This is a genomic window from Sphingomonas sp. CFBP8993 (assembly GCF_034044895.1).
Classification (GTDB): Bacteria; Pseudomonadota; Alphaproteobacteria; order Sphingomonadales; family Sphingomonadaceae; genus Sphingomonas.
This window is the reverse complement of the sequence record NZ_JAXCWU010000002.1, coordinates 397,385-452,885: the sequence shown is the minus strand read 5'-3', so window position 1 is coordinate 452,885 and position 55,501 is coordinate 397,385. Positions and strand designations below refer to the sequence as shown.

Annotated in this window: 54 protein-coding genes and 1 pseudogene (2 of these 55 cut by a window edge); 24 read left to right on the top strand and 31 right to left on the bottom strand. The window is 66.5% G+C overall.

Going from position 1 to position 55,501, the window contains the following annotated elements; translation table 11 throughout:
• From SOM26_RS05255 to SOM26_RS05245, 3 genes are all read left to right on the top strand, one after another.
• Positions 1 to 1,079, top strand: the 3' portion of a protein-coding gene (locus SOM26_RS05255; protein ID WP_320451678.1) for a putative DNA modification/repair radical SAM protein. The gene continues 166 nt to the left of window position 1, outside the view; the window shows 1,079 of its 1,245 coding nt (coding positions 167-1,245); its start codon lies beyond the left edge, outside the window; it ends in the stop codon at positions 1,077 to 1,079.
• An 80-nt stretch (positions 1,080 to 1,159) separates the two neighbouring features.
• Positions 1,160 to 1,645, top strand: a complete 486-nt coding sequence (locus tag SOM26_RS05250; protein WP_320451677.1) for a hemerythrin domain-containing protein — start codon at positions 1,160 to 1,162, stop codon at positions 1,643 to 1,645.
• 69 nt (positions 1,646 to 1,714) lie between these two features.
• Positions 1,715 to 3,112: a UdgX family uracil-DNA binding protein gene (locus tag SOM26_RS05245; RefSeq protein WP_320451676.1), complete on the top strand. Its 1,398-nt coding sequence runs from the start codon at positions 1,715 to 1,717 to the stop codon at positions 3,110 to 3,112.
• 132 nt (positions 3,113 to 3,244) lie between these two features.
• On the opposite strand, the gene SOM26_RS05240 is transcribed toward SOM26_RS05245, so the two are convergent.
• The 3 genes from SOM26_RS05240 to SOM26_RS05230 all read right to left on the bottom strand — a co-directional run bounded on the left by SOM26_RS05240 (position 3,245) and on the right by SOM26_RS05230 (position 4,600).
• Positions 3,245 to 3,415, bottom strand: coding sequence for a metallothionein (locus SOM26_RS05240; RefSeq protein WP_320451675.1), 171 nt, complete (start codon positions 3,413 to 3,415; stop codon positions 3,245 to 3,247).
• Between the two features lie 5 nt (positions 3,416 to 3,420).
• Positions 3,421 to 3,723 (bottom strand): ArsR/SmtB family transcription factor, encoded by a 303-nt coding sequence (locus SOM26_RS05235; protein WP_320451674.1) that lies wholly within the window; start codon positions 3,721 to 3,723, stop codon positions 3,421 to 3,423.
• Between the two features lie 79 nt (positions 3,724 to 3,802).
• Positions 3,803 to 4,600 (bottom strand): aldo/keto reductase, encoded by a 798-nt coding sequence (locus tag SOM26_RS05230; RefSeq protein WP_320451673.1) that lies wholly within the window; start codon positions 4,598 to 4,600, stop codon positions 3,803 to 3,805.
• A 75-nt stretch (positions 4,601 to 4,675) separates the two neighbouring features.
• Between SOM26_RS05230 and SOM26_RS05225 the strand changes: the two genes are divergently transcribed.
• Positions 4,676 to 5,311, top strand: a complete 636-nt coding sequence (locus SOM26_RS05225) for a DedA family protein (protein ID WP_058715203.1) — start codon at positions 4,676 to 4,678, stop codon at positions 5,309 to 5,311.
• On the opposite strand, the gene SOM26_RS05220 is transcribed toward SOM26_RS05225, so the two are convergent.
• The gene (locus SOM26_RS05220; RefSeq protein WP_320451672.1) at positions 5,266 to 6,681 is read right to left on the bottom strand and encodes a hypothetical protein; all 1,416 of its coding nucleotides are present in this window, start codon (positions 6,679 to 6,681) and stop codon (positions 5,266 to 5,268) included. The genes SOM26_RS05225 and SOM26_RS05220 overlap by 46 nt on opposite strands.
• An 87-nt stretch (positions 6,682 to 6,768) precedes the next feature.
• Positions 6,769 to 7,251: an Lrp/AsnC family transcriptional regulator gene (locus tag SOM26_RS05215; RefSeq protein ID WP_320451671.1), complete on the bottom strand. Its 483-nt coding sequence runs from the start codon at positions 7,249 to 7,251 to the stop codon at positions 6,769 to 6,771.
• Positions 7,252 to 7,368: 117 nt separating this feature from the next.
• Between SOM26_RS05215 and SOM26_RS05210 the strand changes: the two genes are divergently transcribed.
• Positions 7,369 to 8,433 (top strand): Glu/Leu/Phe/Val family dehydrogenase, encoded by a 1,065-nt coding sequence (locus SOM26_RS05210; protein WP_320451670.1) that lies wholly within the window; start codon positions 7,369 to 7,371, stop codon positions 8,431 to 8,433.
• Positions 8,434 to 8,960: 527 nt separating this feature from the next.
• Here the strand turns inward: SOM26_RS05210 and SOM26_RS05205 are convergent.
• The 5 genes from SOM26_RS05205 to SOM26_RS05185 all read right to left on the bottom strand — a co-directional run bounded on the left by SOM26_RS05205 (position 8,961) and on the right by SOM26_RS05185 (position 13,097).
• Positions 8,961 to 9,401 carry a hypothetical protein gene (locus tag SOM26_RS05205; RefSeq protein ID WP_320451669.1) on the bottom strand — a complete coding sequence of 147 codons (441 nt, stop codon included), beginning with the start codon at positions 9,399 to 9,401 and terminating at the stop codon, positions 8,961 to 8,963.
• A 59-nt stretch (positions 9,402 to 9,460) separates the two neighbouring features.
• Positions 9,461 to 10,003, bottom strand: coding sequence for a demethoxyubiquinone hydroxylase family protein (locus SOM26_RS05200; protein ID WP_320451668.1), 543 nt, complete (start codon positions 10,001 to 10,003; stop codon positions 9,461 to 9,463).
• The gene (locus SOM26_RS05195; RefSeq protein ID WP_320451667.1) at positions 10,000 to 10,494 is read right to left on the bottom strand and encodes a disulfide bond formation protein B; all 495 of its coding nucleotides are present in this window, start codon (positions 10,492 to 10,494) and stop codon (positions 10,000 to 10,002) included. The genes SOM26_RS05200 and SOM26_RS05195 overlap by 4 nt, the downstream gene beginning before the upstream one ends.
• Before the next feature lie 2 nt (positions 10,495 to 10,496).
• Positions 10,497 to 11,861, bottom strand: a complete 1,365-nt coding sequence (locus SOM26_RS05190) for a S41 family peptidase (protein ID WP_414712014.1) — start codon at positions 11,859 to 11,861, stop codon at positions 10,497 to 10,499.
• A gap of 597 nt (positions 11,862 to 12,458) precedes the next feature.
• Positions 12,459 to 13,097, bottom strand: a complete 639-nt coding sequence (locus tag SOM26_RS05185) for a hypothetical protein (RefSeq protein ID WP_320451666.1) — start codon at positions 13,095 to 13,097, stop codon at positions 12,459 to 12,461.
• A gap of 44 nt (positions 13,098 to 13,141) precedes the next feature.
• Between SOM26_RS05185 and SOM26_RS05180 the strand changes: the two genes are divergently transcribed.
• A complete protein-coding gene (locus tag SOM26_RS05180; RefSeq protein WP_320451665.1) occupies positions 13,142 to 13,819 on the top strand; it encodes a helix-turn-helix transcriptional regulator in 678 nt (225 codons plus the stop codon).
• A gap of 229 nt (positions 13,820 to 14,048) precedes the next feature.
• On the opposite strand, the gene SOM26_RS05175 is transcribed toward SOM26_RS05180, so the two are convergent.
• The 5 genes from SOM26_RS05175 to SOM26_RS05155 are packed head-to-tail and all read right to left on the bottom strand — an operon-like array spanning position 14,049 to position 17,929.
• Positions 14,049 to 15,209 carry a murein hydrolase activator EnvC family protein gene (locus SOM26_RS05175; protein WP_320451664.1) on the bottom strand — a complete coding sequence of 387 codons (1,161 nt, stop codon included), beginning with the start codon at positions 15,207 to 15,209 and terminating at the stop codon, positions 14,049 to 14,051.
• Positions 15,210 to 15,213: 4 nt separating this feature from the next.
• Positions 15,214 to 15,636 (bottom strand): 23S rRNA (pseudouridine(1915)-N(3))-methyltransferase RlmH, encoded by a 423-nt coding sequence (locus SOM26_RS05170; RefSeq protein ID WP_042483928.1) that lies wholly within the window; start codon positions 15,634 to 15,636, stop codon positions 15,214 to 15,216.
• A gap of 17 nt (positions 15,637 to 15,653) precedes the next feature.
• Positions 15,654 to 16,058, bottom strand: coding sequence for a ribosome silencing factor (gene rsfS / locus SOM26_RS05165; RefSeq protein ID WP_320451663.1), 405 nt, complete (start codon positions 16,056 to 16,058; stop codon positions 15,654 to 15,656).
• A gap of 12 nt (positions 16,059 to 16,070) precedes the next feature.
• Positions 16,071 to 16,670 carry a nicotinate-nucleotide adenylyltransferase gene (locus tag SOM26_RS05160; RefSeq protein ID WP_320451662.1) on the bottom strand — a complete coding sequence of 200 codons (600 nt, stop codon included), beginning with the start codon at positions 16,668 to 16,670 and terminating at the stop codon, positions 16,071 to 16,073.
• Positions 16,667 to 17,929, bottom strand: a complete 1,263-nt coding sequence (locus SOM26_RS05155) for a glutamate-5-semialdehyde dehydrogenase (protein ID WP_320451661.1) — start codon at positions 17,927 to 17,929, stop codon at positions 16,667 to 16,669. Before SOM26_RS05155 ends, SOM26_RS05160 begins: the two co-directional genes overlap by 4 nt.
• A 132-nt stretch (positions 17,930 to 18,061) precedes the next feature.
• Here SOM26_RS05155 and SOM26_RS05150 point away from each other — a divergent pair, with 132 nt between their 5' ends.
• The gene (locus SOM26_RS05150; protein ID WP_320451660.1) at positions 18,062 to 20,806 is read left to right on the top strand and encodes a [protein-PII] uridylyltransferase; all 2,745 of its coding nucleotides are present in this window, start codon (positions 18,062 to 18,064) and stop codon (positions 20,804 to 20,806) included.
• Positions 20,807 to 21,332: 526 nt separating this feature from the next.
• Here the strand turns inward: SOM26_RS05150 and infC are convergent.
• The 5 genes from infC to SOM26_RS05125 all read right to left on the bottom strand — a co-directional run bounded on the left by infC (position 21,333) and on the right by SOM26_RS05125 (position 26,556).
• Positions 21,333 to 21,866, bottom strand: coding sequence for a translation initiation factor IF-3 (infC, locus tag SOM26_RS05145; RefSeq protein WP_037569087.1), 534 nt, complete (start codon positions 21,864 to 21,866; stop codon positions 21,333 to 21,335).
• Between the two features lie 114 nt (positions 21,867 to 21,980).
• The gene (thrS, locus tag SOM26_RS05140) at positions 21,981 to 23,984 is read right to left on the bottom strand and encodes a threonine--tRNA ligase (RefSeq protein WP_320451659.1); all 2,004 of its coding nucleotides are present in this window, start codon (positions 23,982 to 23,984) and stop codon (positions 21,981 to 21,983) included.
• Between the two features lie 109 nt (positions 23,985 to 24,093).
• Positions 24,094 to 24,843: an EAL domain-containing protein gene (locus tag SOM26_RS05135; protein ID WP_320451658.1), complete on the bottom strand. Its 750-nt coding sequence runs from the start codon at positions 24,841 to 24,843 to the stop codon at positions 24,094 to 24,096.
• A gap of 120 nt (positions 24,844 to 24,963) precedes the next feature.
• Entirely contained in the window at positions 24,964 to 25,728 is a 765-nt protein-coding gene (locus SOM26_RS05130) for an SIMPL domain-containing protein (RefSeq protein ID WP_320451657.1), read from the bottom strand.
• A gap of 12 nt (positions 25,729 to 25,740) precedes the next feature.
• The gene (locus SOM26_RS05125) at positions 25,741 to 26,556 is read right to left on the bottom strand and encodes an LD-carboxypeptidase (protein ID WP_320451656.1); all 816 of its coding nucleotides are present in this window, start codon (positions 26,554 to 26,556) and stop codon (positions 25,741 to 25,743) included.
• Between the two features lie 74 nt (positions 26,557 to 26,630).
• On the opposite strand from SOM26_RS05125, the gene SOM26_RS05120 reads away from it, so the two are divergent.
• The 10 genes from SOM26_RS05120 (at position 26,631) to SOM26_RS05075 (ending at position 32,808) form a co-directional block, all read left to right on the top strand.
• Positions 26,631 to 28,022: a UDP-N-acetylmuramate--L-alanine ligase gene (locus SOM26_RS05120; protein WP_320451655.1), complete on the top strand. Its 1,392-nt coding sequence runs from the start codon at positions 26,631 to 26,633 to the stop codon at positions 28,020 to 28,022.
• A gap of 64 nt (positions 28,023 to 28,086) precedes the next feature.
• Entirely contained in the window at positions 28,087 to 28,494 is a 408-nt protein-coding gene (locus tag SOM26_RS05115) for a hypothetical protein (protein WP_320451654.1), read from the top strand.
• Positions 28,476 to 28,691 carry a type II toxin-antitoxin system RelB family anti-toxin gene (relB, locus tag SOM26_RS05110; RefSeq protein WP_414712013.1) on the top strand — a complete coding sequence of 72 codons (216 nt, stop codon included), beginning with the start codon at positions 28,476 to 28,478 and terminating at the stop codon, positions 28,689 to 28,691. The genes SOM26_RS05115 and relB overlap by 19 nt, the downstream gene beginning before the upstream one ends.
• Positions 28,692 to 28,750: 59 nt before the next feature.
• A complete protein-coding gene (locus SOM26_RS05105) occupies positions 28,751 to 29,005 on the top strand; it encodes a DUF6356 family protein (RefSeq protein WP_320451652.1) in 255 nt (84 codons plus the stop codon).
• Positions 29,006 to 29,246: 241 nt separating this feature from the next.
• Positions 29,247 to 29,975, top strand: coding sequence for an alpha/beta hydrolase (locus SOM26_RS05100; protein ID WP_320451651.1), 729 nt, complete (start codon positions 29,247 to 29,249; stop codon positions 29,973 to 29,975).
• Entirely contained in the window at positions 29,972 to 30,757 is a 786-nt protein-coding gene (locus SOM26_RS05095; protein WP_320451650.1) for a tetratricopeptide repeat protein, read from the top strand. Before SOM26_RS05100 ends, SOM26_RS05095 begins: the two co-directional genes overlap by 4 nt.
• Positions 30,758 to 30,833: 76 nt before the next feature.
• On the top strand, positions 30,834 to 31,250 hold the full coding sequence (locus tag SOM26_RS05090; RefSeq protein ID WP_320451649.1) for a VOC family protein: 417 nt from the start codon (positions 30,834 to 30,836) through the stop codon (positions 31,248 to 31,250).
• Between the two features lie 10 nt (positions 31,251 to 31,260).
• The gene (gene gloB, locus SOM26_RS05085) at positions 31,261 to 31,977 is read left to right on the top strand and encodes a hydroxyacylglutathione hydrolase (RefSeq protein ID WP_320451648.1); all 717 of its coding nucleotides are present in this window, start codon (positions 31,261 to 31,263) and stop codon (positions 31,975 to 31,977) included.
• Between the two features lie 52 nt (positions 31,978 to 32,029).
• Positions 32,030 to 32,440: a hypothetical protein gene (locus SOM26_RS05080; protein ID WP_320451647.1), complete on the top strand. Its 411-nt coding sequence runs from the start codon at positions 32,030 to 32,032 to the stop codon at positions 32,438 to 32,440.
• Complete coding sequence (locus SOM26_RS05075; protein WP_320451646.1) at positions 32,437 to 32,808, top strand: hypothetical protein; 372 nt, start codon at positions 32,437 to 32,439, stop codon at positions 32,806 to 32,808. Before SOM26_RS05080 ends, SOM26_RS05075 begins: the two co-directional genes overlap by 4 nt.
• A gap of 166 nt (positions 32,809 to 32,974) precedes the next feature.
• On the opposite strand, the gene hslU is transcribed toward SOM26_RS05075, so the two are convergent.
• From hslU to phaR, 3 genes are all read right to left on the bottom strand, one after another.
• On the bottom strand, positions 32,975 to 34,273 hold the full coding sequence (gene hslU / locus SOM26_RS05070) for an ATP-dependent protease ATPase subunit HslU (RefSeq protein ID WP_320451645.1): 1,299 nt from the start codon (positions 34,271 to 34,273) through the stop codon (positions 32,975 to 32,977).
• 12 nt (positions 34,274 to 34,285) lie between these two features.
• Positions 34,286 to 34,828: an ATP-dependent protease subunit HslV gene (hslV, locus tag SOM26_RS05065; RefSeq protein ID WP_058744342.1), complete on the bottom strand. Its 543-nt coding sequence runs from the start codon at positions 34,826 to 34,828 to the stop codon at positions 34,286 to 34,288.
• 398 nt (positions 34,829 to 35,226) lie between these two features.
• The gene (gene phaR / locus SOM26_RS05060) at positions 35,227 to 35,790 is read right to left on the bottom strand and encodes a polyhydroxyalkanoate synthesis repressor PhaR (protein ID WP_320451859.1); all 564 of its coding nucleotides are present in this window, start codon (positions 35,788 to 35,790) and stop codon (positions 35,227 to 35,229) included.
• A 40-nt stretch (positions 35,791 to 35,830) separates the two neighbouring features.
• On the opposite strand from phaR, the gene SOM26_RS05055 reads away from it, so the two are divergent.
• The 3 genes from SOM26_RS05055 to SOM26_RS05045 all read left to right on the top strand — a co-directional run bounded on the left by SOM26_RS05055 (position 35,831) and on the right by SOM26_RS05045 (position 41,452).
• The gene (locus tag SOM26_RS05055) at positions 35,831 to 36,889 is read left to right on the top strand and encodes an alpha/beta fold hydrolase (protein ID WP_320451644.1); all 1,059 of its coding nucleotides are present in this window, start codon (positions 35,831 to 35,833) and stop codon (positions 36,887 to 36,889) included.
• A gap of 24 nt (positions 36,890 to 36,913) precedes the next feature.
• Positions 36,914 to 38,086 carry an acetyl-CoA C-acetyltransferase gene (locus SOM26_RS05050; protein WP_320451643.1) on the top strand — a complete coding sequence of 391 codons (1,173 nt, stop codon included), beginning with the start codon at positions 36,914 to 36,916 and terminating at the stop codon, positions 38,084 to 38,086.
• Between the two features lie 192 nt (positions 38,087 to 38,278).
• A complete protein-coding gene (locus SOM26_RS05045; RefSeq protein WP_320451642.1) occupies positions 38,279 to 41,452 on the top strand; it encodes a TonB-dependent receptor domain-containing protein in 3,174 nt (1,057 codons plus the stop codon).
• Between the two features lie 51 nt (positions 41,453 to 41,503).
• Here SOM26_RS05045 and alr read toward each other — a convergent pair whose 3' ends face one another.
• The 7 genes and pseudogenes from alr to SOM26_RS05010 all read right to left on the bottom strand — a co-directional run bounded on the left by alr (position 41,504) and on the right by SOM26_RS05010 (position 49,170).
• Positions 41,504 to 42,532 carry an alanine racemase gene (alr, locus tag SOM26_RS05040; protein WP_320451858.1) on the bottom strand — a complete coding sequence of 343 codons (1,029 nt, stop codon included), beginning with the start codon at positions 42,530 to 42,532 and terminating at the stop codon, positions 41,504 to 41,506.
• Positions 42,533 to 42,719: 187 nt separating this feature from the next.
• A pseudogene (mmsB, locus tag SOM26_RS05035) lies at positions 42,720 to 43,601 on the bottom strand (3-hydroxyisobutyrate dehydrogenase); the annotation flags it as partial.
• A gap of 62 nt (positions 43,602 to 43,663) precedes the next feature.
• Positions 43,664 to 44,440, bottom strand: a complete 777-nt coding sequence (locus SOM26_RS05030; protein ID WP_320451640.1) for an enoyl-CoA hydratase — start codon at positions 44,438 to 44,440, stop codon at positions 43,664 to 43,666.
• Positions 44,441 to 44,453: 13 nt separating this feature from the next.
• Positions 44,454 to 45,503: an enoyl-CoA hydratase/isomerase family protein gene (locus SOM26_RS05025; protein WP_320451639.1), complete on the bottom strand. Its 1,050-nt coding sequence runs from the start codon at positions 45,501 to 45,503 to the stop codon at positions 44,454 to 44,456.
• Between the two features lie 134 nt (positions 45,504 to 45,637).
• Positions 45,638 to 46,780 carry an acyl-CoA dehydrogenase family protein gene (locus tag SOM26_RS05020; RefSeq protein ID WP_320451638.1) on the bottom strand — a complete coding sequence of 381 codons (1,143 nt, stop codon included), beginning with the start codon at positions 46,778 to 46,780 and terminating at the stop codon, positions 45,638 to 45,640.
• Between the two features lie 131 nt (positions 46,781 to 46,911).
• Complete coding sequence (locus tag SOM26_RS05015; protein WP_320451637.1) at positions 46,912 to 48,417, bottom strand: CoA-acylating methylmalonate-semialdehyde dehydrogenase; 1,506 nt, start codon at positions 48,415 to 48,417, stop codon at positions 46,912 to 46,914.
• 114 nt (positions 48,418 to 48,531) lie between these two features.
• A complete protein-coding gene (locus SOM26_RS05010) occupies positions 48,532 to 49,170 on the bottom strand; it encodes a YoaK family protein (RefSeq protein WP_320451636.1) in 639 nt (212 codons plus the stop codon).
• Positions 49,171 to 49,312: 142 nt separating this feature from the next.
• Here SOM26_RS05010 and SOM26_RS05005 point away from each other — a divergent pair, with 142 nt between their 5' ends.
• A complete protein-coding gene (locus tag SOM26_RS05005) occupies positions 49,313 to 49,489 on the top strand; it encodes a hypothetical protein (RefSeq protein WP_320451635.1) in 177 nt (58 codons plus the stop codon).
• A 25-nt stretch (positions 49,490 to 49,514) separates the two neighbouring features.
• Here the strand turns inward: SOM26_RS05005 and SOM26_RS05000 are convergent, their stop codons facing one another.
• Complete coding sequence (locus SOM26_RS05000) at positions 49,515 to 49,670, bottom strand: hypothetical protein (protein WP_320451634.1); 156 nt, start codon at positions 49,668 to 49,670, stop codon at positions 49,515 to 49,517.
• A 232-nt stretch (positions 49,671 to 49,902) separates the two neighbouring features.
• Here SOM26_RS05000 and SOM26_RS04995 point away from each other — a divergent pair, with 232 nt between their 5' ends.
• The 3 genes in view from SOM26_RS04995 to SOM26_RS04985 are tightly spaced (each overlapping or abutting the next) and all read left to right on the top strand, a layout consistent with a single transcriptional unit that may run on beyond the window.
• Positions 49,903 to 51,165 (top strand): efflux RND transporter periplasmic adaptor subunit, encoded by a 1,263-nt coding sequence (locus tag SOM26_RS04995; RefSeq protein ID WP_320451633.1) that lies wholly within the window; start codon positions 49,903 to 49,905, stop codon positions 51,163 to 51,165.
• A complete protein-coding gene (locus SOM26_RS04990; RefSeq protein WP_320451632.1) occupies positions 51,165 to 54,359 on the top strand; it encodes an efflux RND transporter permease subunit in 3,195 nt (1,064 codons plus the stop codon). The genes SOM26_RS04995 and SOM26_RS04990 overlap by 1 nt, the downstream gene beginning before the upstream one ends.
• Positions 54,356 to 55,501, top strand: the 5' portion of a protein-coding gene (locus SOM26_RS04985; protein WP_320451631.1) for an efflux transporter outer membrane subunit. Its footprint extends 288 nt past the window's final position; only the first 1,146 of its 1,434 coding nucleotides appear in the window; the start codon lies at positions 54,356 to 54,358; the stop codon falls past the right edge of the window. Before SOM26_RS04990 ends, SOM26_RS04985 begins: the two co-directional genes overlap by 4 nt.

The window sequence follows — 55,501 nt, the reverse complement described above, 5'->3', positions numbered from 1 at the left end:
GGTGTATCTCGCTGCTGAAGATCCTGCTGACCAACGCCTGCATCTTCGACTGCCATTATTGCATCAACCGCAAATCGTCGAACGTGCGCCGCGCGCGCTTCACCGCGCAGGAGGTGGTGAACCTCACCCTCGCCTTCTATCGGCGCAATTATATCGAGGGGCTGTTCCTCTCCTCGGGCATCATCAAGTCCTCCAACTACACGATGGAGCAGATGGTCGAGGTCGCGCGGTCCCTGCGCGAGGATCATGGCTTTCGCGGCTACATCCATCTGAAGACCATTCCCGATGCCGATCCCGAGCTGGTGCGCCTGGCGGGCGTCCATGCCGACCGCGTGTCGATCAATGTCGAGCTGCCCACCGTCGGCGGCCTGCGTCGCCTCGCCCCCGAAAAGGATGCGGACCGGATCGAAGGCGCGATGGCCGATGTGAAGACCGCGATCGAAGACCGGCAGGATGCGGCCAAGAAATACAAGTCCGCCCCCGGCTTCGCCCCTGCCGGACAGTCGACCCAGATGATCGTCGGCGCGGATGCCGCGACCGATCGTGATATCGTCGGCCGCGCGGCGACGCTGTACGATCGGTTCCGCTTGCGCCGCGTCTATTATTCGGCGTTCAGCCCGATTCCCGATGCCTCGGCCGTGCTGCCGCTGCAGCGCCCGCCCTTGATGCGCGAGCATCGGCTGTACCAGTCGGACTGGCTGATGCGCTTCTACGACTATCGGCCGAACGAGGTCGCCGCGGCGGCGGACGAGGCGACGGGGATGCTGCCGCTCGACATCGATCCCAAGCTGGCCTGGGCGCTGAAATTCCGCCAGCATTTCCCGGTCGATGTGAACCGTGCGCCGCGCGAGATGCTGCTGCGCGTGCCAGGGCTGGGCGTGAAGGCGGTGGATCGGATCATCGCCACGCGCAAATGGCGCAAGCTGCGGCTGGAGGATGTCGGGCGGCTGACCGTGTCGATCACCAAGCTCCGCCCCTTCCTGATCGCCGAGGACTGGCGGCCCGTGGCGCTGTCCGACCAGGTCGATCTGTCACCGCTGGTGAAGCCCAAGGGCAAGCAGCTCGAACTCTTCGCCTGAGCGGCACGGATTCGTGAGAGTGATTCGCGGGTGAAACGGGCGTCATGTTGCGCCGTTGGATAGGCGAAGGAGACGCCCCCATGGCCACCGCCGACATCTATGCCGATCTGAAGCGCGATCACGACAAGCAGCGCGACATGCTGAAGGAACTCGCCGAGCTGAAGGGCGACGGCGCCAAGCGCAAGAAGCTGTTCGAGGCTTTCCGCATCGAGGTGCAGAGCCACGCCGCCGCCGAGGAGGAATCCCTTTACGCCACCATGCTGGGCGAACCCGAGCTGCGCGACGAGGCGCGCCATTCGGTGTCCGAGCATAAGGAGATTGACGATCTGCTCGGCGAGATGATGGATCTGGATTTCGCATCGGACGAGTGGGAATCGAAATTCTTCCACATGCGCCATCGCTACGAGCATCATATCGATGAGGAAGAGGAAGAGATGTTTCCCGCCGCCGAGAAGGAACTCGACGACGCGACCGAGAAGAAGCTGGCGGAAGTCTATGAAGAGCGCAAGCCGATCGAGGCGAAGGAAGCCAAGGACAACCCGCCCGGCGCAGACGAGCGCGATTGATTCCGAGGGACGTTTTCGAAGCGGGCAGGTGCCCGCTCACTGCTCCCCTCCAGGGGAGGGGGCTAGAACATGCGCATCGTAACCCTCCCCGCCCCCGATGATTTCGACGGCTGGCGCGACGCCGCGCGCTTGCTGGTCGCCGATAGCGTGCCGCCCGACCAGGTCGTGTGGCAGGTCGGCGAGCAAAGCGCCGATCTGTTCGGTGCGGTGGCGGAGCAGGCCCCCGCCGCCGAGGCCCCGCGCTTCTCCGTCTCGCGCGGCTTCATCGACCTCGCCCGCAGCGTCATCCTGTCCAACGATCCGGAGCGTTTCGCCCTGCTCCACACCGCGCTCGACCGGCTGCGGCGACAGCCCCGGCTGATCGAGGACCAGGCCGATCCGCTGATCCGCCGCCTCGACCGGCTGGCCAAGGCGGTGCGGCGCGACATCCACAAGATGCGCGCCTTCGTCCGTTTTCGCGAGACCGAGGATGATGACGGCCCACGCTATGTCGCCTGGTTCGAGCCCGAGCATCATATCGTGCGCGCCAATGCGGCGTTCTTCGTCAACCGCTTCACCACGATGCGCTGGTCGATCCTGACGCCGGAGGTTTCGCTCCACTGGGACGGCAAGACATTGGAGGAAGGCCCTGGCGCAACGAAGACGGACGCGCCGGAGGGCGATCCGACCGAGGCGGTGTGGAAGACCTATTATGCCAGCATCTTCAACCCCGCCCGCCTGAAGATCGGCGCGATGATGAAGGAGATGCCGCGCAAATACTGGAAAAACATGCCGGAAACCGCGTTGGTCTCCGAATTGATCGCAGGCGCGCAGGCGCGGGAGGCAGGCATGATCGACACGGCCAGAGCGGATGCCCGGACCGGGCGCGGCGGGAATGCGAAAGCAGCCTGGGCCGCGCTCCGTGACGAAGCGATGGGCTGCACCCGCTGTCCGCTTCATGCCCCCGCGACGCAGACGGTCTTCGGCGAAGGCCCGGTCGATGCCGCGCTGATGTTCGTCGGCGAGCAGCCCGGCGACCAGGAGGATCTGGCGGGCCATCCCTTTGTCGGCCCAGCCGGGCAGGTGTTCGACCGCGCGGTGGCAGAGGCCGGGATCGACCGCGCGACCGCGTATGTCACCAACGCGGTCAAGCACTTCAAATTCGAACCGCGCGGGAAGCGCCGCATCCACAGCTCGCCCAATGCCGGGGAGATTCAGGCGTGCCGCTGGTGGGTCGAACAGGAACGCCTGTTGATCCAGCCCAAGGTGACGGTGGCCCTGGGCGCAACGGCGGCGCGCTCGCTGTTCGGCAAGGTCATGACCATCGGCCGGGAGCGGGGCAAGGCCCTGACGCTGCCCGATGGCGGGACCGCGTTCATCACCGTACACCCCAGCTACCTGCTCCGCCTGCCCGATCCGGAGGCGAAGAAGGTGGAATATGCGCGGTTCGTCGAGGATTTGAAGCTGGCGGCGGGGGCGTTGTCGTAGGATCAACCGCCACGCCTTGAATCCCTCCCCTGTCAGGGGAGGAACAGAAGTCCTGCAACCTGAATATCAATCCGGCCGGAACCCCCCAATGAATGAGGACCGGATGCACAAAGCACCCGGTCCTCACATCCATCAGCCGTGGCAGGTGCAACCGGCATGGTCGCAGCCATTGCCGCCTTCATGATGATGCGCGCAGGCATCGCTGCAGAAGCTGCGGCCTTCGGCTTCAATCGCGTTGTTGACGCTGACGATGCAAACGCAGTCGGCGCAGGCACACTTTACTTGATCGACGGTGACGGCCATTCGACTTACTCCTCATCTACGGATTCGGGTTCGAGTACGTGGTCCATCATGTTGGTCAGCATGGTGCGGATATGACAGTCGGGCAGTTCGTAGAATACGTTCCGCCCCTGTCGGCTCTGCTTGAGCAGCCGCCCGGCCCGCAGCAGCCGGAGATGCTGCGAAACCAAGCTCTGGCTCACGCCGACTTCCTGCGTCAGTTCGCCGACAGTGCGTGGCCCATCCAGGCACCCCACCACCAGCCTCAACCGATTGGGTTCGCCCAACAGGCGAAACACATCGGCCAGCAACGCGCCTTCATCCGGAGTCATGCAAATATCAACATATGAACGTGTCCTAATATGTTCATATGCGACTTTCTGTCAACCGGGATATCGACGCGGTTCTGCCTCACATCGTTCGCGGGTCGGGACCGATCCGCCCATCGGCATCGTCCAGCGCGTCGATCGCCGCCATGTCCTCGTCGTCCAGCGTCAGCTCGGTTGCGGCGAAATTGTCCGCCATGTGCGCCGCGTCCGCCGCCTTGGGGATGACCGACAGGCCGTGTGCCAGATGCCAGGCCAGCACCACCTGTGCGGTCGAGCGGGCATGCTTCTTGGCGATCGAGACGATCTCGGGCATTTTTAGCAATTCGCCACCCTGCCCCAACGGACTCCAACTCTGGGTCACGATGCCCTTGGCCTCGTGATAGGCGCGCGCCTCGCGCTGCTGGAAGCGGGGGTGGAGTTCGATCTGGTTGACGGCAGGCACCACGCCGGTCGCCTCGATGATCCGGTCGAGATGCTCGGGGAGAAAGTTCGACACGCCGATCGACGTCGCCTTGCCCGCATCGCGAAGCGCGATCAGGCTCTGCCAAGCCTCGACATAGGCGTCCTCGGCGGGCACCGGCCAGTGAATCAGGTACAGGTCGACCGCCTCGACGCCCAGCAGCGCCAGGCTTTCGTCCAGCGCCGCCTCGGCATCGCGGTGGCGATCGTTCCACAGTTTGGTGGTCAGGAACGCATCGGCGTCACGGAAGCCCTCGCCCACGCCGCGTTCATTGCCATAGATGGCGGCGGTGTCGACCAGCCTGTATCCGGTGTCGAGCCCACGCCGGACCACCAGCGGAACCTGCGAATCCGGGATTTGATACGTGCCCAGCCCCAGTTGGGGCAGGCGGCGGCCGTCGTTCAGAGTGAGCATCGTCATGCCGTCCCAAACCGACCGCCACCCTGCGCGGTTCCGATTGACCCCCGCCCCCCGATCGCGCAAGTCGCTGGCCCCATGGTCGAACATATTCTTTCCGCACTGGCGAGCTTTGCCATCTGGGTCATTTCGACGGGCGGCTATCTGGGCATCACGCTGCTGATGGCGATCGAGAGCGCGTGCATCCCGTTGCCGTCCGAGATCATCATGCCGTTCGCGGGCTATCTGGTGTCCACCGGCCAGTTCAACCTGTACCTCGCCGCGACGGCGGGCGCGCTGGGCTGCAATCTGGGCTCGGTCGTCGCCTATGAGATCGGCAAGCGCGGCGGGCGGCCGGTCGCCGAGCGCTGGGGCAAATACCTCCTGATCGGGCCGGGCGAGCTGGACGCGGCGGATCGCTTCTTCGCGCGCTATGGCTCGATCGCGGTGCTGATCGGGCGGCTGCTCCCGGTCATCCGCACCTTCATCGCCTTCCCCGCCGGGGTCGCGCGGATGAAGCTCGTCCCCTTCCACCTCTATACCTTTATCGGCAGCTGGCCCTTCTGCCTGGTGCTGGCCATTGTCGGGCGCGAGCTGGGCGAGAAGTGGGATTCGGACCCGCGCGTGAAGGCCTTCTTCCACCGCGCCGACCTGGCGATCGGCATCGTGCTGGTCGTGCTGATCGGCCTTTATGTCTGGCACCGGGTGCGCGGGCTGAAGCGCGCGCAGGACTGAGCGAGCCACAGGGCGAGCGGGATCGTGACCGCCGCCCACAAATACAGGCCAGCCCAGGTCGTCCATCCCCACCATTCGGAGGGGATGGTGCGCAGATCGCCGACAAGGAAGCGCTGCTGCATCACCGCCTGCCACCAGGCCCAGCGGAAGGTCGGCGGCGCGAAGATCTCGGCCGAGGCGATGGTCAGGTTGATCGCGATCGATCCCGCCAGCAGCAGCGCCAGTAGCACCCGCACCCATAGCGCCCGAGCCATCGCCCAGAGCGGGGCCAGGCCCAGCGCCATCACCCCCACCAGCGGCATCGCATGGCGCGGGCCCGTCGCATTGCCGCCGTCCCAATAAACATAGGCCGCGTTGACCAGCAGCGCGACGATCGCGACCCCGGCGGCGGTCAGGGCGAGGCCCCGCGTCGTCCGCTCTTCCGCCAGCCGCCACAACCCGATCGGGGCCAGCACCAGCACCGGTGCAACCCAGGCGATCCCGCGCGTCGGCCCGAACAGGATCTCGCGCAGCACTGCAATCCGGGGAAAGGTCAGCCCGAAGAGGCCCTGATTCATCCCCTCGAACCCGACCACGCCCGAATAGCCGATGCGGAACGGCGTGCCGAAGGCGAAGAGGTTATAGGCGAAGAGCGGGATCAGCCCCACCAGCCCCGCCACCACGAACGGCACCAGCGCCTTCGGGCTCGCACGGTGTCGCCACAAAGCCCATAGGCCGATGACCGACCCGGCCAGGACCGCCTGATACTCGACCACCACCGCCCAGCCGAGCGCCAGTCCCGCCGCCGCCAGCCAAGGCCTGCCGCCCCGCGCCACGCCCGCCAACCCGATGACGAACAGCGCCGCGACGCTCGCATGGCCGAGCAGCGTGGTCGCATAGCCCCAGATCGGCGTGCCCAGCGCATAGCCGAGCGCCGCGAACAACCCCGCCCCCGCACGGCTGGTCAGTCGACGTGCCATGTCGAACAACAGGACGGCGGCGATCGCGGTCAGCAACGCCGATCCGGTCGCTGCGGCGGCACGGGTGCGCAGCTTCAGATAATCGACGAACCCCGGATCGACCGTGGACAGGACGTGACGCTCGGCCCGGTCGCCGGTGACGAGGTCGGTCATCGCGACGGCGGGCAGCGCCATCAGCGTCATGCCCGGCGCCTTGTCGAGATAGGCGTGCGACCCGAACTGCGCCTTGTCGATGGTCAGCGGTGCGAGCGGGTCGATGGTCGCGGTGCCGTTCTCGACCATGCGGATCGCGGCGAACAGGCGGGTGGCGTTGTTGGGATTGAACTCCCACGATCCGAACCACGCACAGGAGAACCAGACCAGCAGGAACAGCCCCGCCCGAATGCCGCCCAAGCCCTGCCACCGCGTCATCGGACCACTCCATGGTTCGCGTCCGGGCTACCGGGGTGGGCAGTGAGTGGCAATGCCCCAATCCCGCCCGTCACGGAAGGACCAGAGCTACCCCGCAATCGGCAGCGAGGTGGTCGACTTGATCTCCGACAGCGCCACCGTCGAGTTGATTTCCTGCACCCCCGGCAGGTTGGACAGCTTCTCGAAGAACAGCCGCTCATAGGATTCGATATCCGCCGCCACGATGCGCAGCATGAAGTCGACCGAGCCCATCAGGACATGGCATTCCATCACCTCCGGCACCTCGCGGATCGCGGCGGAGAATTCGTCGAGATTGGCCCGGCCATGCGCGTTGAGCTTTACCTGCGCGAAGATCTGCGCCTTCAGGCCGACCTTGGTGCGATCGACCAGCGCGACCCGGCGCTTGATGATGCCGTCCCGCTCCAGCCGGTCGATCCGCCGCCAGCAGGGCGAGGCCGACAGGCCCACCGCCTCGGCGATGGCCGCGGTCGACAGACTGGCATCCTCTTGCAGCAAGGCGAGGATGCGCCGTTCCCAGATGTCGAGGTCGTGCGAAATTTCATCCTCCATATCGCCAACAGCGGGTCAATCTATCCGCAAAATCGTGGATTGCCCAGCCAATGGGATCAGTTTCGCCCCGCATTCCGGGCTATTCCATTGCCAGACGGAATTTCAGGGACAAGACCGATGCTGCGCCAAGCCCAAGACAGACAAAGCCTGCCCCCCGAAGAGGTGGTGACGTTCCACGACGAGGACAGCGGGGCGAGCGGCGTCATCGTGCTGCATTCGACCACGCTCGGCCCGGCGGCGGGCGGGTGCCGCTTGTGGCATTATGCCGATGATCGTGCCGCGACGGTCGATGCCCTGCGCCTGGCCGAGGGCATGGCGTTGAAGAACGCGCTGGCCGACCTGCCTTTTGGCGGCGGCAAGGCCGTGATCCGCGCGCCGCGGGGGCCGTTCGACCGCGCCGCGCTGTTCCGCGCCTTCGGCCGCCAGGTGGCCGAGCTGAAGGGCCGTTACGTCACCGCCGAGGATGTCGGGACCAGCGTGGCGGACATGGCTAACGTTGCCACCTGCACCCGCCATGTCGCGGGGCTGCCCGTCTCGGGCCAGAAGCCGGGCGGCGACCCCTCGCCCTGGACCGCGCTGGGCGTGGTGCAGGCGATGCGCGTCGCGGTCCGCCAGCGATTGGGTGCGGAACTGTCCGACGTGACGGTCGGCGTGCAGGGGTTGGGCCATGTCGGCTATGCGCTGTGCGAATTGCTGCACGAACAGGGCGCGAAACTGGTCGTCGCCGAACCGCGCAGCGAGGTCGCGGCGCGCGCCGCCGACCGGTTCGGCGCGATGGTCATGAGCAGCCGGGCCTTGCTGTCCGCGCGGGTCGACGTGCTGGCACCGTGCGCGCTGGGTGGCGTGCTGGAGGCCGAGACGGTGGAGCAGTTGCGCGCCAAGGTCGTGTGCGGCGCGGCCAACAACCAGTTGGCCAGCGAGGACATGGCCGACCGACTGGCCGAGCGCGACGTGCTCTATGCGCCGGACTTCCTGGCCAATGCGGGCGGGATCATCAACGTCGCGGGCGAGTATATCGGCTGGCGCTCCCCGGAGGTTCGGCGGCGGGTGCTGGCGATCGGCAACAAGATGGCGGCGGTTCTCGCCCTGGCCGAGCGCAACGGCATCACCCCCGACGAAGCCGCCCGCGCGCTGGCACTCGAACGGATCGCCCAGGTTCCGAGGGTACAGGCGGCGGCTTGAGGGGTGTAGCGGGGCCTGATTCAGGTTCCGCTGGACGTGCGAGGCGGTGTCCAGAATGTGTCTAGGTGTTTGATCCACCTGCCCCGAACTATTGCCCTGCCACCCCGGCAAAGGCCGGGGTCCAGTTGCGAAGGATTCAGCGATGAAGCGCACTGGATCATCACAATCGCACCCCCAACTTGACCCCGGCCTCCGCCGGGGTGGCGCTTCAGCTTGGCTGGATTAAACACCTAGCCGCGAGGGCTGGGGCGTACGCTTCGACTTCGCTCAGCGTGAACGGAGGTTGGGATAGTTTGGCGGGGGTCGTGGGACAAATCCGCCTCTACTCTGCCCCCATCCGTTCAGCCTGAGCGCAGTCGAAGGCCAAGGGCCGACATCTGCCGAACCATCGCCTCGAGCGCGTACTTCCACACCCTTCAGCGTGAAACGCGGTGGCGTCTACCGCAGCGGGTCTTCCCCATTATCCCTTCCCGCGGGGGTAGGGCATTATGAAAAACGCCAAGTCCGCCTCACCCCCTCAAAGAGCATCAAGGATTGGGCGGCGCCTCGTCCCGCTTGCGCTGGGCGTTCACCGCGCGGTTTTCGCGCGCGCGCTGGACGAAACAGCCGGTCGCGCCGCCCGCACCCACCGCCGAGCAACTGCCGATGCTGTTGACGCCCGTGCCTTCGTTCAGCGTGCCCGTCGCGCGCGCCGCCCAGCTTTCATTCTCGGGCGTCACCTCTAGCTCGCGTAGTTCCTTGGGGACGCGGAACTGCTCCTCCGCGCCGCGACGGACGCAGACCACGATTTCGTTGCCGTTGTTGTCGGTGGGGCAGCGTTCATTGCCAAACAGGGTCAGCACGCCGTTGATCGGGGCGTTGCGCGACACTTCGCCCGGCGCATCGACCTTCTTGGGCGGCAGCGCGCCGGGGGCGGCGACCTGCTGCGCCAGGACGGGCGTCGCGCCCGTTCCCATGAACGTCATCATGGCCAACAGGCCGGCGGTCCAGGACCGGTTCGTCATCCTCTCTCTCCCGCTTTTGCCGTTCAGAGCCGCTTGGCCGCCGCGATCGCGACCTTGCAGCCCGCCCGGATCACCGCATACATCACCGGATAGGCGATCGCCTCTTCCGCGCCCGCGCCGATCGCGTGTTCGCGATGCTCCAGTTCCTCGGCCTGGAAGTCGGCAATGGCGTCCGACAATTCCGGGTCGCTATCGCCCAGCTGGTCGCGCTGTTCCTGATAGTGTTTGTCGATCTCGGTCTCGACCGCCGCGGTGCAGGCCATCGCCGCCTTCGGACCGATCGCCGCGGTGATCGCGCCCAGCGCAAAACCCGCCTTGTCCCAGAAGGGCTGGAACAGCGTCGGGCGGACCCGACGCTCGGCGATCATCCGGTCGAAAAAGGCGCGGTGGCGCTCCTCCTGCTCGGCCATATGATGGATCGCGCGCGAAAAGGGATGCCGGTCGCCCAGCACCGCGAGTTGCCCCGCATAGATGCGGGTCGCGCCATATTCCCCCGCCTGATCCACCCGGATCATCGCCTTCATCGGTTCGCGCCGGTCGCCCGGCATCCAGCGAAGCTGGCTCATCGCGCCTTCCTCATCAAAAACAGGATCGTCGCAGCCCCGCCAAGCGACAGGATCGCATTGAACCCGGCCAGCGAAATGCCGCCCAGCGTCCATTGCGCCACGTCGCAGCGGATGACCGGCGCCCGCATGATCGCGTTCAACCGGTCGGTCGCGCTCAACCCGCTCAAATCCACCGTCGAGGTGCAGGCGGTGAAGCCCTGCCACCAGCCATATTCGACACCGGCATGGGCCACACCGATCGCCCCCGACACCGCGATCAACAACGCGGCGAGGATGACAAGCGATCCCCGGATGCTACGCTGAGGCACGAAGAAGGCGAGGAAGGCAGGCACCAGCGCGGCATAATGCGGCCAGCGCTGCCAATGGCACATCTCGCACGGATAGAGCCCGCCGATCAGCTGGCTCCCCCAGGCCCCGGCGAGCAGAGCGGCAGGCAGTGCAAGGGCGATGATGTTCGCCAGCCGTTCGTTGCGGGTGCGCATGACGGCCATCGTCACTTCACCGGCGGCTTGGTGGCGGCGGCGACCTGGGCCGGGCCGCCCAGCCGGGCGACGGTCTTCAGCGCGTAATAGAGCTGGAAGTCCTCAATCCCCTGCTTCTTCAACGCCTCGGGCGTCGCGGTGAAGCGTGGATCGGTCTTGGTATCCTCTTCCAGAATCGCATTGTCGGCCTTCACCTCGTTGATCAGGTGGCGGCGCAGATCGGCCTCGCGGAAGACGGGCCGCGTCTTGTAATCGGGGTCGGAGATCTGCGGCACCTTGATGTCCGGCTCGATCCCGCCCTCCTGCACCGAGCGACCGGACGGCGTATAATAGCGCGCGGTGGTCAGGCGAAGTGCCGTCTCCGGCCCCAGCGGCAGCAGCGTCTGGACCGATCCCTTGCCGAAGCTGCGCTCACCCATCACCAGCGCGCGGTGATGATCCTGGAGCGCGCCCGCGACGATCTCCGACGCCGATGCGGTGCCCGAGTTGGTCAGCACGATCACCGGCAGGCCATGCGCATCGTCGCCGGGCTTGGCGTAATAACGCTCGATATCCGACTTCTCGCGGCCCCGCTGCGACACGATCTCGCCATGGTCCAGGAACGCGTCGCTGACCGCGATCGCCTGGGTCAGCAGCCCGCCGCCATTGTCGCGCAGGTCGACGACATAGCCCAGCGGCCGGTGGCCCAACGCCTTGTCGATCGCCATGATCGCCCCGCGCGTGTCGGCACCGGTATTCTCGGAGAAGGTGTTGATGTTGATGTATCCGACATCGCCCTTCACTTCCCATTTCACCGGGCGCTGGACGATGACCTCGCGGGTCAGGGTCAGCTCGATCGGCTTGTCGCGGCCGGGGCGGACCAGGGTCAGCTTGATCTTGGTGCCGGGCTTGCCCCGCATCTGGCCGATCGCCTCGTCCAGCGACTGGCCATAGATCAGCTTGCCGTCGATGTGCGTGATGTAATCGCCCGACTTCACGCCCGCGCGGCCAGCCGGCGTATCCTCCTGCGGCGCGATGACCTTGATCGCGCCGTCCTCCATCGAGACGGTCAGGCCCAGGCCGCCATAATTGCCCTCGGTCTGGATCTTGAGGTTGTCGAAGTCGAGCGCGTCGACATAGCTGCTATGCGGGTCGAGCGCGGCCAGCATCCCCTGGATCGCGCCCTTGATCAGCGTGTCGTCGTCGACCTTGTCGACATAATCGGCCTTGATCCGGTTATAGACGTCGAGGAACCGGTCGAACTGCCGCACGGTCGAGCTGTCCACCGCGGCCATCGCGGAGGTCGTGATCGGCACCATGGCAAGCGCGCCGACGATGGCAGTGGCAGTCAGAAGCGGACGTTTCGGCAGCGGGAGTCGTGAGAACGGACTGGGCATCGAGGGTCCTGGACCAGAAAAGCGAACCGCCTGTGTAGCGGGAAGCCGGACGCAATCAAAGCGCAACCGTGCTGAACGGGGGGTGAGCGGAGGTGGGGGCTATCGGGGATGGCGTTCGATGCGGCGTTCTCGAAACCGATCGAGTTTTGGGAATGCCCAGTTGGCAGCGGGAGTAATCCCTATGCCTTCTAAGGACGCAAAAATAAGCGGGATACAATCAGAACCGCGGCAATGAGAACGACGATGAGCATGACAGTCTCGGACAACGAATCCGTCCTACTCTTTAAGAGCCAGAAGGCCACAAGAGCACTAATGCCAATCCAAAAGTTCTTCGAAATAACAAGCCCATCCCCACAGTAATTGCAGAAAAACGGCGTTCCAAGGCCCCACTGGGTCTTCATGAATGGAACCGGTTTGCCACATGTGGGGCATGGGGGCGATAAAGAACGCATACTCGCGAACCTATCGACACCTCCGAGGCTTGCAACGGCGTCGTAAACGGAAATGCCGTTTTCCAAAAATGAACGGGCCGTGAGACGGCCGGAGCATTCCCATGGCAATGGCATTCCGGGAGCACCCCGACCTACAGCCGCCGCCTTACACGAGCGTGCCGAATTCCATGCTGATCGGCTCAATCATCGACAGAAACCGGTCACAATCCGCATTGCCGGCCCAGGCAGCGCAGATGGCCTCCGCCCCTTCCCGGTCATCGGCAAAGGCGAGATCGACGAAAATGCCATCCTGCAGCTTCACCAGGTGCTGGCGCCGCCAGCCGGATTGATGGGCCAGATGGCGCGATACCATGGCGTCATAGGCGGCGCGCATCGAGCCTTCCTCGACACCCGGCTTCAGCCTGAAGCGGCCAAGCTCGATGCCGTTCCCGGCGACGACCGGCTGCGGGTCGAGCGAGGGCGCGATATAGTGCGCCATGCTCGTGACCGTCGCTACCGAGCCGCGAAAACCGGCAAATTCATCGGCGTTTCCGACGATTTGCCCTGCCCTGCGCGCGCTATCGAGATCGGTCCACGCGACCAGATCGACGCGCGCATTCGCATCGTCCGCCCCTTGGAAAGGCGTCCAGGCGATGAAACCCGGTTGACCAGCAAGCAACGCCCTCGCCTGTTCGCGAACCGCGTCGGCCTGCGCCGCATCCGTGGTCCTATAGGCGACGATCTCATAGCAAATGGTGGTCATGGCATTCCCTGATGGTGACGTTCGTGAGGCCGCGGGATACACGCCGACCCTGACAGTTTTCGTCAGGATTGGTTGATAGACACCCCATGCGTTCGCTACGCCTCTTTGCGCTCCTCGATCACCTTCGCGGACGGTCGTTGCCGATCTCGGCCGACACGCTCGCCGAGCTGCTCGGCGTGTCGGTCCGAACGATCTACCGCGACATGGTGACATTGCAGGCGATGGGCGCGCCGGTGCGCGGTGAACCGGGCCTCGGCTATCAGCTTGAGCGCGGCTATTTCCTGCCGCCGCTGCATCTGGATCATGACGAAATGGATGCGGTGATGCTGGGGATGCGGTTGATCGCGGCACGGAGCGATGAACCACTGGCGGCGGCAGCACGGCGCGCATCGGCGAAGTTCGCCGCGTCGATGGAACCCGGTCGGCAAGCGGTCTATGCGAACCTGCCGCTGCGGGCCGTGTCGAAGCAGACATCGGAGAGCGAGAGCGCCAAGGCGCATCTGAGCCTGTTGCGGGATGCGATACGCCGACGCCTGATCCTGCGCATCACCTATGCGGATCTTTCGGGTAACGAGAGCGAGCGGACCATCAGACCGCTCGGGCTGACCCTGTTCGACTCCGCCTGGCTCCTCACCACTTGGTGCGAAGCCCGAAATGCCTTTCGCAATTTTCGAGCCGACCGAATTGGCACCATCAGCAGTACGGGGGCCATTTTCCGACACGAGAGCGGCAGACGCTTCGAGGACTATCTGAAGACTTTGTGAGGTGAATTACCGGTCTGCACGCCTTGTCCGATCGTGAACCAGCAACAGGAAATCGATTCCACGGGCCGGAGGGATAGTGATCGGCTGGTTCCGTTTCCCGATTGCATGCACCCGAAATCGCTGTTTGCAGATGGAGAAACGGGAAAGATCCCATTGCGTGAACGATCGGATTCCAAGGGGCGTACGGCTTCATCGAATCGACGTTCAGCCAAAACGCCAAAGCTTCCCCTCACCCCAAAACCGCTGCGATATCCATCGGCCGCCCGTCGCGACGCAATTCCACCGTCACGCGCGGCGCCACGCCGCCACGCCCCTGCCCTGCCCGGCCCAGCACCGCGCCCGCCGCGACCCGCTGGCCGGGTTTGACCGCGATGCCGCCCAGGCCAGTCACCAGGCTGGTCCAGCCCGCGCCATGGTTGACGATGACGATGCCGCCATAGCCGCGAAACGCACCGGCATAGCGCACCTCGCCGCCTGCGGGCGCGACGACGGGAGCGTAGGGGACCGTGGCCAGGGTGATGCCGCGCGCGCGGACACCGGAGTCGGAAATCTCGCCGAAGCCGCCCGCGACCTTGCCCTGCACCGGCAGGCGGTAGGTGCCCGTGGCGATGGCCGGGCCGATGACGCCGGGCGCGAGCGGACGCGGCACCGGGCCCGGCAGCGTGACCAGCTCGCCCGCTATCGCCTGCGCCTCGCCACGCTCGGCCATGCGATCGACGATGTCGCGCGCGGCTTCGCCCAACGCCAGCGCGCGGTTGGACTCGTCCACCGCCACCTGGCCCAGCACCTCGGCACGACCGCGATGGCGCGCCTCCAGCCGGGCCAGCGCCTGGCGTTCGGTCTCCAGCTTGGCGGTGGTCGCCGTCAGCGCACGGGCCGCCACCCCGACCTGATCGCGCAGGCGGCGGGTCGCGGCCAACTCGGTACGGACCGCCGCCGATCGCGCGGCGATGACGGGGGCAACGGTGCCGAAGACCGCGCGGACATGCGCCAGATCGGCGACCGAGCCCGGCTGCGCCACCGCCGCCAGCGGGGGACGCGCCGCCATGCTCTGCATCGCGGCCAGCAGATGCGCGAGCGGCGCCTGCGCCCGGGCGAGCCGCGTCTGTTGCTGCTCCAGCAATCCGGAGACCAGGTCCACCCGCGCGCGCGCCGCCGTCACCTCGGCCTCCGCCGCCGCGACGCGAGCCGCCACGGCACGCTCCCTGGCTTGGGCGATGGCGGCGGCGTTACGCTCGGCCCCGGCCTGCCGCTCCAGCGCCTGGGCACGTGCCTGCGCCGCCGCCGCGCCCGCACGGGCATCGGCCAGCCGCCGCTGATCCCCGGCGATATCGGTCGCGCCGAGCAGCGCCAGCGCCACCAGCGCCCCTGCGCCTCGGCGAAGCCTCACCCGCCTAGCCCTCGCGGTGATAGGGGTGGTTGGCGAGGATGCTCGTCGCGCGGAACAGCTGTTCGGCCAGCATCGCGCGTGCCATCATGTGCGGCCAGGTGGCGCGGCCATAGGAAATGAGCAGGTCGGCCCGCGCCCGATCGGCATCCTCGAAGCCATCGGCGGCCCCGATCATGAAGCGACACTCGCGCACGCCATCGTCGCGCCAGCGCTCCAGCCGACGCGCGAAATCCATCGAGGAGAGATTCTCGCCCTTCTCGTCCATCAGGACCAGGCGCGCCTGTCCCTCCAGCGGGGGGACCTTGCCGCCGGTGTCGGGAAGTTCGGTGACCTTGGTCGGCCAGCCGATACGCTTGATATAGCGGTCGACCAGTTCGGCCTCGGGCGAACGGCCGATCCGCCCGCGCGCGACGATATGCAGCAGCACGGGCGGGCTCTAGAGTATCAGAGGTTGCGGTCGGCGGGACTCGCGGGCGGGGTCGGCGCATCGCCGAACGCCCACATGCGCTCGAGATTGTAGAAGGTGCGGACCTCGGGACGGAACAGGTGGACGATCACGTCATTGGCGTCGATCAGCACCCAATCGGCGGTCGGCAGACCTTCGATCCGGCAGGACCGGCCGAACTCGGCCTTGATCTTCTCGGCGAGCTTCATCGCCATCGAGGCGACCTGCCGGGTCGAACGACCGCTGGCGATCACCATGAAATCTGCGATCGACGACTTGCCCGCGAGCGGGATCGAGATCGTCTCCACCGCCTGGTCGTCATCCAGCGACGCGAGGATCAGGCGGTGCAGCGCCTCCACCTCGGCGGGATCGGACGGACGCGGCGATTGCGGGGAAGTGGCCAAGTGAGCTCCTGTTCAGGGGACGTTTCGGCCCATATGCCGAAACCAGTCCGGATCGCGGGCCCGAAGGCCCGTGGCGGAAGTAGGGTCGGGGCGGAAGCGCAACAGCACGAAGGCCGGCAAACTCCACATCGTCCAGTTCTTCGCCTGGCCCGGACGCCTCTGGAAACGCCTGAACCAGCCCAGCGCGGGTGTCGCGTGGGCAGCGGCATTGTATCCCGGACGGCCGATAACCGCAATCGGGATCGCACGGGCAATATCACGCCATCCGCGCCACCGGTGAAACTGCTCCAGATTATCCTCACCCATCAGCCAGACGAAGTCGTGGCCGGGGTAGCGGCGGGTGATCGCGCGCACGGTATCCAGGGTATAGCGGGTGTGCAGATCGCGCTCGATCGCACTGGCGCGGATCGGCGCGCGCCGGGCCATGATCCGTGCCGAGGCGAACCGCGCGGCGAAGGGCGCCATGTCGCTGGCCCCGTCCTTCAACGGATTGCCCGGCGACACCAGCCACCAGACCTCGTCCAGGTCCAGCGCGCGGATCGCGTCCAGCGTGATGCGGCGATGCCCCCGATGCGCGGGATTGAACGACCCGCCGAGCAGACCGATCTTCACCCTCTGATCTGCCCTGCCCCACGCCCGACCCATTTATAGGTGGTCAGCCCCTCCAACGCGACCGGCCCGCGCGCGTGCAGCCGCCCGGTGGCGATGCCGATCTCCGCGCCCAGCCCGAACTCACCGCCATCGGCGAACTGGGTCGAGGCGTTCCACAGCACGATCGCGCTGTCGACTTGGGCCAGGAATCGCTCGGCGACGGCGGCGTCCTCGGCGACGATCGCGTCGGTATGGTGCGATCCATGCGCGGCGATATGCGCCATCGCGCCCTCCACCCCGTCGACCAGCGCGACGCTAGCGATCGCATCGAGATATTCGGTGTCCCAGTCCTCGGGCGTCGCCTTGTCCAGGCCCGGCACGATCTCGCGCACGGCATCGTCGCCGCGCACCGTGCAGCCCGCATCGACCAGCGCCGCGACGAGTTCGGCCGGATGGCAATAGACGCGGTCGATCAGCAGCGTTTCCATCGCGCCGCAAATGCCGGTGCGGCGCATCTTGGCATCGCGCACGATGCGCGCGGCCATGTCGTGATCGGCCGAACCATCGACATAGACGTGGTTGATCCCGTCCAGATGCGCGAGGACGGGCACCCGTGCCTCCGCCTGCACCCGCGCGACAAGGCTCTTGCCCCCGCGCGGGATCAGCAGGTCGATCAGCCCGTCCGCCGCCAGCATCGCGCCCACCGCCGCGCGGTCCGTGGTCGGCACCAGCTGCACCGCGTCCGCCGGACCACCCGCCGCCGTCCAGCCCATCGCGAAGGCGGCATGGAGCGCACGGTTGCTGTGCACCGCCTCCGACCCGCCGCGCAGGATCGCCGCATTGCCCGCCATCGCACACAGCGCGGCGGCATCGACGGTGACGTTGGGACGGCTTTCATAGACGATGCCGATCACCCCCACCGGCACGCGCACGCGCGACAGGTTCAGGCCATTGGGCCGGGTCCGCTCGTCGATCCGCTCGCCGACCGGATCGGGCAGTGCCGCCACCGCCTCGACGCCGGAGACGATCCCGGCGATCCGCGCTTCGTCCAGTTTCAGCCGGTCGAGCATCGCGGGCGACAGGCCGTTCGCCGCGCCCGATGCCATGTCCTGCGCATTGGCCTCCAGGATCGCGGGCGTCGCTTCGCGGATCGCCTGTGCGGCGGCGTGCAGGGCCCTGGCCTTGGCGTCGGCCGGCATCTGCGCCAGCCCCCTGGCGGCGGTACGGGCGCGCTGGCCCATGTCGGCGATCAGGGCGGGGATGTCGTGATGGTCGGCCATGCGGGTTCGCTATCATGGTCGGACGATGGGCCCAAGCATCGGAATCTTGGTCGGTGGAAAGGACGGAGCCCTGCCCCTCCACCGCAAATCTACCCTCTCCATTTGTTCATCTCCATTCCCTATGAAGTCCCCATGCACAGCCGTTTCGAATCCCTCCCCAATCGCCGCGCCATCGTCGATCGCCGTGCGCTGGCCGAACAGGTCGCAGCCCTTGGGATCACGGGTCCCGAGGGGCGTACCCTGGTCACACCGGTGCTGCGCGCCGCGCTGGACGCCGGGCGGGTGGAAGTGGCGCGACGGCTGTCGATCCACCCCTCGCGCGGGCTGGAGGCGGCGGCGGCCCAGGCCTATCTGACCGATCAGGTGCTGAAGGTGCTGTTCGACTTCACCACCGACACGCTCTACCCCTTGAGCAACCCGACGGCGGGGGAGCGGCTGACCCTGATCGCGGTGGGCGGCTATGGCCGGGGCGAGATGGCGCCCTATTCCGACGTCGATATCGGCTTTCTCACGCCTTTCAAGCAGACGCCGCATGCCGAGCAGGTCATCGAATCGATGCTCTATTCGCTCTGGGACCTGGGGCTGAAGGTCGGCCATTCCAGCCGCTCGATCGACGAGATGATCCGCCAGGCCAAGGGTGACGTCACCGTGCGCACCGCCCTGTTGGAGGGGCGTTTCCTGTGCGGCGACCAGGCGCTGTACGACGAGGCCGCGCGCCGCTTCAAGATCGAGATCCAGACCGATTCGCACCGCCAGTTCATCGCCGACAAGCTGGCCGAGCGCGACCTGCGCCACCGCAAGATGGGCGACACACGCTATGTCGTCGAACCCAATGTCAAGGAGGGCAAGGGCGGCCTGCGCGACCTGCACGCACTCTTCTGGATCGGCAAATATGTCTATGACGTCGACCGCGCCGCCGACCTGATCGACCGGGGCCTGTTCACCCGCGAGGAATATCGCCAATTCCACCGCGCCGACAATTTCCTGTGGGCCGTGCGCTGTCACCTGCACACCATCACGGGCCGTGCCGAGGATCGGTTGACCTTCGACGTGCAGCGCCAGATCGCCGAGCGGATGCGCTTCTCCGACCGGCCGGGCAAGGCCAAGGTCGAGCGGTTCATGCAGCTCTACTTCCTGCAGGTGAAGACGGTCGGCGCGCTGACCGGCGCGTTCCTGGCGCATCTGGACGAGCGGTTCGCGGCGCGCGGGCACCGTTTCGGCCTGCCCACCATTCGCCGGCGACCACGCCGGTTGAACGGCTTCGTCCTCGATCGCGGACGCCTCGCCCTGCCGCGCGACGATTTCTTTCAGGAAGACCCGGTCCGCCTGATCGAGATTTTCCAGCTCGCCGACCGGTATGAGCTGGAGGTGCACCCGCTGGCGATGCGGGCGGCGTCGCGCGATGCCAAGCTGGTCGACGATATCCGCCGCGCCCCCCGCGCCAACGCGCTGTTCCTCGACGTGCTGACCAGCCGCCGCGACCCGGAGCTGGTCCTGCGCTGGATGAACGAGGCTGGGGTGTTCGGCCGCTTCCTGCCCGATTTCGGCCGCATCGTCGCGCAGATGCAGTTCGACATGTACCATCACTACACCGTCGACGAACACACCATCCGCGCGCTCGGCCTGCTCGCCCGGATCGAGCGGCAGGAACTGGTGGAGGAACATCCCGTCGCCTCCGCGATCATCGGCCAGATCGTGTCGCGGCGCGTCCTCTATGTCGCGGTGCTGCTCCACGACATCGCCAAGGGGCGCGGCGGCGACCATTCGATCCTGGGTGCCGAAGTCGCCGAGCGGGTCTGCCCGCGCCTGGGCCTGAGCGATGCCGAGACCGAGACGGTCGCCTGGCTGGTCCGCTGGCACCTGCTGATGTCGGCGACCGCATTCAAGCGCGACCTGTCGGACTTCAAGACGATCCTCGATTTCTGCGAAACGGTGCAGAGCCCCGAGCGGCTTCGCCTGCTGCTGGTCCTGACCATCGTCGATATCCGCGCCGTGGGGCCGGGGACGTGGAACGGGTGGAAGCGCCAACTGCTCGCCGACCTGTACGAAGCGGCCGAGGAAGTCCTTCGCCTGGGCCACAAGCAGCGCGGCCGGACCGAGCGGATCGCCGCCAAGCAGGCGCGGCTGGGCGAGTTGCTCGGCTGGCCCGAGGCGCAGTTCGCCGCGCTCGTCCACCGCCTGCCCGAGGCTTACTGGATCGCCGAGCCCGAGGATGTGCTGGCCCATAATGCGCGCCAGATGGCGGCGGCGGGCGACGCCCAGCTGTCGATCGACGCGCAAGTCTATGGCGAGCGTGGCGCGACGCTGGTGTCCATCTATGCCGCCGACCATCCCGGGCTGTTCTACCGCATCGCGGGCGCGATCCATGTCGCGGGCGGCAACATCATCGACGCGCGCATCCACACGACGCGCGATGGCATGGCGATCGACAATTTCCTGGTCCAGGATCCGCTGGGCCGTCCGTTCGACGATCCGGGGCAGCTCAGTCGCCTGCGCCGCGCGATCGAGGATGCGCTGGCCAATCGCAGCAAGCTGGCCGACCGACTGGTCGCCAAGCCCAATGCCCGCCCGCGCGCCGACGCCTTCCACATCGCGCCCAACGTCCTGATCGACAATCGCGCGTCGAACCGGTTCACGGTGGTGGAGGTCCATGCGCGGGATCGACCGGCGCTGCTCAACCAGCTCGCCCATGCGCTGTTCCAGTCGAAGGTGACGATCCACTCGGCCCATGTCGCGACCTATGGCGAGCGCGCGGTCGACGTATTCTACCTGACCGACCTGACCGGGGACCAGATCACCAATAGCGGGCGGTTGAAGACGCTGGAGAAACGGTTGCTGGGGGCCGCGGCGGGGGAAGCGATGGAGATGGCGGCGTAGTTTCCACGCGCCGTTCAGCCTGAGCGTCGCCCTATGCCTTTCGGCTTCGCCCGGTGCGAACGGAAGGGCAGCCTTGCACCTTCTCTCCTGCGCCAACCCGGCGAAGGCCGGGGTCCAGTTGCGAAGGCTTCATTGTTGGAGCGAGCCGGACCATCCCAACGGCACCCCCTACTGGACCCCGGCCTCCGCCGGGGTGGCGCTTCGGATTTGATGGATCAACCTCACTCGCGGTTGGGTAACGGGGCGTGCCCTTCGACTATGTTCAGGCGGAACGGAGGGTTTGGCCAGTCGCATACGGTCCCATCGCACAATATGCTGAGCATCCAGGAACCTTAGAATGCGATGGCATGGGGCGAATCCAAAGAAAGCCCCTCTCCTTCAGGGGAGGGGTGGGTCAAGCTGACGTCATCGTGCTCTAGCGCCCTCAGCGCGAACCCAAAACAAAAACCCCCGGCAGCCCATCCGGCCACCAGGGGTTTTTGAAACATGGACAATCCGAGGAACTACACCCCCGAGTCGCCGCGCCTCACTTCGGCGCCAGCACCATCAGCATCTGGCGGCCTTCCATGCGCGGATAGGCTTCGACCTTGGCGACCTCGGCCACCTGCTCGGCGACGCGCTGGAGCACGTTCATGCCGAGCTGGCCGTGGCTCAGCTCGCGGCCGCGGAAGCGCATGGTGACCTTCACCTTGTCGCCCTCGCCGATGAATTCGACCACCTTCTTCATCTTGGTGTCGTAGTCATGGTCGTCGATGTTCGGACGCATCTTGATCTCCTTGATCTCCTGCGTCTTCTGCGACTTGCGGGCGAGGTTGGCCTTTTTCTGCGCCTCGTACTTATACTTGCCGACATCGAGGAACTTGGCGACGGGCGGATCTGCGTTGGGCGACACTTCGACCAGGTCAAGGCCGAGTTCCTGGGCCTGGGCCATCGCCTCACGCGTGTACATCACGCCGAGATTCTCGCCCTCATGGTCGATCACGCGAACCTTGGGGCTTTGAATCCACTCGTTGAACCGAGGACCGTTCATCGGCGGCGCCTGCATCGGACGGCGCATCATGGGAGGACGTATGGGTATTTCTCCTGTGGCAATTACAGCATCAATATAGGCGATCGGGCGCATATTTGAAAGGGCGAGACAAACGTCCCGCCCTTTCGGTCACGTCAGCCGATTTCAGCCGCGCAGATCCGGCGGAGTCGCCTCCGACCGCAGCATCGCGATGGCCTCGTCCAGCGTCATCACCTCCTGCGCCTGGGACCCCAGACGGCGGACGGCGACCTTGCCTTCCTCGGCCTCGCGCTTGCCGACGACCAGCAGCACGGGGACCTTGGCGACCGAGTGCTCGCGCACCTTGTAGTTGATCTTCTCGTTGCGCAGATCGGTTTCGACCCGGATGCCCGCCGCCGCCAGCTTGGCCGCCGCCTCTTCCGCATAACCATCCGCGTCTGACACGATGGTCGCGACCACCGCCTGCACGGGTGCCAGCCAGACGGGGAAGCGGCCGGCATAATGCTCGATCAGGATGCCGATGAACCGCTCGTAGGAGCCGAAGATCGCGCGGTGGAGCATGATCGGGCGATGCCGCTCGCCATCCTCGCCAATGTACGACGCGTCGAGCCGCTCGGGCAGGACGCGGTCGGACTGGATGGTGCCGACCTGCCACGTCCGGCCGATCGCGTCGGTCAGATGCCATTCCAGCTTGGGCGCATAGAAAGCCCCCTCGCCCGGCAGCTCTTCCCAGCCATAGGCTTCGGTGGCCAGCCCCGCCCGCACGACCGCGTCGCGCAGCTCGGTTTCGGCCATGTCCCACATTTCTTCGGTGCCGAAGCGCTTTTCGGGGCGCAGCGCCAGCTTGATCGAATAGGTGAAGCCGAAATCCTTGTAGATCCGGTCCGCCAATTCGCAAAAGGCGCGGACTTCCTCGACGATCTGGTCCTCGCGGCAGAAGATATGCGCGTCGTCCTGGGTGAACTGGCGTACGCGCATCAGGCCGTGCAGCGCGCCATGCGGCTCGTTGCGGTGGCAGCAGCCATTCTCGTAGAAGCGCAGCGGCAGGTCACGGTACGACTTGATCCCCTGGCGGAAGATCAGGACGTGCGCCGGGCAATTCATCGGCTTCAGCGCCATCCACTGCGCGTCGTCCGAGACCAGCGGACCCTCGTCCTCGACGTTGGGCACTTCGTCGGGGATCACGAACATATTCTCGCGATATTTGCCCCAGTGGCCGGACTGCTCCCACTGGCGCGCGTCCATCACCTGCGGGGTCTTGACCTCGCGATAACCGCCCGCGTCGATCGCACGGCGCATATACGCCTCCAGCTCGCGCCAGATGCGATAGCCCTTGGGGTGCCAGAAGACCGAGCCATGCGCCTCGGCCTGGAGGTGGAACAGGTCCATCTCATTGCCCAGCTTGCGATGGTCGCGCTTGGCCGCTTCCTCCAGCCGGGTCAGATGTTCGGCGAGCTGCTTCTTGTTCAGCCAGCCGGTGCCGTAGATGCGGCTGAGCATCGCGTTCTTCTGGTCGCCGCGCCAATAGGCGCCCGACACGCGGGTCAGCTTGAAGGCGTTGGGGTCGAGCTTGCCGGTCGAGGCGAGATGCGGGCCGCGGCACATGTCGAGCCAGGCGTCTTCGCCCTTGCCGGCGCGATAGACCGTCAGTTCCTCGGTATCGGGCAGCTCGGCGGCCCACTGCGCCTTGAACGTCTCGCCCTGCGCGTTCCAGCGTTCGATCAGTTGCTCGCGGGTCCAGACCTCGCGGATCAACGGCTCGTCGCGCGCGATGATCTTGCGCATCTCGGCCTCGATCGCGGGCAGGTCCTCCTCGGTGAAGGGGCGATCCTTCGGCGCGAAGTCGTAATAGAAACCGTCGTCGGTGGCGGGACCGAAGGTGATCTGCGTGCCGGGGAACAGCGCCTGCACCGCCTCGGCCAGGACATGCGCGAAGTCGTGGCGGGCGAGTTCGAGCGCGTCGGCCTCGTCCTTCGCGGTCACCAGCGCCAGCGCGGAGTCGCCCTCGAGCGGGCGCATGATGTCGCGCAGCTCGCCATCGACACGCGCGGCGATCGCCGCCTTGGCCAGGCCCGGCCCGATCGCGGCGGCGATGTCCGCGGGGGTAGTTCCGGGCGCGACCTCACGGACGGAACCGTCGGGCAGCGTGATACGGAACATCGCGGACATGGATACTCTCTTCGATAAGGGCTGGTGATGCGCCGGCAGAGCCCGACGCGAAGGGCTCTATAGGGACAAATCCCCGACAGGTATATCCCGCCAGACAGTCGGGGCGATGTCAGGCGTGGGCCTGGATCTCCGGCAACCTCGCCAGCGCCGGACGCGCATACCAATAACCCTGGTGATAGCGCACGCCCAGATCGATCAGCATCGCAGCCTCCGCCGCCGTCTCCACCCCTTCTGCGATCAGCAGCGTGTCGAGTTCGGCACACATGCCCACCATCGCGCGCACGATGGCGCGCCGCCTGGGATCGGTATCGATGTCGCGGACAAGCTCCATGTCCAGCTTCACCTCGTCTGGGCGGAAGCGGACGAAACGGTCCAGCCCCGAATGCCCCGCCCCGAAATCGTCGATCGCGACCGAAAACCCGATTTGCTTATAGGTTTCGATGATCCCGCCGACATGCTCGGGCGCGCCCATCTGCTCATTCTCGGTAAACTCGAAGATCAGCCGGTCGACGGGCAACCCCTGCGCCTGCGCGGTGCGCAGGGTCAGCTGGATACAGGCCATCGGCGAATAGACGGCATTGGGCAGGAAGTTGATCGACAGCCGCGCGTCGCCGTCCATGATCCCCGCCGCCATCGCGGTTTCGATCGCCTTGACCCGGCACGCCTGGTCGAACGAATAGCGATTCGCCTCGTTCACCTGCGACAACACGCTAAACGCGCTTTCGCCCCCGGCGCCCCGGATCAGCGCCTCATAGGCGAAGGGACGGCCGCTGGCCGTGTCGACGATCGGCTGGAACGCCATGACGAAGGGGATTTCGAAATCGACACCGTCGCGGCATCCGCTGCAGATCTTGCGCATTTCCATGGCGGCGAATTTAGGGCGCAATGGTTAATGCCTTGTGTTGCGGTCCCTCTGACCGAAGAATGGCGCCAGCGGTTCGACCGGCGGCATGATCCCCGCCGCTAGGCGGTGGAGGCATCAGGGTTCGATCGCGTAGGCGGCCATCAGGCGAACATTCGTCTCGATCGGCTGCGGCGCCATGTCGATCCGGATCGGGGCGGGCGGCGCCGCCGGAGCGGGTGGCGGCGGCGGGTATCCGGTAGACGCATCCACAGAGGTCATCTCGATCGTTACTTCGCGATAGTTGCTGTCCTGCACGCGAAGCAGTGCGCCCAGTCTGCTCCCCGATCCTTCTGCGATCAGTGTCGCCTGTGCCTTGGCGTTGGTCAGCGCCGCGCGCATGGCCTGTTGCCGCGCGGCATCGTCGTTACTCAGCCAATAGCGGGCGATGCTTGCCTGCAGCCCGCCTAGCCGCCCAATCAGACCGACCAGCGTACCCGCATCGGCGACGCGCGACGTGACGACCGCCACAGGCATGGTCGCGACATAGCCCAGGATCGCACACGGCCCGGTCGACAGCTGGGGCGGGCCGTAGGAATTGGCATTGCACTCGCGCGAGCGGACCGGAGCGATGTCGAACTGCGACGCGCGAAACTCCACCGCGCCCCGCAACAGCCCCTCGACCTCGCTGCGGATCGCCTTCGCCTGATCGCGAAGCTTTGCGGTGGCCTCGTCCGATGTCGCCCCCTCACCACGCACCATATAGCCGACAGTCACCCGGTCCGGCGGCGTGCGGGCAGTGCCCAGCGCCGATACCAGAATCTGGCGCGGCGGTTGCGCCGTCTGGGCCAATGCCCCCGTGGTAGACAGACCTGCCAATACCGCCAAGCTCAGCTTTCTCATGCCCTCTCCCCCTCACACGATTCCGAACGGCACCAGATGATTGTCCTGCGTGTGCCCGATCCGCGCCCGCCCAAGATACGGCACGCCCATCTCGCTACACCAGCGCTGAATCATGAATTCCAGCGTCTCGCCCCATTCGGGTTCGTTCGCCTGCACGTTGCTGACCGCGCCCAGCCGGACCCCCGCCACGCCCTTCAACTGGGTGGCGTTCGCCATGGTGAACAGCATCCGGTCGACCGCATAGAGATGCTCCGACACTTCCTCGATGATCAACACATGGTCGGTCAGGTCGGGCAGCCAGGGCGTGCCGATCAACGCATGGAGGATCGACAGGTTGAACGCCGCCGCCGGACGGCCGTCGAGGCCGGGCTCCAGCCCCTGCCGGTCGCCGCTGACCAGCCAGCCCAGCGAGCGCGCCACCGTCACGTCGCCATGCTGGCGCCGTATGTCGCTGGCCATCGGTCCGTGCACCGGCCGCCCGATCCGCCGGGCATAGAGCGCCGCCAGCACGAACCCCAGGTCCGAATAGCCGATATAGGTCTTGTGCCCCGCCGCCGCGTTCAGATTGGGCATGACCCGCGAAAGGATGCGGTTCGAGCCGTAACCGCCGCGCAGGAACCAGATCGCGTCGATGCCGGGGTCGTTGGCGAACTCCAGGAAGGCCGAGGCGCGGCGCTCGTCCGAACCGGCGAAATGCCCGTCCTGCTCATAGCATTGCGGGTGGAAGATCAGGTCGACCTGCGGATAGGCGATCGCGGCGAACGCGCTCACGGGGGCTTCGGCGGCGGGATTGCCGATGCTGGCGGGGGCGAGGATTCCGATCTTCATTTCAGCGCGTCCCCCATGTCCATCACCTGGCCGGGCATTGCCCTGTGTCGCCAACTCGCCGATAGCGTGGCGCCATGACCAACGGCAATTCCTGTTTTCTGGTGGGTATCGGCGGATCGGGCATGATGCCGCTGGCGATGATCCTGCGCGCACGTGGGCAGACGGTCGCGGGCTCCGACCGGGGGCTCGACCAGGGGCGGGTCGCGGCCAAGTTCGACGCACTGCGCAACGCAGGCATCGCGCTCCACCCGCAGGATGGCTCGGGCGTGACCTCGGCCGACCAGCTCGTCATCGCCTCGGCCGCGGTCGAGGAGACGGTGCCCGACATCGTCGCCGCCAACCGGCTGGGCTGCCCGCGTGCCACCCGCGCGCAGATGCTGGCCAGCCTGTTCAACGACAGCACGCTCCCCATCGGTGTCGCTGGCACCAGCGGCAAGTCGACCGTCACCGGCATGATCGCCTTCATCCTGCACCAGACCGGACGCGATCCGACCGCGATGAACGGCGCGGTGATGAAGGACTTCGTCTCACCCGACAGCCCCTTCGCCAGCGCGCTGGTCGGCGGTGGCGAGGCGTTCGTCAGCGAGGTGGACGAAAGCGACGGCTCGATCGCGCTCTACAACCCGGCCATCGCGGTCCTCAACAATGTCAGCCTGGACCACAAGTCGCTGGAGGAATTGCGCGTCCTGTTCGGTGGGTTCGCCGCTCGCGCATCCCATGTCGTCGCCAATGCGGGCGATGCCGAGACGGCGGCGCTGTTGGCCGACATTCCCAACCTGACCAGTTTCGCGGTCGAGGGCGCGGGCGATCTGGTCGCAGAGGCGCTGAAGCCCGAGCCGTTCGCCATTGGCTTCGACCTGATCACGGGCGGGGCTGGCTATCATGTTCGGTTGTCGGTGCCGGGCCGCCACAACGTCTCCAACGCACTGGCCGCGATCGGGGCGAGCGTGGCGGCGGGCGTGCCCCTGATCGACGCGATCCGCGCGGTCGAGCGCTTCACCGGCCTGAAGCGCCGGTTCGAGAAGGTCGGCGAGGCCCGGGGCGTCACCGTCATCGACGATTTCGGCCACAACCCCGACAAGATCGCCGCGACGCTCGACACGCTCCACGCCTTTCCCGGCCGGTTGCTGATCCTGTTCCAGCCGCATGGCTATGGCCCATTGAAGGTCATGCGCCGCGAACTGGTCGAGAGCATCGCGGCGCGGATGAAATCGGGTGACGTGCTGGCGATGCCCGACCCGGCTTATTTCGGCGGCACCGTGGCACGCGAAGTGACCAGCGCGGACATCGTCGCGGACCTTTGCGCCGCCGGAGTCGACGCCCGCCACATCGCGGATCGCACCGAAGCGGCGGCAATGCTGGTGGCGGAAGCACGGGCGGGCGACCGCATCGTGGTGATGGGTGCGCGCGACGACACGCTCAGCCTGCTGGCGCAGGACATGGTGGAGAGCCTCGCCGCGACGTAAAGGACACTTGACGTAAAGCGAGCTTTCCATGTAAAGCCTCCTTCACACCCGAAGGAGGTTCGTCATGCCCATGCAACCCGAAATGAAGCGCTACACGCGCCGCCTGATCATGACGATGACGCTGTACGCCGTTGCTTTGGTGGGGGCGAATATGTGGTTCCGCCACGCTCACCCGACCGGGATGCTGGCCTATATGGTCGCCGTGCTGCCCGCGCTGCCGATCATGGGCGTGTTCGTCGTCATCGGCCGGTTGCTGGTCGAGATGCGCGACGAATATGTCCGGATGCTGCTGGTGCGCCAGTCGCTGATCGCGACCGGCTTTGCCCTGTCGGTAACGACAGCATGGGGCTTTCTGGAGGGCTTCGGTCTTGTCGACCATGCGCAGGGTTACTGGACGACCGTTTTGTGGTTCGGCGGCTTCGGATTGGGCGGCTGCATCAATGCGCTGACCGAATGGCGGGCGAGGGCGTGAACAACCACCTCCGCACCCTGCGCGCCGAGCGCGGCTGGAGCCAGCAGGATCTGGCCGAGCGACTGGAGGTCAGCCGCCAGAGCGTCAACGCGATCGAGACTGGGCGCTACGACCCGTCGCTCCCCCTCGCCTTCAAGATCGCCGAACTGTTCGACCGCGCGATCGAAGAGATCTTCGTCAGCCCCTCGAAAGGCTGATTTGGCCAATCCCCATCGCCGTGATAGGATCGGCGCTCGGCCATAGGAGAGCGCTGACCATGTTCCGTCGCCTGTTTACCGAGCATCCCGACAGCGTCGGCGAAAGCTATACCGAGCATTTCGGCGTCGCGGCGCGGTTCGGGGGGATCATGATCCTGGGCGGGCTGGGCGCGATCGTCCATGCGGTGGTGCCGGGGCTGTGCACCACGACGGGCAGCGACACGGTGGCCCGGCTCCATGCCGAAATGGTGGCCAAGCGGCGCAAGAAACAGGCCGCGCAGGCACAGATGAAGAGCGTGGAATATGTGATCTGAGGGGGGATGCCCCTCCACCCCTCGCTGGCTTGCTGCGTACGGAAACCAGATTTAAAAAGCCTAGGCGTCGTGCGTGACACGGTGAAACTGGCGGCCGTAGGACCGGAGACTTCCGGGATCGCTTGCGAGGGACTGGCAGTCCTCGTCGCGCGGCGCAAATCCACCCTTCATTCAGCCTGAGCGGAGGGTGGGGATTGGTCACCGGGTTTCCAATCCCGCGCCCAATCCCTAAATCCCCGTCATGACCGACGCCCCCGCCCCCCGCCCCAAGCTCGCCTGTCACTGGACGCCGGGGACCGGCCCGGCGATCGTCTTCCTGCCCGGCTATGCGTCGGACATGCAGGGTTCGAAGGCGGTCGCGCTGGAAGCGTGGGCCAGCGCGAACGGCAGCCCTTTCCTGCGTTTCGACTATGGCGGCTGCGGCGAATCGGAGGGTGCGTTCGAGGATCAGGCGCTGGCCGACTGGCGCGACGATGTGGTCGCGATGCTCGACACGGTGGTGAAGGGCCCGGCGATTCTGGTCGGGTCGTCGATGGGCGGCTGGCTGATGCTGCTCGCAGCCCTTGCCCGGCCGGATCAGGTGAAGGCGCTGGTCGGCATCGCACCCGCGCCCGACTTCACCGACTGGGGCTTTTCGGAAGACGAGAAGATGACGATCCTCCAGGCCGGGCGGCTGGAGCGACCCAACCCTTACGGCCCCGCCCCCACCGTCTATACCCGCCGCTTCTGGTCTTCGGGCGAGGCCAACCGCCTGACCTTCGGCCCCATCGCATTCGACGGGCCGGTGCGGCTGCTCCAGGGTATGGCCGACCCCGATGTGCCGTGGCAGCGGACGACCCATCTGGCCCAGCTGTTTCGTTCAGCCGATGTGCAGACTGTGTTGATCAAGGACGGCGACCACCGGCTGTCGCGCGATGCCGACATCGCGCTGCTGATCCGGGCCGTCGAGGACGTGTTGCACCGCCTATGATCCTGTTGTCCCTGGCGCTTGCCGCCGCCACCCAAACCACCCCGCAGAGCAAGGCGCAGCGCGCGCCGACACCCGCGGCCCTGCCCGCCGACCCGCGCGAGGCGCGGTATCAGCGGTGCGTGACGCTGGCCGATCGCGATCCCGCCGCCGCGAAGGCGGAGGCGACACGCTGGCGGCTGGCGGGCGGCGATTATTTCGCGCAGCAATGCCTGGGCCTCGCTTTCGCGACCGAGCGCAACTGGATGGCGGCGGCCAGCGCCTTCGACCAGGCCGCGCGCGCCGCCGAGCTGGGCCATGACGTGCGTGCCGCCAATTACTGGGCGCAGGCGGGCAATGCCTATCTGGCGGCGGGGGATGCGGGCCATGCACGCACCGCGCTCGACGCGGCCCTGGCGGCAGGCGAGCTGACCGGCTTTGCGCTGGGCGAGGCACAGCTGGACCGCGCGCGTGCGCTGGTCGCGGCGGGGCAGCCGGCGGCGGCGCGGGTCGACCTGGACGCCGCGCTGGTCAATGCGCCCGCCGATCCGCTCGCCTGGCTGCTGTCGGCGACGCTGGCGCGGCGGATGAAGGACCTGCCCCGTGCGCAGAAGGACATCGCACAGGCCCTGGCCCGCTCCGCCGACGATGCCAATGTCCAGCTTGAGGCCGGCAACATCGCCGCCGTGGCGGGCGACGAGGCGGCGGCGCGCAAGGCCTGGAGCGAGGCCGCGCGCCTCGCCCCGCCCGACAGCCCGATCCGTGCCGAAACCGCCAAGGCGCTGGCACAATTTCCCTCGCGTTGAGGCTTATCGTACGTAAAGGTCGCGCCACGCGATCGGGGGTACATCACCGGCCCTCATGGCAAAGTCAGGATACAGGATGCGCTATCTCCACACCATGATCCGCGTCAGCGACCTCGACGCCAGCATCCGCTTCTTCGCATTGCTGGGACTGGAGGAGGTGCGCCGCATCGACAATGAGCGCGGCCGTTTCTCGCTGATCTTCCTGGCGGCGCCCGGCGACGAGGGGCGGGCCGAGGTCGAGCTGACCCATAATTGGGACCCCGAAATCTATACCGGCGGCCGCAATTTCGGCCATCTCGCCTACCGCGTCGACGATATCTACGAGACGTGCCAGCGGCTGATGGACGCCGGGATCACGATCAACCGGCCGCCGCGCGACGGGCACATGGCCTTCGTCAAGACGCCCGACGGCATCTCGATCGAGCTGCTGCAGGACGGGGCGCTGCCCCCGGCCGAGCCCTGGGCCTCGATGCCCAATATCGGAACCTGGTAAGGGCGGGTCGATGGAAATCGTTCGGGTCCCCGTTCTTTCGGACAATTATGCTTGGCTGATCCATGACTCAGGGAAGACGGTCGCGCTCGATCCCGGCGAGGCGGCGCCCGTCGCCGCCGCCGCTGCGGCGCGCGGCTGGACGATCGACCAGGTCTGGCTGACCCACTGGCATCCCGATCATGTCGGCGGGGCCGCCGCGCTGAAGGCGGACGGGGCGTCGGTGGCGGGCCCGGCGGCGGAGGCCGACCGGATCGACGGGCTCGACACGCTGCTGGCCGAAGGCGACACGATCGCGGTCGGCGATGCTTCCGCGACCATCTGGGCGGTGCCGGGCCATACGGCGGGACACATCGCCTTCCACCTGGCCGACCGGGCGACCATCTTTACCGGCGATACGCTGTTCGCGATGGGCTGCGGGCGCTTGTTCGAGGGGACGGCGGCGCAGATGCACGCCAATATGCGCCGCTTGGCCGCGCTGCCCGGCGATACCCGCGTCTATTGCGGGCATGAATACACCCTCTCCAACGCGCGCTATGCCGCCGTCGCCGAGCCCGACAATGTCGCGATCGCCGAGCGGCTGGCCGATGTCACCGCGATGCGCGAACAGGGGGAGCCGACCATCCCGACGACGATCGCGCTGGAACGTGCGACCAACCCCTTCCTGCGCTCGGTCGATGCCGACGAACTGGCGGAGCGACGTGCAGCCAAGGACGCGTTCAAGGGTTAAGCAACTGCTACAGGGGCCTTATGACGGAGACGAAATGATGCGTATCATAACGTTGGCTTCTGGTCTGATTCCCCTGGCCCTGTTGGGCGCGTGCACCCTGACCCCGGCGGAAAAGGCCAGGGTCGAACAGCGCGCCCGGACCGAGCAGGCCGATCTGGCCAAGGCGTTGAGCGGGCTGACCCCGCAGGCCCCGACCCAGTGCATCAGCCAGTATCGGACGCAGCAGGTCCGCTCCTATGGCCCCGCCATCGTCTATACCGTGTCGCCGCGCCTGAAATATGTCAGCCGGACCGCGGGCGGATGCGACAATGTCGGCGGTTCAGGCAACAACATCTTCGTGACGCGGACCACCACCGGCCAGCTCTGTTCGGGCGACATCGCCCAGACGGTCGACCGCGCGTCGGGCTTCTTCACCGGCAGTTGCAGCTTCGGCGAATTCGTCCCCTATCGGCGAGACCGGTGATGCGTCGCATCGTGACCATCGCCGCCATCGCGGCGCTCACCCTGACGCTGTCGGCCGCCAAGTCGGACCCCTTTACCGGGCGCGTCGAGGGGCCACCGGCACAGTGCGTCGATACCAGCACCACCATGTCGGGGCCGGTCATTGCCGGCAAGGACGTGATCGTCATCAATGCCGGCCGCCGCCTGTGGCGGGCCAAGGTGCGGGGGCAGTGTGTCGGCATTCAGCCGTTCAACACGCTGCTGATCGACCGCTGGGGCTCGCAGGTCTGTCGCAACGACCGGTTCCGGGTGTTGCAACAGGGGCTGTCGATCCCGTCGCAATGGTGTTTCTTCGACGGGTTCGTGCCGTATGATCGGGTGAAAAAATAGACGCTTTGGCCTGTGGCCTACCCTCCCCCACCCCCTCCCGCCTGCGGGAGGGGCGTGCCAAGAGCCTGGCTTACGAATGAGTCGAAACGTCTGATCTTGTCGCTCCCCTCCCGCAAGCGGGAGGGGATGGGGGAGGGCCCGGTGTCTCACCGAGCCCCCGCCCCCGTTACAAGACGAACCGGCTCAAATCCGTATTCCGCGCCACCGCCGACAGTTGCTTGTCGACATAGGCCCCATCCACGGTCAGCGTCGTCCCCTGACGGTCCTCCGCCTCGAAGCTGATATCCTCGAGCAGCTTCTCCATCACCGTCTGCAACCGCCGCGCGCCGATATTCTCGACCTGCGCGTTCACCTCGGCGGCGATGCGCGCGATCGCGGCGATGCCGTCCTCGGTGAAGGAGATATCCACCCCCTCGGTGCCGATCAGCGCCTTGTACTGCGCAGGCAGCGACGCCTTGGTATCCGACAGGATCGCGACGAAATCCCCCTCGGTCAGCGCCTTCAGCTCGACCCGGATCGGCAACCGGCCCTGAAGCTCGGGCAGCAGGTCGGACGGCTTGGCGACATGGAAGGCGCCGGACGCGATGAACAGGATATGGTCGGTCTTCATCGGACCGTACTTCGTCGAGACGGTGGTGCCCTCGATCAGCGGCAACAGGTCGCGCTGCACGCCCTCGCGGCTGACCGAGCCGCCGCGCACGTCGGACACCGCGATCTTGTCGATCTCGTCCAGGAAGACGATCCCGTTCGCCTCGGCATCGGCCAGCGCGGCGCGGCTGACCTCGTCCTGGTCGAGCCGCTTGTCCGCCTCTTCCTCGACCAGCTTGGTCCAGGCCGCGCCGACCGTCAGCTTGCGCCGCTTGAGCGGCTGGCCGCCGCCGAACGCCTTGCCCATCATCTCGGACAGGTTGATCATCTGCGGCGCGGCACCCGGAATCTCGAACGGCATGGCCGGGGCCTGTTCCAGTTCGATCTCGATCTCGGTCTGGTCGAGATGGCCGTCGCGGAAGCGCTGGCGGAATGCCTCGCGCGTCGCCTGGCTCGAATCCTTGCCGACCAGCGCATCGAGCAAGCGGTTCATCGCCGCCTCTTCCGCCTTGTCCTTCACCGCGACGCGGCGGCGTTCCTTTTCCAGCCGGATGGCTTCCTCGACCAGGTCGCGCGCAATCTGTTCGACGTCGCGGCCGACATAGCCGACCTCGGTGAACTTGGTCGCCTCGACCTTGACGAAGGGCGCGTCGGCCAGCTTGGCCAGACGGCGGCTGATCTCGGTCTTGCCGCAGCCGGTAGGGCCGATCATCAGGATATTCTTGGGCGTCACCTCGTCACGCAGGTCCGCGCCGAGGCGCTGGCGACGCCAGCGGTTGCGCATCGCGACGGCGACCGCGCGCTTGGCGTCGGCCTGGCCGATGATATGCGCGTCGAGCGCGGCGACGATCGCCTTGGGGGTCAACTGGTCGTTCATGGGAACCCTAAATTACTGCGCGCCGTCGATGGCTTCGAGCGTGACGCGGTCATTGGTGTAGACGCAGACATCGGCGGCGATCGCCATCGCCTTGCGCGCGATCGTCTCGGCATCCTGTTCATAATCGACGAGCGCGCGGGCCGCCGCGAGCGCATAATTGCCGCCCGATCCGATCGCGCAGATGCCGTTCTCGGGCTCCAGCACGTCGCCATTGCCGGTCAGGATCAGCGTCACGTCCTTGTCGGCGACGATCATCATCGCCTCCAGGTTGCGCAGGAACTTGTCGGTCCGCCAGTCCTTGGCGAGCTCGACCGCGGCGCGCAGCAACTGGCCATTATGCCTCTCCAGCTTGGCCTCCAGCCGCTCGAACAGGGTGAAGGCATCCGCCGTCGCGCCCGCAAAGCCGCCAATGACCGATCCGTCGCCCAGACGCCGAACCTTGCGCGCATTGGGCTTCATGACCGTCTGGCCCATCGAAACCTGACCGTCCCCGGCCACCACCACCCGGCCGCCACGGCGCACCGAGCAAATCGTCGTGCCATGCCAGGTGGGCATGGCGTGTTCGTTACCGCTCATGCGCGGCGATATGGCGGTGGACACGTGCGGGTTCAATGGAGGCGATCACTCCCCGCCGCCGTTCCGCCTGAGCCCACTCGAAGGTCACGCCAGAACGGAGCGGCGAGTCGACTCCCATTCCTCCCCTTGCAGGGGAGGTGGCAGGCCGCAGGCCTGACGGAGGGGTGTCACGGGTTGAGGGGAAGGACTGTCCTTACAGGCGGTGACACCCCTCCACCAGCTTCGCTGGTCCCCCTCCCCTTGCAGGGGAGGAATAGAGAAGGCCCTGCGTTTACGGTTACAGCGTGGCCTTCGACTTCGGCGCGATGCGCCGAAGTTTATCCTGAGCGACTGGCTTGCCAGCCAGTCGAAGGGCTCAGGCGGAACGGAAGACGAGATTACTCGCCCAGCTTCTCGATCTTGTCCTTCAACGCCGCCAGCTCCGCCTTGAGCGCGGCCATCTCGGCATCCTTGCTTGCGGCGGGGGCGGCAGGTGCCGGGGGGGCGGCAGGCGTCACCGCGCCGGGGGCGAACCCCTGCGCCGCCGCCTCGAACATCGCCAGGTTCCGCTTGGCCATGTCGGCGAACGGCGTGTTGGCGAACGCGCCCTCGACGGCCGACTTGAACTGCTCCTGGTTGCGGCGGAAGCTGTCCATCGACGCCTCCAGATAGCCGGGCACCACCGCCTGCATCGAGTCGCCGTACATCGAAATCAGCTGGCGCAGGAAATTGACAGGCAGCATCGTTTCGCCCCGGCTTTCCTCTTCCATGATGATCTGGGTCAGGACATTATGGGTGATGTCTTCGTCGGTCTTGGCGTCGACCACCTTGAAGTCGCGGCCCGCCCGGATCATCGCCGCCAGATGATCCAGCGTGATGTAGGAGGAGGTTTCAGTATTGTAGAGCCGCCGGTTCGCGTATTTCTTGACGATCACAATGCCGTCCGCCGCCTGCTTCTTCATCGAACCCCCGCCTTTCATGATTTTGGTACAGCCTAACGCCATGGATTTCGCATCGCAACACGGTCCGCGCCCTTTGCCGCTGTTCCTGGCGATGTTGCGCAGCGAGGCTGCGGAAAATCCCGATCTGGTGCAGCGCGCCATGGCGGGCCTGAAACGATTTCAGACGGCAAGCCGCGAACGTCCCATGCGAAGCCTGCCCGTCCGGCGGCGGCGCGGCCGGGTGACATTGCGCGATGCGGGAGGGGGAGCGACGGCCTCCGGGCGTCCCGTGCTGTTCGTGCCCTCGCTGATCAACCCGCCCTCGATCCTCGATCTCTCCCGCGACCGCTCACTGATCCGCTGGCTGCGGACACGGGGATGCCATCCCTGGCTGATCGACTGGGGCACGCCGGGCGCAAAGGACCGCGACATCGACGTGGCAGGCCATGTCGAGCGCTTCCTGCTACCCCTGATCGCAACCTTTCCGACCCCGCCGGTCCTCGTCGGCTATTGCCTGGGCGGGACTCTGGCACTTGCGGCGGCGGCCCGCAGCAGGGTCGCCGGGCTCGCCGCGATCGCCGCGCCCTGGCATTTTTCGGGCTATGACGACGAAGCCCGCGCCGCGATGGCCGCACAATGGGCCGCGATCAAGCCGACCTCCGAAGCACTCGGCCTCGTCCCCATGGAGGCGTTGCAGGCGGGCTTCTGGCGGCTCGACCCCGCGCGGACCATCGCCAAATATGCCGCCTTCGCCGATCTCGATCCGCGCAGCGAGGCGGCGCGTCGTTTCATCCGTCTGGAGGACTGGGCGAACCAGGGCGCCCCCCTGCCCCACGCCTTTGGCCGCGAGTTGTTCGAGAAGCTGATCGCCCAGGATCGTCCCGGCCAGGGACAATGGCGCGTTGCCGGGGCGACCGTCACACCCGCGCAATGCGACGCCCCTAGCGTCGAGTTCGTCGCCACCGCCGACCGGATCGTCCCCGCCGCCACCGCCATCGGCCTGTCCGACCGGCGCGCAGGGGGCACGGGCCATGTCGGCATGGTCGTCGGCGGCCGCGCGGAGCAACAGCTCTGGCAGCCGCTCGCCGACTGGATCACCGCCCTCCCAACACCTAGATAGACCGTACAGAAGAGAGGAACCTTCATGACCGAGATCGTCATCACCGCCGCCAAGCGTACCCCCGTGGGCAGCTTCCTGGGCGCCTTTGCCGCCACGCCCGCGCACGAACTCGGCCGGGTGGCGATCACCGCCGCGCTGGAACAGGCGGGCATCAAGGGCGAGGACGTGTCCGAGGTGATCCTGGGCCAGGTACTGACCGCCGCGCAAGGGCAGAACCCGGCTCGCCAGGCGTCGATGGCCGCCGGCATTCCGAAGGAAGTGCCGGCCTACGGCGTCAACCAGGTCTGCGGTTCGGGCCTGCGCGCGGTGGCGCTGGGGCTCCAGGCGATCGCCAATGGCGATGCGACCATCGTCGTGGCGGGCGGCCAGGAATCGATGTCGCTGTCGCCCCACGCCCAGACGATGCGCGGCGGCACCAAGATGGGCCCGCTGACCATGGTCGACACCATGGTCCATGACGGCCTGACCGACGCCTTTGCCGGTTATCACATGGGCATCACCGCCGAGAACCTTGCCGAGCAGTATCAAGTGACCCGCGACGAGCAGGACCGGTTCGCCGTCCGCTCGCAGAACCTGGCCGAAAAGGCGCGCGGCGAGGGCCGCTTCAAGGACGAGATCGCCCCCGTCACCATCAAGGGCCGCAAGGGTGACACCGTGGTCGCCGATGACGAATATATCCGCGCCGGTGCCACGATCGAAAGCGTATCGGGCGTCCGCCCTGCCTTCAAGAAGGACGGAACGGTGACCGCCGCCAACGCCTCCGGCCTGAACGACGGCGCCGCCGCCATCGTCCTGATGAGCCGCGAGGAGGCCGAGAAGCGCGGCGCGCCCGTTCTCGCCACGATCAAGAGCTGGGCTTCGGCGGGCGTCGATCCGTCGGTGATGGGCATCGGCCCCGTCCCCGCCACCAAGCGCGCGCTGGAAAAGGCGGGCTGGACCGTCGGTGACCTCGACCTGATCGAGGCGAACGAGGCGTTCGCGGCACAGGCGCTGTCGGTCGGCAAGGAGCTGGGCTTCGACCCCGACAAGGTCAACGTCAACGGCGGCGCGATCGCCCTCGGCCACCCGATCGGCGCCAGCGGCGCGCGCGTGCTCACGACTCTGATCTACGAAATGCAGAAGCGCGATGCCAAGAAGGGCCTCGCCACGCTGTGCATCGGCGGCGGGATGGGCATCGCCATGTGTGTTGAGCGATAAACACGCCACTTTTCGAAAATTTCGCGATTAACAGTTGGATTGCAGGGATGTGTCGATCGTGTCACATCCCTGCAACAACGATGACAATAAATTCGTATCCCGTTGCGCGGACGCTTGTTTTCCAACCCGAAATTCCTTTCCCTGCGATGAACGGACATGAACGATCCGTCATAACGGGGGTAAAGAATGAACATGCGTACCCTGCTGGGGGCCTCAGCGCTCGCTAGCACCCTGGTCCTGATGCCGGTCGCGGCGCTTGCGCAGACCGCCACTTCGGGAACCACCGCGACGCAACCGCAAGAGGATGCCGCTACCGATCCCAACGTCGCCGAACGCAGCGAACAGGCCGCAGGCGACGTCATCGTCACCGGCTCGCGTCTGGCTCGTCCGAATCTTGACTCGCCGACCCCGGTTACCTCGGTCACAGCCGAGTTGCTGACCTCTACCGGCAACCTGAACCTGGGCGATTCGCTGAACCAGCTGCCAGCCCTGCGTACTACTTATAGCCAGGCGAACTCGACGCGCTTCATCGGCACCTCGGGCCTGAACCTGCTCGACCTTCGTGGTCTGGGCACGCAGCGCACCCTGGTCGTCGTCAACGGCCGCCGCCACGTGACTGCGCAGCCCGGCGGCTTCGTAATCGACACGAACACCATCCCGACCGATCTTTTGGAACGGGTCGACGTCGTGACCGGCGGCAGCTCGGCCGTGTACGGCTCGGACGCCATGGCGGGCGTCGTCAACTTCGTCCTGAAGCGCGACTTTGAAGGTGTCCGTGCGACGGGCCAGAGCGGCATCTCCAGCCACGGCACGCGCGGTTCCTATTTCGGCGCGCTGACGGCCGGTAAGAATTTCGCCGAGGGCCGCGGCAACATCGCAGCGTCGGCAGAATACTCCTTCTCAGACGTGGTGTATTTCACGGATCGTGACGACATCACCGGTGCTTTTTCGGGCCGTCGCCAGTTCAACGCCGTACAGAATACCGGCCCGCAGTTGAACCCGAATGGTGGCGTGATCCGCACCGGCGGTGAGCCTTCAACCGGTGACGGCATCCCCGATACCAACTTTCTGTCCAACATTCGGAACGGCACGATCTCGGAAGGCGGCGTGTTCGCGTCTTCCTGCCCGACAGTCGCGGCCACAGGTGAGTCGGCGGCAGCCTTCGCGGCCCGCCGCGCCTTTACCTGCACAGGTATCGCCAATGTCGGCAGCTCAAATCCGCTAGCGCAATATGGCCGTAACTTCCTGTTCAATCCGAACGGCACGCTGACGGCGAACAATTGCATCACCGATCTTCGTCCCGCCTCGACGAACTGCGTCGGCGGTGGTGGCTCCACGCTGCGCCTGCTCGGCATGTTGCAGCCTCGCATGGAGCGCGTTTCGGGCAACCTCTTGGCACACTTCGACATCTCGGACGCCTTCAAGCCGTTCATCGAAGCCAAGTATGTTCGGATCAAGTCGTTGCAGGAAGGTCAGCCGACCTTCGCTACAAACTCGTTCAGCATCAACAATCCGTACCTGACCGACCAGGCCCGCTCGACGCTGCGTCAGGCACTGGCGCCCGGCGCAACGACCTTCGTGGCGCAGCGCTTCAACGTCGACTTCGGCGGTCGCGGTGAGGATCATACCCGTGAAACCTTCCGTATCGTCGGCGGCGTCGAAGGCGATTTCGCCAAGGGTTGGCATTATGAAGTGTCGGCCAATTATGGTCGTCTCGACACCTTCTACCGGACGGCGGGCAACTACGTCACGCAAAAGTACAACAACTCGATCAACGCCGTGCGCAACGCCGCCGGGCAGATCGTCTGTGGTATCAATGCCGACGCCTCGACCGCGAATGACGACGCGGCCTGCGTGCCCGTCAACCTGTTCGGCCAAGGCCAGGTCAGCCAGGCAGCACTGAACTATTTCTCGGTCAACTCGACGCGCAAGCAGAAGGCCGAGCAATTCGACCTGCTGGGCTTCGTTAACGGCAAGCTGTTCCGCCTGCCCGGCGGCGACGTCACCTTCTCGCTGGGCGGCGAATATCGTCGCGAAACGGCCTATTCGAAGTATGACGATCTGACCGCCAGCGGGGCAACGTTCCTGAACGCCATCCCGACTTTCGCCCCGCCCGCCTATGATATCAAGGAAGCGTTCGGCGAACTCAGCGTACCGCTGCTGGCCGATCGTCCGTTCTTCCACGAACTGACCCTGACCGGTGCGGCGCGTGTGTCGCACTATAATGTGGGCAATGCCGGGACGCCGTGGACCTACAATCTGAACGCAATCTGGTCGCCGATCCGCGATATCACGATCCGTGGCGGCTATGCTCGTTCGGTCCGTGCGCCGTCGCTGAGCGAACTGTTCACGGCCAACAACCAGACTTTCGCCCAGCCTTCGGATCCGTGCAGCCAGAACAACATCAACAACAACCCGAACCGCGCTCGCAACTGCGCTGCGGCGGGCGTGCCCACGACCCAGACGTTCAACGGCACCACCGAACCGTTCACCAACGGCACGGCGGCCAGCATAGCGGGCGTAAATCGCGGCAACCCGAACCTTAACGCCGAAAAGAGCAACAGCTTCACGATCGGCGCGGTGTTCCAGCCGCAGGCAATCCGTGGCCTGTCGCTCACCGTCGACTATTATAATATTACGATCAAGGACGCGATCGTCTCGCTGGCGGCCCAGACGCTGATCAACCAGTGCTATGACAATCCCAGCGGCATCAACAATCAGTATTGCGCTGCGGTCATCCGCAACCCGAACGGCACTTTCGCCGGTCAGTCGAGCGTGATCCATGCCGGTACTACTATCCCGCTGACCCCAACGGGTCCGTCGTTCTTCTCGCAGGGTTTCAATTTCGCCAAGCTGGAAACTTCGGGCATCGACTTCGACCTGTCCTATCGTACCAAGATCAGCGACACGGGCACCCTGAGCCTTCGTGTTCTGGCCAGCTATGTGGCGCAGAACAACGGCTATACCGATGTGGGCGATCCGACCTTCCGTGACCGCTACAAGAGCGAGCTTGGCTATTCCGCATGGCGCGGCCAGTTCGTCGGCAACCTGAACTTCGAAACCTTCGACCTTCAGTACCGCCTGCGTTACGAAGGCAAGTCGACCATCGGCGAGTGGGAAACGCAGAACAGCTATGACGGCCGTCCGGCACGCAATCCCGATGCCTTCCCGGTGGTGTATTATCCCGAAGCGTTCTACCACTCGATCCAGGTCGGCTTTAACGCAACCGAGCGCTTCCGCTTCTATGTCGGCGTGGACAACCTGACCGACGTGAAGCCGCCTTACGATCTGATCGGTACGGCGTCGGGCGATCCGTATGACAATATCGGCCGGTTCCTGTACGCCGGGTTCAAGGCCAACTTCTGATCCAATCGGATCGACTTGATCGGGGCTCTTCCTTCTGGAAGGGCCCCTTTTTTATCCCCGCGCGAAGCGCTGGGCGAGGCCGGTCAGCAGTTCGTATTGCGAGACGCCGGACATCTTGGATGCCTGCGCCAGGTCATACTCCATGGCCAGCCAGTCGCCCTCGGCCAGGTCGGGTTGCGTCGAGACGTCGATCGCGGTCAGGTCCATCGACACGCGCCCCAGCACCGGCAGCCGTTGCTCCCCGACGACCGCCGCGCCAAGACCCGACAGCGCACGGCGATAGCCGTCGGCATAGCCCAGATTGATGATCGCGACCTGCGTGTCGGCGGGTGCGGTCCAGGTGGCGTTGTAGCCGACCGTCTCTCCGGCGCGGACCGTGCGGCGTTGCAGGATCTGGGCCTCGGGATGCGCGACCTGGCGCAGATGGGTCGCCATGTCAGCGCGCGGGATGCCACCATAGAGCGCCAGCCCCGGCCGGGTCAGGTCGAAATGATAGGCTCCCCCCAGCCCTATCCCCGCCGAATTGGCCAGGCTCATGCGACGAGCGGCCGTTTGGCCGGCCAGTGCGGCAAAGGCGGCCTGTTGCCGCGCATTCATCGCGACATCCTCATCGGCGCAGGCCAGGTGGCTGAGCAGCGTGTCGATCTCCAGGCCGTCGAGCAGCCTTTCCGCCACCGCCGCCACCGACACGCCCAGCCGGTTCATGCCCGTATCCACCATGACGTCGCAGAGACCGCCGCCCGCCTCCTTCCAGCGGACGATCTGCTCGGGCGTGCTGAGCGCGGGGCGGGCGATCCCGGCCTTTGCTGCCGCCATGTCCTCGGCGCGCAGGCCGTGCAGCACCGAGACGGACAGGCCCAGCGGTGCCAGCGCCAGCGCTTCGGCCCAGTTGGCGACGAAGAAGTCGCGGCATCCCGCCTGGGCCAGCGTTTCGGCGACCAGCGTCGCGCCCAGGCCATAGCCGTTGGCCTTTACCGCCGCGCCGCACGCCGCCTGTCCGCTCAACCGGTCGAGCGCCTGCCAGTTGGAGACAAGTGCATCGCGATCGACGCGCAGGCGGAGGGGGGCGGCAATATCCATCACCCTCCGGGCTTTAGGCCGCAATGACGGGTGGGAAAAGGCGGCTTGGGTTTTTCCGGGGCCATCTCGCCCCCCGCCCCGTTAGGCCGGAGCGCAGTCGAAGGCCAAGGGCATCCCCCCGCCAAGCCTATGTCGAGAGGGCGGAACGCGGCCTTCGACGTCGCTCAGGCCGAACCGGGGTGAGGGATTATCGCAGCGTGCGGATGATCCCCGAGAAGTCCACCGGCGGCTGCCCCTCGCCGACGAACGCCGTGTACAGCTCCGCCGCCTTCTCGCCCATCGGCGTGGTCGCGCCTGCGTCGCGCGCGGCCCCCATGGCCAACTTCAGGTCCTTGAGCATCAGCGCCGCCGCGAAACCGCCCTGATAGTCGTGATCGGCGGGCGTCTCCGGCCCGACGCCGGGAACCGGGCAATATTTGGTCATCGACCAGCTTTGCCCCGACGATACCGAGGCGATGTCGTAGAAGGTCTGCGCGTCCAGCCCCAGTTTCTCGGCCAGCACGAACGCCTCGCAGGTTGCGATCATCGTCGCGCCGAGCAGCATGTTGTTGCAGATCTTGGCCGCCTGGCCCGCACCGGGACCACCGGCATGGATTACCGCCTGGCCCATCACGGACAGGAAGGGCTCGGCGCGTTCGAACGCCTGGTCGGGCCCGCCGACCATGAAGGTCAGCGTCCCCGCCCTGGCCGCGGCGATCCCGCCCGAGACGGGGGCGTCGACCGCCATCATGCCCTTGGCCTGCGCCGCGTCGGCCACCCGACGCGCGGTGGCGACGTCGATGGTCGAACAGTCGATCAGGATGGCGGAGGGCGGCGCGGCGGCGAAGACCGCATCGGCATAGACACGCTCGACATGGGTTCCGGCGGGCAGCATCGTCACGACCGCCTCGACGCCGTCCATCGCGGCAACCGCACTGTCGACGGGCAGGCACCCGGCCGCCTTTGCCGCGGCCAGCGCATCCACCGACAGGTCGAAGGCGCGGACGTCATGCCCCGCCTTTGCCAGATTGGCGGCCATGCCGCCGCCCATATTGCCCAGGCCGATAAAGGCGATCCGCGCCATGTTGCTCTCTCCTAGCTTGTTATTTTCTTCTCGAGCCCCTCCCGCCTGCGGGAGGGGCGTGGGTCACATCAGCCGTTGGTCCAGACCGGCGGCCGCTTTTCGACGAACGCGGCCATGCCTTCCTTCTGGTCGGCCGAGCCGAACAGGCCGTGGAACAGCCGCCGCTCGAACTGCACGCCCTGTGCCAGCCCCATGTCGAAGGCGGCGTTGACCATTTCCTTGTTCGCGCGGGCCGCGATCGGCGCCATGCCCGCTATCGTCGCGGCGGTCTTCATCGCCTCCTCGACCAGGTCGGCGGCGGGGATGATGCGGGCGACCAGCCCGGCGCGCTCGGCTTCCTCGGCATCCATCATCCGGCCGGTCAGGCACATCTCCATCGCCTTGGCCTTGCCGACCGCATGGGCGAGCCGCTGCGAGCCGCCCATGCCCGGCGTCACGCCCAGCTTGATCTCGGGCTGGCCGAACCTCGCCGTATCGGCTGCCAGGATGAAGTCGCACATCATCGCCAGTTCGCACCCGCCGCCCAGCGCGTAGCCCGCGACCGCCGCGATGATGGGTTTCCGGGTGCGGGTAAAGTCGTCCCAGCCCGTGAAATGGTTGCGGCCGTACATGGCGGCGAAGTCCATCTCCTGCATCTCCTTGATATCCGCGCCCGCCGCGAACGCCTTGGGGCTGCCGGTGATCACGGCGCAGCGCTGTTCCGGATCGGCGTCATAGGCGCGCATCACGTCGAGCAGTTCGGCCAGCAGTTCGGCATTCAGCGCGTTCAGCGCCTGCGGCCGGTTGAGCGTGATCAGGGTCACCGCCTCGCGGCGCTCGACGATCAGGGTGTTATAGTCGGTCATGCGGGCGTCCTCTTCAGCGGTCGTCGGGTGTCCAGGCCTGTCCCTCGGGAAGGGCTGCAAAAATATGGTCGATCATCGTATCGGTCACGCCCTCCGGCGTGGCGGGGTCCCAGCGGGGGGCATTGTCCTTGTCGACGATCAGCGCGCGGACACCCTCGACGAAGTCGGGCCGCTGTACGACATGGGCAGCGACGCCGTATTCGCGGCGCATCTCGTCGGCAAATTCGATGGTCCGCCTGCCCTCGCGCAGCAGGCGGAGCGAGACCTTGCAGGCCTGGGGCGATTTGGTGCGCAATATGGCCAGTTGCCGTGCGGCCCATTCGCCGCCATCCGCCTCCAGCGTGGCGATGATATCCTCCAGCGTGTCGGCGGCGAACAGCCGGTCGATCTCGGCGGCGTGCGCCATGATCGTCGCTGCGGGCGCGGGCGTCGCGAGCCGGTCGAGCGTCGCAGCGATTTCCTGCGGCGCGGCGATGATCGCGGCCTTGGCCTCCTCCAGCGCGGCGGCAGGCAGGTAATGCGTCGCCAGTCCCAGTGCATGTGCCTCCGCCCCGTCGAGCCGGTGGCCGGTCAGTGCGAGGAACTCACCCATGCGGCCGGGCAGGCGCGAGAGATACCAGCCGCCGCCCACATCGGGGAACAGGCCGATCCCCGTCTCGGGCATGGCGAAGCGGGTGTTCTCGGTCGCGACGCGGAAGCGGGCGGGGGCCGAAATGCCGACGCCACCGCCCATGGTGATGCCGTCCATGAAGGCGACGATCGGCTTGGCATAGGTGAACAGCCGGTGGTTCATCCGGTATTCGGCATGGAAGAAACCGCGCGCAGCCTCGCCATCGCCCGCACCGCTTTCCGCCAGCAGGCGGATGTCGCCGCCCGCGCAAAAGCCGCGCCCCTCGGCATGGTCGATGATGACCGCCTCGACATCCAGGTCGCCGCGCCAGTCCTCCAGCGCGGCCAGAACGCCTTCGCACATCTCGCGGGTCAGCGCGTGGATCGCCTTTGGTCGGTTGAGCCGCAGCCGCCCGACCGGGCCTTCGCGGGTGACGATCAGGTCTTGGGTCATCGCCTCTACCTCTATTGTTCTACGACCCCGGCGAAGGCCGGGGCCCAGGTGCCGCGCATGACGTGGCGCGCCATTGGCCGGATGGCAACTGGACCCCGGCCTTCGCCGGGGTGGTTGCGGTGGCGGGAAACAGCTTAGTCCTTCAGCAAATCCCGCCCGACGATCATCCGCATCACCTGGTTCGTCCCCTCCAGGATCGAATGCACGCGCAGGTCGCGCCAGAAACGCTCAATGGGGTAATCCATCAGATAGCCATATCCGCCATGAAGCTGCAGCGCGCGGTCGACCACCGACGATCCGGTATCGGTCGCCAGTCTCTTCGCCATGGCGGCGAAGCGCGTCTTGTCAGGCGCATTGTCCGTCACCTTGGCGGCGGCGAGGTAGAGCAGCGCGCGCGCCGCCTCCAGCTCGGTCGCCATGTCGGCCAGGGTGAACTGGGTATTCTGGAACTCGGCGATCGCCTTGCCGAACTGGCGACGGTCCTTCACGTAGGCGACGGATTCGTCCAGGCAGCGCTGCGCCCCGCCCAGCGAGCAGGCGCCGATATTCAGCCGCCCGCCGTCCAGCCCCATCATGGCGATGCGAAAGCCCTCACCCTCCGCGCCCAGCCTGTTGGCCACGGGCACGCGGACATTGTCGAACATCACCTGCCGCGTCGGCTGCGAATGCCAGCCCAGTTTGCGCTCGTTCGCGCCGAAGGAAACGCCCGGCATGTCCTTGTCGATCACCAGGCAGGAAATGCCCTTGGGGCCATCCTCCCCGGTGCGGACCATGGTGACATAGACCTCGTTCTCGCCGCCACCCGAGATGAACTGCTTCGAGCCCGAGACGACATAATGGTCCCCGTCGCGCACCGCGCGGGTCTTGAGCGCCGCGGCATCGGAGCCCGAACCCGGCTCGGTCAGGCAATAGCTCGCCAGGCGGTCCATGGTGACGAGGTCGGGGAGATAGCGCCCCTTCACATCCGCATCGCCGAAGCGGTCGATCATCCACGACGCCATGTTGTGGATCGAGATGAAGGCGCTGGTCGAGGGACAGCCATAGGCCATCGCCTCCATGATCAGCGCCGCCTCCAGCCGCCCGAGCGCGATGCCGCCCGATTCCTCGGACACATAGATGGCGGCGAAACCGAGGTCGGCCGCGGCCTTGATCGTGTCGCGGGGGAAGATGTGCTTCTCGTCCCATTCGCCCGCGAAGGGGGTGATGCGGTCGGCGGTGAACCGGCGCGCCAGTTCCTGGATTTCGCGCTGTTCGTCGGTGAGGTCGAATTGGGTCATCTTGCCTCCATCTCTTAAGCCCCTCCCGCAGGCGGGAGGGGTCTGGGGAGGGCACTGGGTCTCACCGAGACCGTCGCTCGCGGCCTGCCCTCCCCCATCCCCTCCCGCCTGCGGGAGGGGCGTGCCTAGCTTCAGGCCATCGTCGGGATCACGAAGGCGTTGCCGCCATCCGGCGAGCCGTCCGGCCAGCGCTGCGTCACCGTCTTCACCTTGGTCCAGAAGCGGACGCCCTCCATGCCATGCTGGTTCACGTCACCGAAGGCCGAGCGCTTCCAGCCGCCGAAGCTGTGATACGCCACCGGCACCGGGATCGGCACGTTGATGCCGACCATGCCCACCTCGACCCTTGCGGCGAATTCGCGCGCGGCGTGGCCGTTACGGGTGAAGATGGCGACGCCATTGCCATATTGATGCTCGCTGGGCAGGCGCACCGCCGTCTCGAAATCGGGGGCGCGGACGATCTGGAGCACGGGGCCGAAGATTTCCTCCTTGTAGCTCTGCATGGCGGGCGTCACGCGGTCGAACAGCGACGGCCCGATGAAGAAACCTTCCTCATAGCCCTGCAACTGGAAGCCGCGACCGTCGACGACCAGTTCCGCGCCCTCGTCGACGCCCGTCTGGATCCAGTCCTCCACGCGGCGTTTATGCGCGGCGTTCACCACCGGCCCGTAATGCGCCTGCGCATCGGTCGAGACGCCGACACGCAGCGCGTCCATCGCGGGGATCAGCTTCTCGCGAAGCGCATCGGCCGTCTTGTCGCCGACCGGCACGACGACCGGCAGCGCCATGCACCGCTCGCCCGCCGAGCCGAAGGCCGCACCCGACAGGTCGGCGACGACCTGGTCCAGATCGGCGTCCGGCATGACGATGCCGTGGTTCTTGGCCCCGCCCATCGCCTGGACGCGCTTGCCCGCCTCGACCCCGCGCCGATAGACGTAATGGGCGATGTCGGACGAGCCGACGAAGCTGACCGCGCTGATCGCCGGATGGTCCAGGATGGCATCGACCATCGCCTTGTCGCCGTGCACGACCTGCAGGACACCCTCGGGCGCGCCCGCCTCGCGCATCAGTTCGGCCAGGCGCACCGGGACCGACGGATCACGCTCGGACGGTTTCAGGATGAAGGCGTTGCCGCAGGCGATGGCGACGCCGAACATCCACATCGGGATCATCGCGGGGAAGTTGAACGGCGTGATCCCCGCCCCGATGCCCAGCGGCATGCGCATCGAATAGACATCGATGCCCGGCCCGGCGCCCTGGGTGTACTCGCCCTTCAGCACGTGCGGGATGCCGCAGGCGAACTCGATCACCTCCAGCCCACGCTGGATGTCGCCACGCGAGTCGGCGATCACCTTGCCATGTTCGGAGGACAGCAGATGCGCCAGCGCATCCATGTTCTGTTCGACCAGTTCCTTGAAGCGGAACATCACGCGCGCCCGGCGCTGTGGATTGGTCGCGGCCCAGCCGGGCTGAGCGGCTTGCGCGGCCGCGACGGCGCGTTCCAGGAGCGCGGCATCGCCCAGCAGCACGCGGGCCTGCACTTGGCCGCTATTGGGGTCGAAGACGTCACCCTTACGGGTTCCGGCGGCGTCGGTTGCGGTCTGTCCGCCGGCAACCAGATGGTCGATCACGCGCATATGCTCTCCTGTCCCGGGTCTGATGCCCGACTCTTGCGCTTGTAATTATATTGCTCGTGAGTGAAATCCAAGTCGGGCCACTTAAAAAGCGCGGGGGCCCGCCCGGCTGGTAGGTCAGACCGTCGGACGGCGGTGCCAGGTGATGCCCGCCGCGACCAACGCCGCCACCGCCGCCGCGAGCAGCGCGTCCGTTCCCCATCGCGGGAAGATCAGCGCCCCCAGCGCCGCGCCGACCAGAAAGCCGGTCCAGAGCAACAGATACGGCACCCAGTCCCAGCGCCGTCGCCCCGCGATCATGTGCGCCAGATGCTGCCCCAGCTTGACCAGCGTACCGGTCATGTAGGTGACGCCGATGCTGACCTCGCCATTGCGTTCGAACGTCGCGTTGATCGCTCCCATCGCCACGACCATGGCGGGCGCGGTCCAGTTGCCCCACAGCGCAACGCCGCCCAGCAGGACCGCGACGAACAGCAACACCGCCGCCTGACCGGCGCGCGCCAGGAACAGCCGGATCAGCGTGCCGAGCAGGACACCCAGCACGAACAGTGCCAGCAATCCGGCCAGGATGCCGACGCCTCCCCACCCCGTCCTACCGTGCGACGATGCCAGCCGGACCGCCAGCATCGTGCCGTTGCCACTCATGAACGACACGAAATACCCGCCCAGATGCTGGAAGCCGATCGCATCGACATAGCCCGCCAACAGGGCCAGGCCCGTCGCCAGCGTCCAGGTGCGTCGGTCGGAGCGGATCATCGCACATCCTTATCAGCCGCACAGGCGTGCTGACCACCCGATCCTGTAGGCCGATGCCGTGTCGGTCTGGTGAGAACAAAGATCGCGCGAGAGGATCGCATCGCGGGCCGGAGCGTTGGGTCGGCGCGAAATGGGGGAACGGATGGCAGGCGCTCTGGTGGAAATCTGGCTGACCATATCCGCGCTGTCATCGCTGGTCATCATCATGATCGCGCTGGGTAACAGCGACCTGCGGCGCGACAAGCGACTTCGCATCGGCCGTCGTCGTCCAGCGACGATGCGCACCATGATGCCACGGACACGGCGCGCGCGTCCATAAACGCACGCGCCAAAAAGCGTTTATTTCAAAACAGGTTGATGAACCGCTCGACCAGGCCCGGGCGGCGCGTGCGCATCGCGATGTAGCGCGCCCGGTCCTCGGCAGCGCGACGATAAAGCGCGTCCAGCCGCTGCTCGCGCGGCATGTCCGAAATCCGCGGCGGCGGCATGTGAGTGGCCATGGAACATTCCCCCCGTGATCTGTTGAACCGTTAGGATTCAACGACGAATGGTGGGTTTCGTTCCGGGCATGTGACAGGCCGGTCATCCACTCGTCGCATCGGCAAATGGACCGTCGCCCTCGCTTCGGGGCGGATCAACATGAACGTCTCGTAAGATTTCCGTAAGCGGTGCGTCAGGGCATACCCCCTATCGCCCGGCGCAATTCCCAGTCCTTCGCGCCGAAAGAAGCCGATGCACGCCAACCCCGCCGACGAAACGCTACCCGAAACCCGTCGTCTGTCATCGGCACAGCAATGGCGCTGGGTCGGGATCGCCGCCGCCGTCCTGATCGGCGTGCTGGTCCTGATCTCCGTCATCGGCAAGCTGACCCACAAGGAAGACGTGCCACCGCCGCCGCCACCGGCGGGCACGCTGCGCCTGTCGAAGGACCAGCTGGCGGCGATGCCCACGGTGCGCGTCGGGTTGGGCGCATCGGGTGACCAGACGATGGCGACCGGCGCGATCACCGCCGACGGATCGCGCTCGACCCCGGTGCTGATGCCCTATGCGGGCCAGGTCGTGCGCGTGCTCGCCGATGCGGGCCAGGTCGTGCGCCAGGGCCAGCCGCTGCTGCTCATCAAGACGACCGACTTCGTCGATGCGCGCTCCGGCCTGTTCGCCGCGCGTGCCGCGTACCAGAATGCGCAGGCACAGCTGGTCGCGGCGCAGCGCAATGCGGACCGCCAGCAGCAGATCTACCAGACCGCGGGCGGCGCGCTGAAGGACTATCAGCAGGCACGCGCCGATCTGGCCGCCGCGCAGGCGACCGCCCGCACCGCCGCCGCCTCACTGGGTGCCGCGCGCGACAAGCTGGCGATCCTCGGCAAGTCGCAGGGTGAGATCAACCGGCTGGAGAATGTCGGCGAGGTCGCCGGCATCCACGACATCACCACGCTGCACGCGCCGATCAGCGGTGTCGTCGCGTCGCGCGATGTCGCGCCCGGCCAATATGTCTCGCAGGGCGGCGACAAGCCGGTCATGACCATCACCGACCCCTCGCGCGTCTGGCTGGTCGCGCAGGTGGCCGAGAGCGATGCCGAGAATGTCCGCGTCGGCGACCCCGTCGAGGTGACGACGCCCGCGCTGCCCGGCCGTATCTTCCACGCGACCATCGACCTGGTCGGCGCGGCGCTCGACCCGCAGACCCACCGCCTGCCGGTCCGCGCCTCGATCCCCAACCCCGACAAGGCGCTGAAGCCGCAGATGTTCGCCAGCTTCGCGATCCAGCACCGCAATGCGGGCGAGGCGATCCGCGTCCCCGCCGCCGCCGTTATCCATGAAGGCGACACCGCGCGCGTCTGGATCATGCGCCCCGACGGCCTGCTGGTCGCGCGCGACGTGCAGACCGGCGATTCCGCGAACGGCCTGGTCACCATCACCCAGGGCCTGAAGCCGGGCGAGAAGATCGTCACCTCGGGCGCGCTGTTCGTCAACGAAGCGGGGATCGGCGAATAATGAACCGCATCGTCGACTTTGCGCTGCGTCAGCGACTGCTGATCGTCGGCCTGTTCTTCGCGATGATCGTCGCTGGCGTCATCGGCTTCATCAACCTCAACATCGAAGCCTATCCCGATCCCGTGCCCCCGATGGTCGAGGTCATCACCCAGACGCAAGGGTTGTCGGCCGAGGAGATGGAGCGCAACGTCACCATCCCGATCGAGGTCCAGATGGCGGGCATCCCGCACCTGACCGCGATCCGCGCGATCAGCCTGTTCGGCCTGTCGGACATCAAGATCCAGTTCACCTACGACTATACCAACGAACAGGCGCGCCAGCAGGTCATCAACCGCCTGTCGCAGCTGCCGCCGCTGGCCGGTGGCGCACAGCCGACGCTGTCGCCGACCTCGCCGGTGGGCGAGATCTATCGCTACCGCATCGTCGCGCCCAAGGGCTATTCGGTGATGGACCTGAAGACGCTGCAGGACTGGGTGCTCCAGCGCCGGTTCAAGCGGATTCCGGGCGTCATCGACGTGACCGGCTGGGGCGGCAAGCTGCGCGCCTATGACGTGGTGATCGACCAGAACCGGCTGAACGCGCACGGCATGACCGTGGCGCAGGTGCTGGCGGCGCTGTCCAAGAGCGACGGCAATGTCGGCGGCCAGACGATCAACTTCGGCGAACAGGCCGCGATCGTGCGCGGGATCGGCCTGATCCAGTCGCCCGACGCGATCCAGAACGTGCTGGTCGGCGAGGCGGGTGGCGCGCCCGTGCTGATCAAGGACGTGGCGACCGTGAAGGTCGGCAACGCGCCGCGCATGGGCATCGCCGGTTACAATAACGACGACGACATCGTGCAGGGCATCGTCCTGATGCAGCGCGGCGCCCAGTCGATGCCGACGATCAAGGCCGTGCAGGCCGAGGTCGCCAACATCAACGACAGCGGCGTGCTGCCCCCGGGCGTGCATCTGGAGCGGATCTACGACCGCTCCGACCTGATCAACCTGACCATCCACACCGTCATGGAAAACATGGTGGTCGGCATCCTCCTGATCTTCGCGTTGCAGTGGCTGTTCCTCGGCAATCTGCGCTCGGCGATCATCGTGGCCGCGACCATCCCCTTCGCGCTGGCCTTCGCGATCCTGATCCTGGTGTTGCAGGGGGAGAGCGCGAACCTGTTGTCGGTCGGTGCGCTGGACTTCGGCCTGGTGGTCGATGCCTGCGTCATCATGGTGGAGAATATCTTCCGCCACATGGTCGAACGCTCCGCCGCCGTCGAAAGCGGCAAGGGCAACTACACCATGGCCAGCCGCTTCGGCGCGGTGCTGGGCGCCTCGTCCGAGGTCAGCCGCGGCATCTTCTTCGCCGCCGCGATCATCATCGCCAGCTTCCTGCCGCTGTTCACCCTGACCGGGGTGGAAGGCCATATCTTCGGTCCGATGGCCAAGACCTATGCCTATGCGATCAGCGGCGGCCTGCTGGCGACCTTCACCGTCGCGCCGGTGCTCGCCACGCTGCTGCTGCCCGACAAGCTGACCGAGACCGAGACGTTCATCGTCGGCAAGCTTCGCCGCGTCTACGAACCCGCCGCGTCCTTTGCGCTGCGCAACAAGATCGTGACGATCGGCGGCGCGGTGCTGATGATGGGTCTGGCGGTCGTCGGCGTGCGCTCGCTCGGTATCGAGTTCCTGCCGCACCTCGAAGAAGGAAACATGTACATCCGGGCCACCCTCCCCTCCTCGATCAGCCTGGAGGCGGGCGAGAAGGTGACCAACGAGGTGCGCAAGATCATCGCAAGCTATCCGGAAACCACGGCGGTCCTGTCCGCCCATGGTCGCCCGGACGACGGCACCGATGCGACCGGCTTCTTCAACGTCGAGTTCTTCGTGCCGCTGAAGCCCTTCGACACCTGGCCATCGGGCATGACCAAGGAAAAGCTGATCGACGAGCTGTCGACCCGGCTCCAGAAGAAGTATCCCGGCGTCGACTTCTCCTTCTCGCAGATCATCGAGGATAACGTCGAGGAAGCCGCCTCGGGCGTGAAGGGTGCCAATTCGATCAAGCTGTTCGGCCCCGATCTGGTCACGCTGGAAAAGCTGGCCAACCAGATCAAGGCGCAGATGGCTAAGGTGAAGGGTATCGAGGATCTCGGCGTGTTCGAGATTCTGGGCCAGCCGACCGTGCGCATCGACGTCGACCGTGCCAAGGCCGCCCGCTACGGCCTGACGCCCGACGACATCAACCAGACGGTGGCCGCCGCCATCGGTGGCCAGTCGACCGCCGACCTCTACGAACCCGGCACCGACCGCCACTTCCCGATCATCGTGCGGTTGAAGCCCGCCCAGCGCGACTCGCTGGAATCGGTGCGCAACATCACGATCGGCGCGCCCTCGCCCGACGGCAACGGCACGATCCAGGTGCCGCTGTCCGAGGTGGCGAACGTCAAGCTGACCAGCGGTGCCTCGTTCATCTATCGCGAGCATCAGGAGCGCTACGTCCCGATCAAATTCTCGGTGCGTGGCCGCGACCTGGGCGGCGCGGTCGAGGAGGCGCGCGCGCGGATCAATCAGAATGTCCACCTGCCGCCGGGCTATCATTTGGAATGGGCGGGCGAGCTCGACAATCTGAAGAACGCGATCGCCCGTCTGGAGATCGTGGTGCCGATCAGCCTCGTGCTCATCCTGCTGCTGCTCTACGCCAATTTCGGCTCGATGCGTGACAGCCTGCTTGCCTTCTCCGCGATCCCGATGGCGATCGTGGGCGGCGTGCTGGCCCTTGCCCTGACCGGCACGGCGTTCAGCATCTCGGCGGCGATCGGCTTCGTGGCGCTGTTCGGCATCGCGGTGATGGACGGCATCCTCGTCGTCACCACCTTCAACAACGCCATCGACGAAGGCGCGCCGCGGGAGAATGCGCTGGCCACCACCGTCAAGAACAGCCTGCGCCCCGTGGTCATGACCTGCCTGGTCGCCGCCATCGGCCTGCTGCCCGCCGCCCTGTCGCACGGGATCGGCAGCCAGGTGCAGAAGCCGCTTGCCCTTGTGGTGGTCGGCGGCATGACGCTGGCCCCGGTGCTGATCCTCTTGGTCCTGCCGGTGCTGATCAGCCGCTATTCGACGCGCCTGCCGCTGTCGCAGCGCAAGAAGAAGCATGATCCGATGGTCGACGACCAGGACGATACCAACACTCCTGAATCCGGGGTTCCGGCATGAAGCGTTTCCTGACCCTGCCGCTGCTCGCGTGCGTTTCGGCCAGTATCTCGGGTTGCGCGGTCGGCCCGCATGACCTGGATGCACATGCCAGCCTGCCGCCCATGGCTCCTGCGCCGGTGATCGCACCGGCCAGCGGCCCGGCCCAGACGGTGTCCGCCACCATCGCACCCGAATGGTGGCACGCCTTCGGCAATGCCCAGCTCGACGCGCTGGTCGCCGAGGCGCTGGCGCACAACAATGACGTGGGCGTGGCCGAGGCCTCGCTCCGGCAGGCGCGGGAACAGGCGCGCGCGACGCGCGGCACGCTGCTTTTTCCACAAGGCGGGCTGAACTATCAGGCGCAGCGGACCCGCGTGTCCAACGCCCTGTCCCCGGCGGTCGCAGACCAGAACCAGCAGCTCTACACGCTGCACACCGCGCAGGTCAGCGTCTCCTATGACGTCGATGCCTTCGGCGGGAACCGGGCGCAGGTCCGCTCCGCCGTCGCGCGCGCCGAGGTCGAGCGGCACCAGCTGGACGCGGCGCGGATGACGGTGGCGGCGAACCTCGTCACCGCGCTGATCGAGCGGGCGAGCCTCGCCGAACAGGTCGCCGCCGCGCAGACGGCCGTGAGCGTCAATCGCGACATCCTAGCCGCATTGCAACAGCGGCAGCGGCTGGGTGCGGTCGGCGCGTCCGACGTGGCGCAACAACAGGCGGCGCTCGCCACCGCCGAGGGCGCGCTGCCCCCGCTGATCCGCGCCGAAGCCGCCCAGCGCACCATCATCGCGACGCTGATCGGGCGTCCGGCGGGGTCGGCACTGCCGCCGCTGCCCGAACTGGCGCAGTTGAGCCTGCCGACCGAACTGCCCGCGATCGTACCGTCCGAGCTGGTCCATCGCCGCCCCGACGTGCTGGCCGCCGAAGCGCAGTTGCAGGGTGCCGGTGCGGATGTCGGTGCCGCCATCGCCGCGCGCCTGCCGAGCATCCAGCTATCGGCAAATGCCGGTGGCTCGGCACAGAATTTCGGCGACATGTTCAAGAGCGGCAACCCCTTCTGGGCGCTGCTCGGTGGCATCACCCAGCCGCTGTTCCACGCCAACGCGCTGCGTCACCAGCAAAAGGCGGCGGAAGCGGCGCTGGACGGGGCCAAGGCGCAATAT

What these genes read in the sequence shown, in the direction of transcription:
- SOM26_RS05195 (WP_320451667.1), bottom strand. Translation starts at nt 10,494, where the DNA reads ATGGCCGTCATGCGCACCCGCAACGAACGGCTGGCGAACATCATCGCC.
- SOM26_RS05205 (WP_320451669.1), bottom strand. Translation starts at nt 9,401, where the DNA reads ATGATGACGTTCATGGGAACGGGCGCGACGCCCGTCCTGGCGCAGCAG.
- SOM26_RS05015 (WP_320451637.1), bottom strand. Translation starts at nt 48,417, where the DNA reads ATGCGCGTGATCGACCATCTGGTTGCCGGCGGACAGACCGCAACCGAC.
- SOM26_RS05105 (WP_320451652.1), top strand. Translation starts at nt 28,751, where the DNA reads ATGTTCCGTCGCCTGTTTACCGAGCATCCCGACAGCGTCGGCGAAAGC.
- SOM26_RS05190 (WP_414712014.1), bottom strand. Translation starts at nt 11,861, where the DNA reads ATGCCCAGTCCGTTCTCACGACTCCCGCTGCCGAAACGTCCGCTTCTG.
- SOM26_RS05005 (WP_320451635.1), top strand. Translation starts at nt 49,313, where the DNA reads ATGGCAGGCGCTCTGGTGGAAATCTGGCTGACCATATCCGCGCTGTCA.
- hslU (WP_320451645.1), bottom strand. Translation starts at nt 34,273, where the DNA reads ATGAACGACCAGTTGACCCCCAAGGCGATCGTCGCCGCGCTCGACGCG.
- gloB (WP_320451648.1), top strand. Translation starts at nt 31,261, where the DNA reads ATGGAAATCGTTCGGGTCCCCGTTCTTTCGGACAATTATGCTTGGCTG.
- SOM26_RS05250 (WP_320451677.1), top strand. Translation starts at nt 1,160, where the DNA reads ATGGCCACCGCCGACATCTATGCCGATCTGAAGCGCGATCACGACAAG.
- SOM26_RS05090 (WP_320451649.1), top strand. Translation starts at nt 30,834, where the DNA reads ATGCGCTATCTCCACACCATGATCCGCGTCAGCGACCTCGACGCCAGC.
- SOM26_RS05050 (WP_320451643.1), top strand. Translation starts at nt 36,914, where the DNA reads ATGACCGAGATCGTCATCACCGCCGCCAAGCGTACCCCCGTGGGCAGC.
- SOM26_RS05000 (WP_320451634.1), bottom strand. Translation starts at nt 49,670, where the DNA reads ATGGCCACTCACATGCCGCCGCCGCGGATTTCGGACATGCCGCGCGAG.
- relB (WP_414712013.1), top strand. Translation starts at nt 28,476, where the DNA reads ATGGCGGGCGAGGGCGTGAACAACCACCTCCGCACCCTGCGCGCCGAG.
- SOM26_RS05155 (WP_320451661.1), bottom strand. Translation starts at nt 17,929, where the DNA reads ATGGCCGACCATCACGACATCCCCGCCCTGATCGCCGACATGGGCCAG.
- SOM26_RS05120 (WP_320451655.1), top strand. Translation starts at nt 26,631, where the DNA reads ATGACCAACGGCAATTCCTGTTTTCTGGTGGGTATCGGCGGATCGGGC.
- SOM26_RS05135 (WP_320451658.1), bottom strand. Translation starts at nt 24,843, where the DNA reads ATGCGCAAGATCTGCAGCGGATGCCGCGACGGTGTCGATTTCGAAATC.
- SOM26_RS05230 (WP_320451673.1), bottom strand. Translation starts at nt 4,600, where the DNA reads ATGACGATGCTCACTCTGAACGACGGCCGCCGCCTGCCCCAACTGGGG.
- SOM26_RS05130 (WP_320451657.1), bottom strand. Translation starts at nt 25,728, where the DNA reads ATGAGAAAGCTGAGCTTGGCGGTATTGGCAGGTCTGTCTACCACGGGG.
- SOM26_RS05240 (WP_320451675.1), bottom strand. Translation starts at nt 3,415, where the DNA reads ATGGCCGTCACCGTCGATCAAGTAAAGTGTGCCTGCGCCGACTGCGTT.
- SOM26_RS05210 (WP_320451670.1), top strand. Translation starts at nt 7,369, where the DNA reads ATGCTGCGCCAAGCCCAAGACAGACAAAGCCTGCCCCCCGAAGAGGTG.
- hslV (WP_058744342.1), bottom strand. Translation starts at nt 34,828, where the DNA reads ATGCCCACCTGGCATGGCACGACGATTTGCTCGGTGCGCCGTGGCGGC.
- SOM26_RS05225 (WP_058715203.1), top strand. Translation starts at nt 4,676, where the DNA reads ATGGTCGAACATATTCTTTCCGCACTGGCGAGCTTTGCCATCTGGGTC.
- SOM26_RS05150 (WP_320451660.1), top strand. Translation starts at nt 18,062, where the DNA reads ATGCACAGCCGTTTCGAATCCCTCCCCAATCGCCGCGCCATCGTCGAT.
- SOM26_RS05235 (WP_320451674.1), bottom strand. Translation starts at nt 3,723, where the DNA reads ATGACTCCGGATGAAGGCGCGTTGCTGGCCGATGTGTTTCGCCTGTTG.
- SOM26_RS05115 (WP_320451654.1), top strand. Translation starts at nt 28,087, where the DNA reads ATGCCCATGCAACCCGAAATGAAGCGCTACACGCGCCGCCTGATCATG.
- SOM26_RS05220 (WP_320451672.1), bottom strand. Translation starts at nt 6,681, where the DNA reads ATGACGCGGTGGCAGGGCTTGGGCGGCATTCGGGCGGGGCTGTTCCTG.
- SOM26_RS05025 (WP_320451639.1), bottom strand. Translation starts at nt 45,503, where the DNA reads ATGACCCAAGACCTGATCGTCACCCGCGAAGGCCCGGTCGGGCGGCTG.
- SOM26_RS05100 (WP_320451651.1), top strand. Translation starts at nt 29,247, where the DNA reads ATGACCGACGCCCCCGCCCCCCGCCCCAAGCTCGCCTGTCACTGGACG.
- SOM26_RS04990 (WP_320451632.1), top strand. Translation starts at nt 51,165, where the DNA reads ATGAACCGCATCGTCGACTTTGCGCTGCGTCAGCGACTGCTGATCGTC.
- phaR (WP_320451859.1), bottom strand. Translation starts at nt 35,790, where the DNA reads ATGAAGAAGCAGGCGGCGGACGGCATTGTGATCGTCAAGAAATACGCG.
- thrS (WP_320451659.1), bottom strand. Translation starts at nt 23,984, where the DNA reads ATGTCCGCGATGTTCCGTATCACGCTGCCCGACGGTTCCGTCCGTGAG.
- SOM26_RS05020 (WP_320451638.1), bottom strand. Translation starts at nt 46,780, where the DNA reads ATGACCCAATTCGACCTCACCGACGAACAGCGCGAAATCCAGGAACTG.
- SOM26_RS04995 (WP_320451633.1), top strand. Translation starts at nt 49,903, where the DNA reads ATGCACGCCAACCCCGCCGACGAAACGCTACCCGAAACCCGTCGTCTG.
- SOM26_RS05180 (WP_320451665.1), top strand. Translation starts at nt 13,142, where the DNA reads ATGCGTTCGCTACGCCTCTTTGCGCTCCTCGATCACCTTCGCGGACGG.
- SOM26_RS05055 (WP_320451644.1), top strand. Translation starts at nt 35,831, where the DNA reads ATGGATTTCGCATCGCAACACGGTCCGCGCCCTTTGCCGCTGTTCCTG.
- SOM26_RS05200 (WP_320451668.1), bottom strand. Translation starts at nt 10,003, where the DNA reads ATGAGCCAGCTTCGCTGGATGCCGGGCGACCGGCGCGAACCGATGAAG.
- infC (WP_037569087.1), bottom strand. Translation starts at nt 21,866, where the DNA reads ATGATGCGCCGTCCGATGCAGGCGCCGCCGATGAACGGTCCTCGGTTC.
- SOM26_RS05095 (WP_320451650.1), top strand. Translation starts at nt 29,972, where the DNA reads ATGATCCTGTTGTCCCTGGCGCTTGCCGCCGCCACCCAAACCACCCCG.
- SOM26_RS05010 (WP_320451636.1), bottom strand. Translation starts at nt 49,170, where the DNA reads ATGATCCGCTCCGACCGACGCACCTGGACGCTGGCGACGGGCCTGGCC.
- SOM26_RS05215 (WP_320451671.1), bottom strand. Translation starts at nt 7,251, where the DNA reads ATGGAGGATGAAATTTCGCACGACCTCGACATCTGGGAACGGCGCATC.
- alr (WP_320451858.1), bottom strand. Translation starts at nt 42,532, where the DNA reads ATGGATATTGCCGCCCCCCTCCGCCTGCGCGTCGATCGCGATGCACTT.
- SOM26_RS05245 (WP_320451676.1), top strand. Translation starts at nt 1,715, where the DNA reads ATGCGCATCGTAACCCTCCCCGCCCCCGATGATTTCGACGGCTGGCGC.
- SOM26_RS05125 (WP_320451656.1), bottom strand. Translation starts at nt 26,556, where the DNA reads ATGAAGATCGGAATCCTCGCCCCCGCCAGCATCGGCAATCCCGCCGCC.
- SOM26_RS05030 (WP_320451640.1), bottom strand. Translation starts at nt 44,440, where the DNA reads ATGACCGACTATAACACCCTGATCGTCGAGCGCCGCGAGGCGGTGACC.
- SOM26_RS05045 (WP_320451642.1), top strand. Translation starts at nt 38,279, where the DNA reads ATGCGTACCCTGCTGGGGGCCTCAGCGCTCGCTAGCACCCTGGTCCTG.